Annotated in this window: 51 protein-coding genes and 1 tRNA gene (1 of these 52 cut by a window edge); 46 read left to right on the top strand and 6 right to left on the bottom strand. The window is 67.9% G+C overall.

The window, feature by feature from the left end:
• From NVS83_RS23095 to NVS83_RS23150, 12 genes are all read left to right on the top strand, one after another.
• On the top strand, positions 1–1,723 hold a 1,723-nt coding region (locus NVS83_RS23095), incomplete at its 5' end, for an SPOR domain-containing protein (RefSeq protein WP_258741630.1).
• A gap of 16 nt (positions 1,724–1,739) precedes the next feature.
• Complete coding sequence (gene nagZ / locus NVS83_RS23100) at positions 1,740–2,768, top strand: beta-N-acetylhexosaminidase (protein WP_258741631.1); 1,029 nt, start codon at positions 1,740–1,742, stop codon at positions 2,766–2,768.
• Between the two features lie 19 nt (positions 2,769–2,787).
• Positions 2,788–3,624, top strand: coding sequence for a segregation and condensation protein A (locus tag NVS83_RS23105; protein ID WP_258741632.1), 837 nt, complete (start codon positions 2,788–2,790; stop codon positions 3,622–3,624).
• Positions 3,621–4,352 (top strand): SMC-Scp complex subunit ScpB, encoded by a 732-nt coding sequence (gene scpB, locus NVS83_RS23110; RefSeq protein WP_258741633.1) that lies wholly within the window; start codon positions 3,621–3,623, stop codon positions 4,350–4,352. Before NVS83_RS23105 ends, scpB begins: the two co-directional genes overlap by 4 nt.
• Before the next feature lie 81 nt (positions 4,353–4,433).
• Complete coding sequence (locus NVS83_RS23115) at positions 4,434–5,513, top strand: ABC transporter ATP-binding protein (RefSeq protein WP_258741634.1); 1,080 nt, start codon at positions 4,434–4,436, stop codon at positions 5,511–5,513.
• A gap of 67 nt (positions 5,514–5,580) precedes the next feature.
• Entirely contained in the window at positions 5,581–5,808 is a 228-nt protein-coding gene (locus NVS83_RS23120; RefSeq protein ID WP_258733052.1) for a twin-arginine translocase TatA/TatE family subunit, read from the top strand.
• A gap of 62 nt (positions 5,809–5,870) precedes the next feature.
• Positions 5,871–6,692: a Sec-independent protein translocase protein TatB gene (gene tatB / locus NVS83_RS23125; protein ID WP_258741635.1), complete on the top strand. Its 822-nt coding sequence runs from the start codon at positions 5,871–5,873 to the stop codon at positions 6,690–6,692.
• Complete coding sequence (gene tatC / locus NVS83_RS23130) at positions 6,689–7,483, top strand: twin-arginine translocase subunit TatC (protein WP_258741646.1); 795 nt, start codon at positions 6,689–6,691, stop codon at positions 7,481–7,483. The genes tatB and tatC overlap by 4 nt, the downstream gene beginning before the upstream one ends.
• A gap of 162 nt (positions 7,484–7,645) precedes the next feature.
• The gene (gene serS / locus NVS83_RS23135) at positions 7,646–9,106 is read left to right on the top strand and encodes a serine--tRNA ligase (protein WP_258741648.1); all 1,461 of its coding nucleotides are present in this window, start codon (positions 7,646–7,648) and stop codon (positions 9,104–9,106) included.
• A gap of 54 nt (positions 9,107–9,160) precedes the next feature.
• Complete coding sequence (gene surE / locus NVS83_RS23140) at positions 9,161–9,925, top strand: 5'/3'-nucleotidase SurE (RefSeq protein ID WP_258741654.1); 765 nt, start codon at positions 9,161–9,163, stop codon at positions 9,923–9,925.
• Between the two features lie 65 nt (positions 9,926–9,990).
• Positions 9,991–10,662, top strand: a complete 672-nt coding sequence (locus tag NVS83_RS23145) for a protein-L-isoaspartate(D-aspartate) O-methyltransferase (protein ID WP_258741656.1) — start codon at positions 9,991–9,993, stop codon at positions 10,660–10,662.
• 164 nt (positions 10,663–10,826) lie between these two features.
• Entirely contained in the window at positions 10,827–12,002 is a 1,176-nt protein-coding gene (locus tag NVS83_RS23150; RefSeq protein WP_258741658.1) for a peptidoglycan DD-metalloendopeptidase family protein, read from the top strand.
• 77 nt (positions 12,003–12,079) lie between these two features.
• On the opposite strand, the gene NVS83_RS23155 is transcribed toward NVS83_RS23150, so the two are convergent.
• Positions 12,080–12,991, bottom strand: a complete 912-nt coding sequence (locus tag NVS83_RS23155) for an ATP-binding protein (RefSeq protein WP_258741660.1) — start codon at positions 12,989–12,991, stop codon at positions 12,080–12,082.
• A 197-nt stretch (positions 12,992–13,188) separates the two neighbouring features.
• Here NVS83_RS23155 and yajC point away from each other — a divergent pair, with 197 nt between their 5' ends.
• The 6 genes from yajC to NVS83_RS23185 all read left to right on the top strand — a co-directional run bounded on the left by yajC (position 13,189) and on the right by NVS83_RS23185 (position 19,033).
• Positions 13,189–13,527, top strand: a complete 339-nt coding sequence (gene yajC / locus NVS83_RS23160) for a preprotein translocase subunit YajC (RefSeq protein ID WP_258733044.1) — start codon at positions 13,189–13,191, stop codon at positions 13,525–13,527.
• Positions 13,528–13,576: 49 nt separating this feature from the next.
• Entirely contained in the window at positions 13,577–15,175 is a 1,599-nt protein-coding gene (gene secD / locus NVS83_RS23165) for a protein translocase subunit SecD (protein WP_258741662.1), read from the top strand.
• A gap of 15 nt (positions 15,176–15,190) precedes the next feature.
• Complete coding sequence (secF, locus tag NVS83_RS23170) at positions 15,191–16,147, top strand: protein translocase subunit SecF (protein ID WP_258741664.1); 957 nt, start codon at positions 15,191–15,193, stop codon at positions 16,145–16,147.
• 90 nt (positions 16,148–16,237) lie between these two features.
• Entirely contained in the window at positions 16,238–16,615 is a 378-nt protein-coding gene (locus NVS83_RS23175) for an Mth938-like domain-containing protein (RefSeq protein ID WP_258741666.1), read from the top strand.
• Entirely contained in the window at positions 16,612–17,463 is an 852-nt protein-coding gene (locus NVS83_RS23180) for a phytoene/squalene synthase family protein (protein ID WP_258741668.1), read from the top strand. Before NVS83_RS23175 ends, NVS83_RS23180 begins: the two co-directional genes overlap by 4 nt.
• Before the next feature lie 70 nt (positions 17,464–17,533).
• A complete protein-coding gene (locus tag NVS83_RS23185; protein ID WP_258741669.1) occupies positions 17,534–19,033 on the top strand; it encodes a phosphomannomutase/phosphoglucomutase in 1,500 nt (499 codons plus the stop codon).
• Positions 19,034–19,048: 15 nt separating this feature from the next.
• Here NVS83_RS23185 and kdsA read toward each other — a convergent pair whose 3' ends face one another.
• From kdsA to NVS83_RS23200, 3 genes are all read right to left on the bottom strand, one after another.
• Entirely contained in the window at positions 19,049–19,894 is an 846-nt protein-coding gene (gene kdsA / locus NVS83_RS23190; protein WP_258741671.1) for a 3-deoxy-8-phosphooctulonate synthase, read from the bottom strand.
• A gap of 29 nt (positions 19,895–19,923) precedes the next feature.
• Positions 19,924–20,934 (bottom strand): KpsF/GutQ family sugar-phosphate isomerase, encoded by a 1,011-nt coding sequence (locus NVS83_RS23195; protein WP_374114630.1) that lies wholly within the window; start codon positions 20,932–20,934, stop codon positions 19,924–19,926.
• A gap of 168 nt (positions 20,935–21,102) precedes the next feature.
• Positions 21,103–22,527: a mannose-1-phosphate guanylyltransferase/mannose-6-phosphate isomerase gene (locus tag NVS83_RS23200; RefSeq protein WP_258741673.1), complete on the bottom strand. Its 1,425-nt coding sequence runs from the start codon at positions 22,525–22,527 to the stop codon at positions 21,103–21,105.
• 206 nt (positions 22,528–22,733) lie between these two features.
• On the opposite strand from NVS83_RS23200, the gene NVS83_RS23205 reads away from it, so the two are divergent.
• Positions 22,734–23,867 carry an AI-2E family transporter gene (locus NVS83_RS23205; protein ID WP_258741674.1) on the top strand — a complete coding sequence of 378 codons (1,134 nt, stop codon included), beginning with the start codon at positions 22,734–22,736 and terminating at the stop codon, positions 23,865–23,867.
• Positions 23,868–23,961: 94 nt separating this feature from the next.
• A tRNA-Asp gene (locus NVS83_RS23210) sits at positions 23,962–24,038 on the top strand.
• 117 nt (positions 24,039–24,155) lie between these two features.
• Here NVS83_RS23210 and NVS83_RS23215 read toward each other — a convergent pair.
• Entirely contained in the window at positions 24,156–24,542 is a 387-nt protein-coding gene (locus tag NVS83_RS23215; RefSeq protein WP_258741675.1) for a DUF4189 domain-containing protein, read from the bottom strand.
• 150 nt (positions 24,543–24,692) lie between these two features.
• Positions 24,693–25,673, bottom strand: a complete 981-nt coding sequence (locus tag NVS83_RS23220; RefSeq protein ID WP_258741683.1) for a diguanylate cyclase domain-containing protein — start codon at positions 25,671–25,673, stop codon at positions 24,693–24,695.
• A 705-nt stretch (positions 25,674–26,378) separates the two neighbouring features.
• On the opposite strand from NVS83_RS23220, the gene NVS83_RS23225 reads away from it, so the two are divergent.
• The 26 genes from NVS83_RS23225 to dnaE all read left to right on the top strand — a co-directional run.
• Positions 26,379–31,229, top strand: coding sequence for a rhamnan synthesis F family protein (locus tag NVS83_RS23225; RefSeq protein ID WP_258741684.1), 4,851 nt, complete (start codon positions 26,379–26,381; stop codon positions 31,227–31,229).
• Between the two features lie 81 nt (positions 31,230–31,310).
• Positions 31,311–32,222, top strand: coding sequence for an NAD-dependent epimerase/dehydratase family protein (locus NVS83_RS23230; protein WP_258741687.1), 912 nt, complete (start codon positions 31,311–31,313; stop codon positions 32,220–32,222).
• A 515-nt stretch (positions 32,223–32,737) separates the two neighbouring features.
• Complete coding sequence (locus tag NVS83_RS23235; protein WP_258734985.1) at positions 32,738–33,103, top strand: NADH-quinone oxidoreductase subunit A; 366 nt, start codon at positions 32,738–32,740, stop codon at positions 33,101–33,103.
• Positions 33,094–33,672 carry a NuoB/complex I 20 kDa subunit family protein gene (locus tag NVS83_RS23240; RefSeq protein ID WP_258734984.1) on the top strand — a complete coding sequence of 193 codons (579 nt, stop codon included), beginning with the start codon at positions 33,094–33,096 and terminating at the stop codon, positions 33,670–33,672. The genes NVS83_RS23235 and NVS83_RS23240 overlap by 10 nt, the downstream gene beginning before the upstream one ends.
• A gap of 35 nt (positions 33,673–33,707) precedes the next feature.
• The gene (locus NVS83_RS23245; RefSeq protein WP_258734983.1) at positions 33,708–34,322 is read left to right on the top strand and encodes an NADH-quinone oxidoreductase subunit C; all 615 of its coding nucleotides are present in this window, start codon (positions 33,708–33,710) and stop codon (positions 34,320–34,322) included.
• Positions 34,323–34,337: 15 nt separating this feature from the next.
• Positions 34,338–35,537 (top strand): NADH-quinone oxidoreductase subunit D, encoded by a 1,200-nt coding sequence (locus tag NVS83_RS23250; protein WP_258741690.1) that lies wholly within the window; start codon positions 34,338–34,340, stop codon positions 35,535–35,537.
• Between the two features lie 38 nt (positions 35,538–35,575).
• Positions 35,576–36,442, top strand: a complete 867-nt coding sequence (nuoE, locus tag NVS83_RS23255; RefSeq protein ID WP_258741692.1) for an NADH-quinone oxidoreductase subunit NuoE — start codon at positions 35,576–35,578, stop codon at positions 36,440–36,442.
• Positions 36,443–36,452: 10 nt separating this feature from the next.
• A complete protein-coding gene (nuoF, locus tag NVS83_RS23260) occupies positions 36,453–37,754 on the top strand; it encodes an NADH-quinone oxidoreductase subunit NuoF (protein ID WP_258734980.1) in 1,302 nt (433 codons plus the stop codon).
• 9 nt (positions 37,755–37,763) lie between these two features.
• A complete protein-coding gene (gene nuoG, locus NVS83_RS23265) occupies positions 37,764–39,842 on the top strand; it encodes an NADH-quinone oxidoreductase subunit NuoG (protein WP_258741693.1) in 2,079 nt (692 codons plus the stop codon).
• A gap of 10 nt (positions 39,843–39,852) precedes the next feature.
• Entirely contained in the window at positions 39,853–40,890 is a 1,038-nt protein-coding gene (gene nuoH / locus NVS83_RS23270) for an NADH-quinone oxidoreductase subunit NuoH (RefSeq protein WP_258734978.1), read from the top strand.
• A 1-nt stretch (position 40,891) separates the two neighbouring features.
• Positions 40,892–41,155 (top strand): hypothetical protein, encoded by a 264-nt coding sequence (locus NVS83_RS23275; RefSeq protein WP_258734977.1) that lies wholly within the window; start codon positions 40,892–40,894, stop codon positions 41,153–41,155.
• 10 nt (positions 41,156–41,165) lie between these two features.
• On the top strand, positions 41,166–41,654 hold the full coding sequence (nuoI, locus tag NVS83_RS23280; protein WP_258734976.1) for an NADH-quinone oxidoreductase subunit NuoI: 489 nt from the start codon (positions 41,166–41,168) through the stop codon (positions 41,652–41,654).
• A 111-nt stretch (positions 41,655–41,765) separates the two neighbouring features.
• Complete coding sequence (locus tag NVS83_RS23285) at positions 41,766–42,371, top strand: NADH-quinone oxidoreductase subunit J (protein WP_258734975.1); 606 nt, start codon at positions 41,766–41,768, stop codon at positions 42,369–42,371.
• 2 nt (positions 42,372–42,373) lie between these two features.
• On the top strand, positions 42,374–42,682 hold the full coding sequence (gene nuoK, locus NVS83_RS23290; protein ID WP_258734974.1) for an NADH-quinone oxidoreductase subunit NuoK: 309 nt from the start codon (positions 42,374–42,376) through the stop codon (positions 42,680–42,682).
• 10 nt (positions 42,683–42,692) lie between these two features.
• Positions 42,693–44,624 (top strand): NADH-quinone oxidoreductase subunit L, encoded by a 1,932-nt coding sequence (nuoL, locus tag NVS83_RS23295; RefSeq protein ID WP_258741694.1) that lies wholly within the window; start codon positions 42,693–42,695, stop codon positions 44,622–44,624.
• Entirely contained in the window at positions 44,624–46,138 is a 1,515-nt protein-coding gene (locus NVS83_RS23300; protein WP_258741696.1) for an NADH-quinone oxidoreductase subunit M, read from the top strand. The genes nuoL and NVS83_RS23300 overlap by 1 nt, the downstream gene beginning before the upstream one ends.
• Before the next feature lie 31 nt (positions 46,139–46,169).
• Positions 46,170–47,597 (top strand): NADH-quinone oxidoreductase subunit NuoN, encoded by a 1,428-nt coding sequence (gene nuoN, locus NVS83_RS23305; RefSeq protein ID WP_258734971.1) that lies wholly within the window; start codon positions 46,170–46,172, stop codon positions 47,595–47,597.
• A 2-nt stretch (positions 47,598–47,599) separates the two neighbouring features.
• Complete coding sequence (locus NVS83_RS23310; RefSeq protein WP_258741697.1) at positions 47,600–48,355, top strand: biotin--[acetyl-CoA-carboxylase] ligase; 756 nt, start codon at positions 47,600–47,602, stop codon at positions 48,353–48,355.
• Positions 48,356–48,367: 12 nt separating this feature from the next.
• Positions 48,368–50,056 (top strand): ribonuclease J, encoded by a 1,689-nt coding sequence (locus tag NVS83_RS23315; protein WP_258741698.1) that lies wholly within the window; start codon positions 48,368–48,370, stop codon positions 50,054–50,056.
• Positions 50,057–50,087: 31 nt separating this feature from the next.
• Positions 50,088–50,492, top strand: coding sequence for a methylmalonyl-CoA epimerase (gene mce / locus NVS83_RS23320; protein WP_258741700.1), 405 nt, complete (start codon positions 50,088–50,090; stop codon positions 50,490–50,492).
• Positions 50,493–50,529: 37 nt separating this feature from the next.
• Entirely contained in the window at positions 50,530–50,811 is a 282-nt protein-coding gene (locus NVS83_RS23325) for a DUF1467 family protein (protein WP_258734967.1), read from the top strand.
• Positions 50,812–51,234: 423 nt separating this feature from the next.
• On the top strand, positions 51,235–52,557 hold the full coding sequence (gene proS / locus NVS83_RS23330) for a proline--tRNA ligase (RefSeq protein WP_258734966.1): 1,323 nt from the start codon (positions 51,235–51,237) through the stop codon (positions 52,555–52,557).
• Positions 52,558–52,674: 117 nt separating this feature from the next.
• Positions 52,675–53,949, top strand: coding sequence for a lipoprotein-releasing ABC transporter permease subunit (locus tag NVS83_RS23335; protein WP_258735082.1), 1,275 nt, complete (start codon positions 52,675–52,677; stop codon positions 53,947–53,949).
• 7 nt (positions 53,950–53,956) lie between these two features.
• The gene (locus NVS83_RS23340; RefSeq protein ID WP_258734965.1) at positions 53,957–54,637 is read left to right on the top strand and encodes an ABC transporter ATP-binding protein; all 681 of its coding nucleotides are present in this window, start codon (positions 53,957–53,959) and stop codon (positions 54,635–54,637) included.
• Between the two features lie 108 nt (positions 54,638–54,745).
• A complete protein-coding gene (locus NVS83_RS23345; protein WP_258741702.1) occupies positions 54,746–55,225 on the top strand; it encodes a hypothetical protein in 480 nt (159 codons plus the stop codon).
• A 305-nt stretch (positions 55,226–55,530) separates the two neighbouring features.
• Positions 55,531–57,259, top strand: the 5' portion of a protein-coding gene (dnaE, locus tag NVS83_RS23350; protein ID WP_258741712.1) for a DNA polymerase III subunit alpha. Its footprint extends 1,706 nt past the window's final position; 1,729 of the gene's 3,435 nt are visible here — the first part of the coding sequence; its start codon is at positions 55,531–55,533; its stop codon lies off the right edge, out of view.

Below are 57,259 nucleotides of genomic sequence, written 5' to 3' on the forward strand. Positions count from 1 at the left end.
GGCGCCGGCGCCCGGAGCCGGCAGTGCCGGCGCCGCCCCCCGCGCGCCGATGCCCCCGCGTCCCGCCGCTCCCGCGCCGCGCCCTGCCGCGCCCTCCCGTCCCGCGACGCCCGGGCCGTTCTCCGGGCTCGCCGCTGACTTCCGCTCCGAGCCCCGGGTCGACGCGCCGGCGCGTCCGCGCACTGAGCGCTCGTCGCTGGAGGACACCGCGCGCGACCTCAATCGCAGCCTGCGCCCCGAGCGCCCGGCCGCTCCCGCGCCGCGTGCCCCCGAGCCCCGAGCCCCTGAACCGCGTGCGCCCGAAGCCCGTTCGGCGCCCGCCTCCGAGCAGCCGCCCTTCCTGCCGCCGCGTCCGCGCCCGACCGAGTCGGCGACGCGCGCGCCCGCTCCGTCCCCGCGCCCGACCGAGCCGGCGGCGCGTGCCCCCGCGCCGTCCCCGCGCCCGATCGATCGCGGTGCGATCTCCGACGGCGCGGCCGACGCGATCTCGCGCGCCCTGTCCGAGCCGTTCGACCTTGGCGACGATCTCGGCCATCCCGCGCCGCGCGCCGATACCTACCGCACCGAGCCGCCGCCGGCGGATCGCCCGCTGCCGTCCTGGATGGCGCGCAGCGCCGCCGAGCAGGCTTCGAGCGCGCGCGCCCCGTCGGCCGCCCCCGATTTCGGCGCCGGCGACGAAGCCTATGACTACGGCCGCTCCGCGCTGGAAGGCGACGGCTACGAGGCGCAGGAAGGCGTCGACCAGACCTATGAGGTCGAGGCCGACGAGGAGCCGCGCCGTCGCGGCCGCAGCCGGCTGGTCATGATCGGCGGCCTGGTCGTGGTTGCCGTCGCCGCCACCGCCGGCGTCTACGCCTACATGTCCGGCCCGAGCGTCACCACCGTCAACGGCGAGCCGCCGGTGATCCATGCCGACCAGGGACCGAACAAGGTCGTGCCCGACAAGCCGCCGCAGGATCAGGCGAGCGAGGGCCAGAAGCTTATCTATGACCGCGTCGGCGGCGCCCCGACCACGGGCAACGAGAAGGTCGTCTCCAGCGAGGAGCAGCCGGTCGACATGTCGCAGGCCGCCCAGCCGCAGCCGCGCGTGATCCAAACCACGCCGGGCAACGGGCAGGCCAGTTCCGGCCAGCAGGCCGCCGCGCCCGCTCCCTCCGACATGACCGAGCCGAAGCGCGTGCGCACGCTGACCGTCCGCGCGGACGGCACCATCGTCGACGACGCCTCGCCCTCGCCTTCGCCGATGCCCTCGGACAGCCCGTCCGCGGTCGAATCCTCGGTCCAGCCGACCGCCTCCACGCCGATCGCCCTGAGCCCCGGCTCGGGCGCGCCGGTCTCGACCGATCCGACGCCGATGTCCAATACGCCGTCGATCGTGCCGAACGTGCCGCTGCCGCCGACCCGCGTCGCGGCGGTGCCCTCGACCGACAACACCCCGCCGGCCCCGGCGGCGACCTCCGAGCCCGCGCCGGCCGGCACCTATGTGGTGCAGGTCGCCTCGGTCCGCTCCGAGGCGGAGGCGCAGGCCACCTGGAAGTCGATGCAGGCGAAGTACCCCGGCATCCTCGGCAGCCAGCAGGTCGCCATCCGCCGCGCCGATCTCGGCGATCGCGGCATCTACTACCGCACCCAGGTGGGCTCGTTCGCGAGCCGCGACGAGGCGAACAATCTGTGTCAGGCGCTGCGCTCCCAGGGCGGCGACTGCATGGTCCAGCGTAACTGACCGCCGGCCCGACCCGATGACTTCCCGTGCGGCGCCGCGCGCCTTCATCACCGGCTGCGCCGAGACCCGCCTGTCGGCGCAGGAAACCGATTTCCTGCGCGAGGCGCGCCCCTGGGGGCTGATCCTGTTTCGGCGCAATGTCGAGACGCCCGAGCAGGTGGCGGCGCTGGTTTCCGCCTTCCGCGATATCGTCGGCCGGCCCGAGGCACCGGTGCTGATCGACCAGGAGGGCGGGCGCGTGCAGCGGCTGGGCCCGCCTCACTGGCCGGCCTATCCGCCCGCCGGCACCTTCGCCGCCATCGCCGAGACGGGCGAGGGGCCGCGCGCCGTCGAGGCCGCCCGGCTGGGGGCGCGGCTGATGGCGGAGGACCTCGCCGCGCTCGGCATCAATGTCGACTGCGTCCCCTGCGCGGACCTGCGCCTGCCCGAGGGCCACGGCATCATCGGCGACCGTGCCTATGGCGCGACGCCGGACGAGGTGGTCCCGCTCGCCCGCGCGGTGGCCGAGGGTATGATGAGCGGCGGCGTGCTGCCGGTGCTCAAGCACATTCCCGGCCACGGGCGCGCCCGCGCCGACAGCCATCTCAGCCTGCCCGTGGTGGAGACGCCGCGCGCGGTGCTGGAGGCGACCGACTTCGAGCCGTTCCGCCGCCTGAACGACCTGCCGCTCGGCATGACCGCCCATGTGGTCTATGCCGCGATCGATGCCGAACGCCCCGCCACCACCTCGCGCCGGATGATCGAGGAGATCATCCGCGGCGAGATCGGCTTCGACGGCGCGCTGATGAGCGACGACCTTTCCATGGGCGCGCTCGAGGGTTCGCTGGCGGATCGCGCCGAGGCTTCCTTCGCCGCCGGCTGCGACCTCGCCCTGCACTGCAACGGCGATTTCGCGGAGATGCGCGAGGTTGCCTCGCGCTCGCCGCTTCTCGCCGGCGAGGCGGCACGACGCTGCGAGGCGGCGCTGGCCCGGCTCGCCCAGCCGCATAAAATCGAACAAGCGCAGGCGCGCGCTCATTTTTCGGATATGATCGCGGCATCCTGAACGTCAGCCGCGATCTTCCATGGAACAGAGCCAATTCGCTTTCGAAGCGGACGCCCTACGCCGGACGGGCGAGCCTTCGCTCGTCGTGGACGTCGACGGCTTCGAAGGGCCGCTCGACCTGCTGCTCGCGCTCGCCCGCACGCAGAAGGTCGACCTCGCGCGCATCTCCATCCTGGAACTCGCCGAGCAGTACCTCGTCTTCATCGAGGAGGCGCGCCGCATCCGGCTCGAGCTGGCGGCCGACTATCTCGTCATGGCGGCGTGGCTCGCCTATCTGAAATCGCGGCTGCTGCTGCCCGAGCCGCCTCGCGAGGAGGGGCCGAGCGCGGCCGATCTCGCCGCCGACCTCACAGAGAGGCTGCGCCGGCTGGAGCGGATCCGCGGCGCCGCCGCCCATCTCGCCACGCGCGACCGCATCGGCCATGAGGTGTTCGGCCGTGGCGCGCCGGAGCCGCTGCGCAGCGAGGGAACGCCGGTCTATGAGGCGACGCTCTACGACCTGCTCGCCGCCTATGGCGCGCAGCGCCAGAAGATGGCGCTCTCGCGCGTGCGCTTCGCCCCGCGCAACGTCATTCCCCTCGCCGATGCGCGCGAGCGGCTGGAGCGGCTGATCGGCCGGCTGGCGCTGGGCGGCGAGTGGGCGCGGCTCGACGGTTTTCTGCTGAACTGGATGGCCGATCCGAAGATGCGCGCCACCGCGCTCGCCTCCGGCTTCTCGGCGAGCCTGGAAATGGTGCGCGAGGGGCTGATCGACGTGCAGCAGGAAGCGCCCTTCGCCCCGATCTGGATCCGCAGCCGGACCGAGGGGCGGACGCACGAAGCGTCGGACGATTCTTCGGACGGGGAGGACGCATGAGCGCCGAAGCGGCGCGCGTGCCGCACGACGCCCATGGCGCTTCCGGGCAGGAGGGCGACCGCAAGCCGGCGCTTCGCCTTCTGGAGGCGATGCTGTTCGCCGCCGGCGAGCCGCTCGACGAGGCGACGCTGGCCGCCCGCCTGCCGGAGGGTGCGGACCTGCCGGCCCTGCTCGCCGAGCTCTCGGCCGACTACGCCGCGCGCGGGGTGAACCTGGTGCGCGTCGCCGGCAAGTGGATGCTGCGCACCGCGCCGGACCTCGGCTTCCTGCTCGCCCGCGACAAGCCCGAACCGCGCCGCCTGTCGCGGGCGGCGCTGGAGACGCTGGCGATCATCGCCTACCACCAGCCGGCGACGCGCGCCGAGATCGAGGAAATCCGCGGCGTCTCCACCAACAAGGGCACGCTCGACGTGCTGCTGGCGGCGGGATGGGTGCGCATGCGCGGGCGACGGCGCAGCCCGGGCCGGCCGGTGACCTATGGCACCACCGAGCTGTTCCTGGTGCAGTTCGGCCTCGACGCGATCGGCGACCTGCCGGGCCTCGAGGAGCTGCGCGGCACCGGCCTGATTGACGCAAGGGTATCGGCTGGCCTAACGGTGCCGCTGCCCGACGACGACACGGCGCTGAAGGACGACGAGGACCCGCTGGAGCCCGAATTCGACCTCTCCTTCGCGCCCGAGCCCGAGGCGGGCGAAGACGAGGATGCGGGCGAGGACGCGGAAGGCTGACGGCGGGGCCGCGAACGTGTCCGGCCTCCGATACGCCTCGTCTCCGATACGCCCCGTCTCCGCGCCGATGAAAGAGCCGCGATGCAGCCGTCCCCCTCCCGTACCCCGGTCTCGCTGGCCAGCCGGCTGGTGCTGGACGACGTCCACCACGACTACGGGACGCTCGAGGCCGTGGCCGGCGTGTCGCTGGTGGTCGAGCCGGGCGAGATCCTGTGCCTGCTCGGCCCGTCCGGCTGCGGCAAGACCACGCTGCTGCGCCTCATCGCCGGCATCGAGCGCCCGAGCCGCGGGAGCATCCGGCTCGACCGCACCGAGGTGGCCGGGCCGGGGGCGTTCGTGCCGCCCGAGCAGCGCAATATCGGGCTGGTGTTCCAGGACTACGCGCTGTTTCCACACCTGACGAATCTCGAGAACGTCGCCTTCGGCCTGCGCGCGCTGAACCCGAAGGAAGCCCGCGAGGAGGCGCTGCGGGCGCTGCGCCGGGTGCGGCTCGAACACTATGCGGGCGACTTTCCCCATGCGCTTTCGGGTGGCGAGCAGCAGCGGGTTGCGCTGGCCCGCGCGCTCGTGCCGCGCCCCGGCATTCTCCTTATGGACGAACCGTTCTCGGGGCTGGACAGTCGCCTGCGCGGCAGTGTGCGCGCGGAAACGCTTAGCGTGCTGCGCGAGGCGCGCGCCACCTGCATCATCGTTACCCACGACCCGGAAGAGGCGATGCGGATGGGCGACCGCATCGCGCTGATGCGCGCCGGCACGCTGGTGCAGGTCGGCACGCCGGAGAAGCTCTACCGCAGCCCGGTGGATGTGGAAGTCGCCCGTTTCTTCTGCGAAATCAACGAGGTGGAAGGCATCGTCGGCGCGGGCCGGATCGTGACCCCGCTCGGCTCCTTCCCCGCGCCGGACCTCAAGGAGGGGGGCGGGGCGGTCGCCGCGATCCGCCCGCAGGGGCTTGAGCTGCGCGCGCCCGGCACCGGCATAGCGGGCCGGGTGGTGAGCCACCGCTTCCTTGGCGAGCTCGATCTCTACGAGGTGGCGGTCGAGGGGCTGGACCGCCCGCTGGTTGTACGGCGGCGAACGACCGCAGGGCTTTCGCGCGGGCATGACGTAGGCGTGCACATCGATCCGGCAGAGGTTCTTGTCTTCGCCTCGGCCCGGCCCTAGTGTCCCGGGTGGATTTGCGATGCGCGGCCGCTAGGGGCCGGCGGCGCTTCGATAAGGGAGTTTGATTATGGGTTCGTTGAGCATCTGGCATTGGATCATAGTGCTGGTGGTCGTGCTCCTCCTCTTCGGTCGCGGCAAGCTGTCCGAACTGATGGGAGACGCCGCCAAGGGCATCAAGGCCTTCAAGAAGGGCATGGCCGACGACGACGACGCGCCGCCCGCGAAGCCCGCGGAGCCGGTGCGTAACATCGACCATCAGCCGGCCACCGAAGCCGAACGTACCAAGGTCGGCTGATTCCCGATCTTCGGGTTCCAAGGATCGGGGAGGGGCGCCGCCGCGCGGCCCTGTCATAACCTATGCTTGATATCGGCTGGTCCGAGCTTCTGGTCGTCGCCATCATCGCGCTAGTCGTGATCGGGCCGAAGGAATTGCCGCGCGTGCTGCGCACGCTGGGGCAGTCCGTGGCCAAGTTGCGCCGCATGGCGGGCGAGTTCCAGGGGCAGTTCAACGAGGCGCTGCGCGAGGCGGAGCTGTCCGACCTCAAGGACAGCGTCAGCGGCCTTCGCAACGAGATCAGCGGCCTGGCGAGCGACGCGCAGAAGAGCATCTCCGGCGCGCTGCCGACCAATCCGCTGCACGATATCGACAGCGAGCTGAAGAGCGCGACCCAGCCGGTGGAGCGGGCGGACCTGCCCGCCGCCGAGCCGGTGACGCAGCTTCCCGAGCCGAGCGAGCTCGAGCCCTATGCGTTTGAGGACGTGGCCAACGAGGTGAAGGCGGCCGCCGCCAAGCTCGAGGCGGACCGCAAGGCGGCCGAGACGTCGGCGGAGGCCGCGCCGGCCAAGCCGAAGCGCAACCGCGCGGCCAAGCCTCCCGTTGTCGTCACCGAGGCATCTCCCGCGGAGAAGGCGTCCGTTGCGGAGCCGGGCGAGGCGAAGCCCAGGCGCGCGCCGCGGCGCAAGGCGCCGTCGCCGGCCGCGGAGCCGGAGGTCGCGCAGGCCGTCGCGGCACTGGACGATTCGACGCCGCCTGCCGCCGCCAGCCCGGCCGCGCCCGCCAAGGCCACCGCCAAGCCCGCCCGCAAGGCGAGCGTCCGCAAGCCCCGTGCGCCCAAGGCGGCGCCGGACGAACCGCCGACCGCTCCGTCGGGCGACGGCAATGAAGGGCCGGCGGCATGAGCCAGGAGGACATCGACGCCAGCAAGGCGCCGCTGATCGAGCACCTGATCGAGCTGCGCTCGCGGCTGATCAAGTCGCTGATCGCGTTCTTCGTCGCGTTCTTCGCCTGCTTCCTGCTGGGCAAGCACATCTACAACATCCTGCTCTGGCCCTATGAGTTCGCGGCCGGCGGGACGGAACATGTGAAGCTGATCTACACGGCGCCGCAGGAATTCCTGTTCACGCAGATCAAGCTCGGCATGTTCGGGGCGGCGTTCATCTCCTTCCCCGTGGTGGCGACGCAGATCTACATGTTCGTCGCGCCGGGCCTCTACAAGCACGAGCGCGGTGCCTTCAGGCCGTACCTTATCGCCACGCCGGTGTGCTTCCTGATCGGGGCGGCCTTCGTCTATTTCGTCGCCATGCCGCTGGCGATGACCTATTTCCTCTCCATGCAGCAGATGGCGGGGCCGGATTCGGCCGAAATCTCCATGCTGCCGCAGGTCAGCGAGTATCTGTCGCTGATCATGACGCTCATCTTCGCCTTCGGCATCTGCTTCCAGCTTCCGGTGGTGCTGACGCTGCTGGCGCAGATCGGCATCGTCACGTCGGACCAGCTCCGGAAGTTCCGCCGCTACGCCATCGTCGGCGTCTTCATCGCGGCGGCGGTGCTGACCCCGCCGGACGTGGTGAGCCAGATCGCCCTCGCGGTGCCGACCCTCATGCTCTACGAGGTGTCGCTGCTGCTGGTGCGCATGGTGGAGAAGAAGAAGGCGGCGGCGGACGGGGCGGCCGCGGGCGGGGCGACCTGAGCGTCGCCCCTCTGGCCCGCGTGGCGGACGCCTGCGAAGCTTCTCTTTCCAAAGCCGCTCTTGTCGCGACCGCGCCGATTGGGTAGGTCCGTGCCCCAACGGGCCGAGGCCCATGGGTAACGACGCCCGAGGGCAACGCCGAAGGGCGGGAGCGAGACTTCCATGCACGACATCAAATGGATCCGCGAGGAGCCGCAGGGCCTCGCCCGTGCGCTGGTGCGGCGCGGCACGCCGGAGGACGAGGCGCGGGCGCAAATCGACGCCCTGCTGGCGCTGGACGAGCGCCGCCGCGCCGGCATCGCCAAGCTGGAAGAGCTGCAGGCGCGCCGCAACGCCGCCTCCAAGGAGATCGGCGCCGCCAAGAAGGCGGGCGAGAACGACCGCGCCGAGACGCTGATGGCCGAGGTCGCCGCGCTCAAGACCGACATCCCCGCGCTCGAAGCGGACGTGAAGGCGGCCGAGGGCGAGCTGAACGACACGCTCGCCGCGATCCCCAATGCGCCGCTCGACAGCGTGCCGGAAGGGGCGGATGAGAGCGCCAATGTCGAGATCGACCATTTCGGCGCGCCGCGCGTCTTCCCCTTCACGCCGAAGCAGCATTTCGAGATCGGCGAGGGGCTCGGCCAGATGGATTTCGAGGCCGCCGCCAAGCTTTCGGGCGCGCGCTTCGTGGTGCTGAAGAGCCGCATCGCGCGGCTGGAGCGCGCCATCGGCCAGTTCTTCATCGACACCCATACGGAAGAGCACGGCTACACCGAGGTCGCGCCGCCGATCCTGGTGAAGGACGAGGCGATGTTCGGCACCGCGCAACTGCCGAAATTTGAAGATGATCAGTTTCTCGCCATAAATAAGGCATTTGTGGAACACGTTAAGCGCTTGGAGTTGCGAAAAAATCTAGATGAACTGAGAGGAATCGCGGAAGATGATGAACGCGATCCTGTGAGGGAATTTGTCGATAGATCGTACGTAACGATTCTTCACCACTTTGCCGAACAGGCCGGCATGGCACAAACCCGCCGCTGGCTCATCCCCACCGCTGAGGTCCCGCTGACCAACCTCGTCGCCCAGTCGATCCTCGCCGAGGACGAACTGCCGCTGCGCTTCACCGCGCTCACGCCCTGCTTCCGCGCCGAGGCCGGGGCGGCGGGGCGCGATACGCGCGGCATGATCCGCCAGCACCAGTTCAACAAGGTCGAGATGGTCTCGATCGTCGCGCCCGAGAAGTCGCTGGACGAGCAGGAGCGCATGCTCGCCTGCGCGCAGGCGGTGCTGAAGAAGCTCGACCTGCCGCACCGGGTGGTCGAGCTGTGCACCGGCGACATGGGCTTCGCCTCGGCGCGCACCTTCGACATCGAGGTGTGGCTGCCGGGCCAGAACGCCTATCGCGAGATTTCCTCGGTCTCGACCTGCACCGACTTCCAGGCCCGGCGCATGAATGCGCGCTACCGGCCGAAGGATTCCAAGCAGCCGCGCTTCGTCCACACGCTCAACGGCTCGGGCGTCGCGGTCGGGCGGGCGCTGGTGGCGGTCCTCGAGAACTACCAGAACGAGGACGGCTCCGTCACGGTGCCGGACGTGCTGGTGCCCTATATTGGCGGGCTGAAGACGATCGAACGGAACTGAGCCGCGGGCCGGGGCGTGCCCGGCCGCGGTCCTGCGGGAGAAACGAGCGGATCCATGCGCATTCTGGTCACCAATGACGACGGCATCCACGCCCCCGGTCTCGACGCGTGCGCGCGGATTGCGCAGGCGCTGTCGGACGATGTGTGGGTGGTGGCGCCCGAGACCGACCAGTCCGGCGTGTCGCATTCGCTCTCGCTGTCCGATCCGCTGCGCCTGCGGCAGGTCGAGGAGCGTCGCTTCGCGGTGAAGGGCACGCCGACCGACTGCGTCATCATGGCGGTGCGGCACCTGCTGAAGGACGCCAAGCCGGACCTCGTGCTCTCCGGCGTCAACCGCGGGCAGAACGTCGCCGAGGATGTCGGCTATTCCGGCACCGTCGCCGGCGCGATGGAAGGCACGGTGCTGGGCATCCCTTCGATCGCCCTGTCGCAGGCCTTCGGCTTCGCCACCCGCACCGCGCCGCCCTATACGGTGGCTGAGCATTTCGGCCCGGGCGTGGTGCGCACGCTGCTGGAGGAAGGGATGCCGGCGGGCATCCTCGTCAACGTCAACTTCCCCAACCGTCCGGTCGAGGAGGTGCGGGGCGTGAAGGTGACGGCGCAGGGCCAGCGCAACCAGGACCTCTTGCGCATCGACCAGCGCTCCGACGGGCGCGGCAACCCCTATTTCTGGATCGCCTTCGAGAAGCGGGTGTTCGAGCCGGCCAACGGCTCGGACCTGCATGCGCTGGACGAGGGCTGCATCTCGGTGACGCCGCTGCGGCTCGATATGACCGACGAGCCGATGATGACGCGCCTCGCGCAGGTATTCCGCGGCTGAACGGTAACCGCGCGTTGACGAGTCTGCGCTCACAGATCCCATAGGGAAGGCGAGCGGAGGCGGCGGTGACGGAAGCCGAGAAGAACGAACTGGTGGAGCGTGCCGAGCTGCTTCTGGCGCTGCGCCGGCGAGGGCTGCTCGACAACCGCGTCATGCGCGCCTTCGAGGAGGTGCCGCGCGATCGCTTCGTCGACCCCGCCTTCCGCGATCTCGCCTGGGCCGACCAGACGCTGCCGATCGAATGCGGGCAGACCATCAGCCAGCCCTCTGTGATCGCCTCGATGACGCAGGCGCTGGAGCTCGATTCGACCCATTCGGTGCTGGAGGTCGGCACCGGCACCGGCTACCAGGCCGCCATCATGGGCCATATCGCCCGCCGCGTGGTGACGCTGGAGCGCTATCGCACGCTGGCCCATTCGGCGGCGGTGCGGCTGCGCCAGCTCGGCCTCGCCAATGTCGAAGTGATCGTCGCCGACGGCACGCAGGGCCTGTTCGCTCGCGCGCCCTTCGACCGCATCGTGCTCACCGCCGCCGTGAGCGAAGTGCCGGCGCCCCTGATCGAGCAGCTCGCGCCCGAGGGCATCCTCATCGCCCCGCTCGGCCCGCCCGACGACACCCAGACGCTGGTGCGGCTGCGCAAGCCGGGCGAGGGGCGGGAGGGGCAGGCGATGGAGCGGCGCGACCTCGGCCGGGTGCGTTTTGTTCCGATAATGGCGGGAATCGCGGCCAGCCTCTGATTTTTTGCCGCGAATTCGCCGCCAATCCTGCCGCAGCGCCACCGACTTAAGCCGACGTTTACCTATACAGGTCTTTAATCCGTGCGTGTCTAGAGTACGGGTGTGGTGCGATGCGTAATTTCCTGCCGGCGTCCGGTTGCAGGCCTATTGTGCGGCTGTCCATCGTGGCTCTTCTTGGAGGGGTCGCGGCCGCGTGTAGTTCGGATGTCGGCCGCTTCGGTGCACAGACCGGGGCGCCGGCCTATACCGGCTCGGTCGCCGCAGCGCCGACAGGCTCAGTGCAGGGCGCGCCGATGGCGCCTCCCGGCGGAGCGGTCGCCTCCAGCTATCCCTCGCCCTACGGCCAGCCGGTGCCGCAGCCCTATGGCACGCCGCGCCAGATGGCGAGCGCCAACCCGCAGCAGCCGGTCTACGGCACGCAGCCGGCCTATGGCGCCCAGCCCGGCTACGGCGCGCAGCCCCAGCAGACCTACGGTGCCCAGCCCGCTTATGGCAGCCAGCCGGCCTATGGCCAGCCGCAGCCGCTCTACGGCACCCGCCCGCAGCCGGCGCCCGTCGCCGCCACGCCCGAGCCGCCGGCTTCTCCCGCGCCGGTTGTCACGGCGGCCGCCACCGGCGGCGGCTCGCATGTCGTCACCTCGGGCGAGACGCTGAGCTCGATCTCCCGCACCTATGGCATCGCCCGCGGCTCGCTCGCGGCGGCGAACGGCCTCGACATGAACGCACAGGTGCGGATCGGCCAGAAGCTGACCATTCCCGCCGCCGGCGCGCCGGTCGTCGCCAGCGCCTCCCGGGTTCCCGAGCCGCCGGCCGTGCCGGCCGCCCCGGCGGCAAAGCCGCTCGCCGCGCCGACCCCGTCCGTCGCCGCCGCGCCGAACGCGGCGCCTGCGCCCGCCAAACCGCAGACGATCGCCGCCGTGAAGCCCTCCGAGACCCCGGACGAGGTGCGCACCGACAACAACGTGCAGTTCCGCTGGCCGGTGCGCGGGCGCGTCATCTCCGGCTTCGGGCCGAAGCCGGGCGGGCAACAGAACGAGGGCATCAACGTCTCGGTGCCGGAAGGCACCTCGATCAAGGCCGCCGAGGACGGCGTCGTCGCCTATGCCGGCAGCGAGCTGAAGGGCTACGGCAACCTGGTGCTGATCAAGCACTCGGACGGCTACGTGACCGCCTACGCCCACAATAGCGAGATCGACGTGAAGAAGGGCGACACCGTCCGCCGCGGGCAGGTGATCGCCAAGGCGGGCCAGACCGGCAACGTCTCGACCCCGCAGCTCCACTTCGAGATCCGCAAGGGCTCTCAGCCGGTGGACCCCTCGCAGTATCTCGCCGGGCTCTGAGCGCCGCACCCGATCAGCCAGGCGGGGTCACACCCGCCTGACACGATGCCGGCGCGACGAGTGGACCTTGGCGCCGGTCAGCGCGGGGCGGCGGGCGGTTCCGACAGCGATACCCCAAGCCGCCCCGCGACATCCTGAACATACTGCCACGCCGTACGGCCCGAGCGCGCCCCGCGCGTCGTCGCCCATTCCAGCGCCTCGCGGCGCAGCGTCTCGGCGTCGATCGGGATGGCGAAATGGGCGGCATAGCCGTTCACCATGGCGAGATAGTCGTCCTGGTCGCATTTGTGGAAGCCGAGCCACAGCCCGAAGCGGTCGGACAGCGACACCTTCTCCTCCACCGCCTCGCCGGGATTGATGGCGGTCGAGCGCTCGTTCTCCATCATGTCGCGCGGGATCAGGTGGCGGCGGTTCGACGTGGCGTAGAAGATCACGTTCTCCGGCCGCCCCTCGATGCCGCCCTCCAGAACCGCCTTGAGCGACTTGTACGAGGTGTCGTCGGCATCGAAGGACAGGTCGTCGCAGAACACGATGAAGCGGTAGGCGCTGGCGCGCATCAGCGTCATCAGCGCCGGCAGGGTCTCGATATCCTCGCGGTGGATCTCGACCAGCTTGAGCGGCTTCAGCCCCTCCGCCGCCATGCTGCGATTGACGTCGGCGTGCGAGGCCTTGACCAGCGAGCTCTTGCCCATGCCGCGCGCGCCCCAGAGCAGGGCGTTGTTGGCGGGCAGGCCGCGGGCGAAGCGCAGCGTGTTGTCCACCAGCATGTCGCGCGTGCGGTCGATGCCCTTGAGCAGTTCCATCTCGACGCGGTTGACGCGCGGCACCGGCTCGAGGTGGCGGGCCTCGGCCTGCCAGACGAAGGCGTCGGCGGCGTCGAAGTCCGCCGAGGCGGCGCGGGCCGGGGCGATGCGCTCCAGCGCGTCGGCGATGCGCACGAGAACGGCGCCGAGGTCCGGGGAGGCGAGGTCGTCAGGCAGCGAGGTCATGTCGAGGCTCCTTCAGCCCGGCGGGAATAGCCAGACCGGAGCTTCCGGACAAGCCGTCGCAGCGCCGCGGCGCGGGCTTTCCTATCCGTGACCGGCGGGCTTGTGGACGGCGTTTGCAATCGGCAGGCGCACCAGTATAGTCCGCGCCGCTTCGCCGGGCCTTTCGCCCGCCTATATCTGACGGACAAGGAACCGACATGTTCATCACGCCCGCCTATGCGCAGGCCGCCGGCCCCGCCGGCACCGACATGCTGATGTCGCTGCTGCCCTTCGTGCTGATCTTCGTGATCATGTACTTCCTGATCCTGCGTCCCCAGCAGAAGAAGGTGAAGACGCATCAGGAGATGGTGAAGAACATCCGCCGCGGCGACACGGTGGTCACGTCCGGCGGCCTGATCGGCAAGGTGTCGCGGGTGGTGGACGATTCGGAGATCGAGCTGCAGCTCGCCGAAGGCGTGAAGATCCGCCAGCTTCGCAGCATGGTCTCGGAAGTGCGCGCCAAGGGCGAGCCGGCCAAGGAAGAAGGCGCCGCCTGACGGCCTACCCCTGCGGCCGCGCGCCTGCGAAGCGGCCGGAAAGATCGACATGCTCTACTTTTCCAAATGGAAGGCCATCGCGATCCTGGCGGCGTGTGCGATCATCGGGCTGATGATCGTGCCGAGTCTGATCCCGTCGGCCGCTTACGACGCCCTGCCGAGCTTCCTGCAGCGCAAGATCGTGCTCGGGCTCGACCTGCAGGGCGGGTCCTACATCGTGCTTCAGGTCGACCAGTCCGAGGTGCGCAAGGGCCGGCTCGAGCAGCTTCGCGACGATGCTCGCCGCGTGCTGCGCGACGACCGCATCGGCTATAGCGGCCTCGGCATCCAGGGCGATTCCGTTCAGGTGCGCATCCGCGAGGGGCAGGATGCCGACGGCGCCTACACCAAGCTGCGTGCGCTCGCCCAGCCGATCGGCGGCGCCCTGTCGGCGACCGGGCAGCTCGACACCGACGTGTCGCGCGACGGCAACGTGATCACCATCACCCCGACCAGCACCGGCATCCAGGCGCGCACCATCCAGGCGGTGTCGCAGTCGATCGAGATCATCCGCAAGCGTATCGACCAGCTCGGCACCACCGAGCCCTCGATCCAGCGCCAGGGATCGGACCGCATCCAGGTTCAGGTGCCGGGCCTGCAGGACCCCTCGCGCCTCAAGGCGCTGCTCGGCCAGACCGCCAAGCTGAGCTTCCGCCTCGTCGACAACACGATGAGCGCCCAGCAGGCGCTGCAGGGCCGTCCGCCCGCGGGCACGCAGGTGCTCTATTCCGACGCCAACCCGCCCGTGCCCTACCTGATCGAGGACCGGGTGCTGGTGGCGGGCGAGGACCTGACCGACGCCCAGCCGAGCTTTGATCCGCAGACGCGCGAGCCGGTCGTCACCTTCCGCTTCAACACCAACGGCGCGCGCCGCTTCGCCGAAGCGACGCAGGCCAATGTCGGGCGGCCCTTCGCCATCATCCTCGACAACAAGGTGATCTCGGCGCCGGTGATCCGCGAGCCGATCCTCGGCGGCTCGGGCCAGATCAGCGGCAGCTTCTCCGTGCAGGAAGCCAACGACCTCGCCATCCTGCTGCGCGCAGGCGCGCTGCCGGTGCCGCTGCAGGTGGTGGAGGAGCGCACGGTCGGTCCCGGCCTCGGCGCGGATTCGATCCGGGCCGGCATCATCGCCTCCATCGTCGGCGCCTCCGCCGTGGCGGTGTTCATGGTCGCGACCTATGGCGTGTTCGGCATCGTCGCCGTCTTCGCCGTGGCGATCAACGTGGCGATGATCATGGGCCTGCTGGCCATGCTCGGCGCGACGCTCACCCTGCCGGGAATCGCCGGCGTGGTGCTCACGGTCGGCATCGCGGTGGACTCCAACGTGCTGATCTACGAGCGCATACGCGAGGAGGCGAGGGCGGGCCGGTCGGCCATCTCGGCCATCGACGCGGGCTTCTCGCGCGCGCTGGCGACCATCCTCGATTCGAACATCACCACCTTCATCGCGGCTGCCGTGCTGTTCTATGTCGGCTCGGGTCCGGTACGCGGCTTCGCCATCACCTTCGGCATCGGCATCATGACGACCGTGTTCACCGCCTTCACCCTCACGCGCCTCATGGTGGCGATGTGGGTGCGCTGGCGGCGCCCCCAGCACGTGCCGATCTGAGAAAGGCGAGCACCCATGCGTCTGCTCCGCATCGTTCCGGACGACACCAATTTCGACTTCATCCGCTTCCGGCGCATCAGCTTCCCGATCTCGGCGATCTTGTCGATCGTGGCGCTGACCGCCTTCCTCACGCTCGGGCTGAATTTCGGCATCGACTTCAAGGGCGGCACGCTGCTCGAGGTGCGCTACCCGAACAACTCGCTGAACATGGCCGACGTCCGCTCCAAGCTCGAGGCGCTTGACCTCGGTGAGGTGCAGATCCAGGAGATCGGCAATGACGGCGAGGTGCTGATCCGCGTCGCCGAGCAGCCGGGCGGCGAGCAGGCGCAGCAGGCGGTGGTCGGCAAGGTGCGCGGCACGCTCGGCGACACGGTGGAGTACCGCCGCGTCGAGGTGGTGGGCCCGCGCGTCTCGCAGGAACTGCTGAGCTACGGCATCGTCGGGCTGATGCTCGCCGTGTTCTGCATCCTGGTCTATCTGTGGTTCCGCTTCGAATGGCAGTTCGCGCTCGGTGCCTCGATCGCCAACTTCCATGACATCGTGCTCACCATCGGGTTCATGGCGATCTTCCAGATCGACTTCGACCTGACGAGCGTGGCGGCGCTGCTCACCATCCTCGGCTACTCGCTGAACGACACGATCGTCATCTACGACCGCATCCGCGAGATGCTGCGTCGCTACAAGAAGATGCCGACCGAGGAACTGCTCAACCATTCGATCAACTCGACGCTCTCGCGCTCGGTCATCACCCATGTCACGGTGACGCTGGCGCTGCTGGCGCTGGTGCTGTTCGGCGGGCGGGCGATCCACTCCTTCTCGGTGACGATGCTGTTCGGCGTGGTGCTGGTTGGCACCTACACCTCGATCTTCATCGCCTCGCCGCTGCTGATCTATCTCGGCGTCACCACGCGCACGCTGGTGGAGAAGGAGCCGAAGACGGCGAATCCGCGCGCGGAGCGCATCGCGCCCTGATGCCTCCGGCCTGACGGGAGCCCGCGGACGGGCTCCCCGCAGCCTCGCCGCCCGGAGCAGGGCGCGATCCCGGCGCCCGAAGAGGAAGCCATGGCCACGCCCGACGCCCATCTGCCGCTCCAGGTGCCGATCGATGGCTATGGCCGCTTCGCCTTCCATTTCTCCGGCATGGCCTCCGAGGGCTCGCTGCTGGCGCTGCCCTCGGGCATGCACGCCTGGGCGCCGCGCGTGCCGGCCGATATCGACGCGGGCGCACTGGCGCGCGTGTTCGAGCAGGCGGCGGAGATCGAGCTCCTGCTGATCGGCACCGGCGTCGATCCCTGGGCGATACCCGACGCGCTGCGCTGGCGCCTGCGCGATGCTGGCATCTCCGTCGACGCCATGCCGACCCGCGCGGCGGCCTCGACCTACAACGTGCTCCTCGCCGAGGACAGGGCGGTCGCCGCCGCGCTGCTGGCGCTGCCATGACCACCACCGACACCGACTATTGCGCCGCGCTGGTGCGCGGACTCGACCGCGACCGCTACATCGCCGACCTGTTCGCGCCGGCGGACAAGCGCGGGGCGCTGTTCGCGCTGCACGCCTTCAATGCCGAGGTCGCGCGGGTGCGCGAGGCGATCACCAACCCGATGGCGGGGGAGGTGCGGCTGCAATGGTGGAGCGACGCGCTGATCGGCGGCGCGCGGGGAGATGTGCGGGCCAACCCGGTGGCGGGCGCGCTGCTGGAGGCGGTCGAGACCTACGACCTGCCACGCGAGACCTTCTTTTCGCTGCTCGATGCGCGCATCTTCGACCTCTATGACGACCCGATGCCGTCGGTGAACGACCTCGAGGGGTATGCCGGCGAGACGTCCTCGGCGCTGATCCGCCTCGCCACCATCGTGCTGACCGGGGCGGCCGATCGGGCGTCGGCCGAGGTGGCGGGCCATGCCGGTGTCGCCTATGCGATCACCGGGCTGCTGCGGGCCTTTCCCTTCCACGCGCGGCGCGGCCAGTGCTACGTGCCGCTCGACATCCTCGCTGCGCACGGCCTGACTCGCGAGGACGCCGTCTCCGGCCAGGCGAGCCCGGCCCTGCGCGCGGCGCTCGGCGAGATGCGGGCGCTGGCGCGGCGCCACTACGACAAGGCGATCGCGGCGCTGGCGGGCACCGACCCCGCCAACCTGCCGGCCTTCCTGCCGCTGGCGCTGGTGCCCGGCGACCTGTCGCGCATGACGCGCCCGCACGACCCTTTCACCGGCGTGCCCGCCCTGCCGCCGCTGCTGCGGATCTGGGCGCTGTGGCGCGGGGCGCGCTCGCTGCGGCGCGCGGTGTAGGCGCGCATTGACGCGCTCGCGCGCCAGCCGTCATAACTCGCCGGTTCCTTCCCCACCGACAGGATGCAGCATGTTCCCGAAGCCCTCGGCGTCACTTGTTCCGAACACCTATGCGTATGAGACGGTGCCTCTGGTGAAGCCGACGGGGTTTCGCGAATATGACGCGCGCTGGCTGTTCGGCTCGGAGCTGAACCTGATGGGGGTGCAGGCGCTGGGGCTCGGGCTCGGCACGCTGATCCACGAGCTTGGGGTGCGCCCGGAAGTGGTGACCGGGCACGACTTCCGCGGCTACTCGGCCTCGATCAAGCAGGCGCTGGCGCTGGGGCTGATGGCGGCCGGGGTGAAGGTGCACGACATCGGTCTCGCTCTGTCGCCGATGGCCTATTTCGCCCAGTTCGCGCTCGACATTCCCTGCGTCGCCATGGTCACCGCCTCGCATAACGACAATGGCTGGACCGGGGTGAAGATGGGGGTGAACCGGCCGCTGACCTTCGGCCCCGACGAGATGAGCCGGCTGAAGGAGATCGTGCTCTCGGGCGCCGGGCAGGTGCGCCCGGGCGGCGGCTACCGCTATGTCGCCGACTTCCCCGAGGTCTACATCAAGGACCTGACCGACCGGCCGAAGCTGAAGCACCCGGTGAAGGCGGTGGTGGCCTGCGGCAACGGCACGGCGGGCGCCTTCGCGCCGCGCATCCTGGAGGCACTGGGGGTCGAGGTGGTGCCGCTCGACACCGAGCTCGACCACACCTTCCCGAAGTACAATCCCAACCCGGAAGACCTCGAGATGCTGCACGCCATGCGCGATGCGGTGCTGGCCTCGGGGGCGGATGTCGGGCTCGGCTTCGACGGCGACGGCGACCGCTGCGGGGTGGTGGACGACCAGGGCGAGGAGATCTTCGCCGACAAGGTGGGGGTGATGCTGGCGCGCGACCTCTCCGCGCTCCATCCCGGCGCGACCTTCGTGGTGGACGTGAAGTCGACCGGTCTGTTCATGACCGACCCGGTGCTCGTCGCCAACGGCGTGAAGGCGGACTACTGGAAGACCGGGCACTCCTACATGAAGCGGCGGGTGCACGAGAGCGGGGCGCTGGTGGGGTTCGAGAAGTCGGGCCACTACTTCTTCAACCGGCCGATCGGGCGCGGCTATGACGACGGCCTCGTCTCGGCGATCGCCATCCTCGACATGCTGGACCGCAACCCGGGCAGGAAGCTCTCCGAATTGCGGGACGCGCTGCCGCGGACCTGGTCCTCGCCGACCATGTCGCCGCACTGCGCGGACGAGACCAAGTACGGGGTGGTCGAGGCGGTGGTGAAGCACTTCGAGGCGATGAAGGCGCGGGGCGAGACGATCGACGGCCAGCCGATCCGCGACCTGGTCACGGTGAACGGGGTGCGGGTGACGGTGGAGGACGGCTCCTGGGGACTGGTGCGGGCGTCCTCGAACAAGCCGGAGCTTGTGGTGGTGGTGGAGAGCCCGGTGTCGGAGGCGCGCATGCGCGACATGTTCAAGCTGGTCGACGGCGTGCTGCGCACCCACCCGGAAGTCGGCGCCTATAATCAGAGCCTGTGAGGAAAGGGGCGCCGTTCACGCGGCGCCCTTCGCCAGGCGATCGAAGGCTTGGAGGCGAGCGACCAGCGCCTCGAAATCCTTCAGCGGCACCATGTTCGGCCCGTCCGAGGGCGCGTGGTCGGGGTCGGGATGGGTCTCGATGAAGACGCCGGCGACGCCGACCGCGACCGCGGCGCGCGCCAGAACCGGCACGAACTCGCGCTGCCCGCCCGAGGAGGTGCCCTGTCCGCCTGGCTGCTGCACCGAATGGGTGGCGTCGAAGATCACCGGCGCGCCGGTCGTCTCGGCCATGATCGGCAGGGAGCGCATGTCGGTGACGAGCGTGTTGTAGCCGAACGAGACGCCGCGCTCGGTCACCAGAACGTTCGGATTGTCGCTGTCGGTAAGCTTGGCGACGACGTTCTTCATGTCCCACGGCGCGAGGAACTGGCCCTTCTTGACGTTGACCACCCGCCCGGTCGCGGCGGCGGCGATCAGAAGGTCGGTCTGGCGGCACAGGAAGGCGGGGATCTGGAGGATATCCACCGCTTCGGCGACCGGCGCGCACTGGTCGTTCTCGTGCACGTCGGTCAGCACCGGCATGCCGTAGCGCTCTCGGATCTCGGCGAAGACGGGCAGGGCGGCGTCGAGCCCCATGCCGCGCGCGCCCTTGATCGAGGTGCGGTTGGCCTTGTCGAACGAGGTCTTGAACACCACGCCGATGCCGAGCCGGCTCGTGATCTCACGGATCGCGGCGGCGCATTCGAGCGCGTGCTCGCGGCTTTCCATCTGGCAGGGGCCGGCGATCAGGGCCAGCGGCAGCGCGTTGCCGAAGCGGACGTCACCGACGGTGACGATGGGATTGGCGGACGGGCCGCTCATGTCGGGTACCTCGATGAAGGCGGGCGGGGTCAGATGACGCCGGCGCGCAGCAGGTCGTGAATGTGGAGGATGCCGACGGGCTCGCCGGCGCTGACCACGAACAGCACCGTGATCTGGAGCCGGCTCATCTGGCCGAGCGCGGAGCTGGCGAGGTCGGCCGGCGCGATGACGAGCGGCGAGTTGGTCATCACCTGCTCCACCGGGCGGGGCAGCAGGTCCGAGCTCATATGGCGGCGCAGGTCGCCGTCGGTGATGATGCCGACGAGCTGGCCGCGGGCATCGGTGACGCCGCAGCAGCCGAAGCGCTTGCCGGTGATCTCGATCAGCGCCTCGCTCATCGGGGTGCCGATCGCCACCAGCGGCAGGCTGTCGGCCTCGTGCATCAGGTCGGCGACCTTGAGCAGGCGCGCGCCGAGCTTGCCGCCGGGGTGGAAGACGCGGAAGTCCGAGGCCGAGAAGCCGCGCCGCTCCAGCAGCGCCAGCGCCAGCGCGTCGCCGAGCGCGAGCTGCATCAGCGTGGAGGTGGTGGGGGCGAGGCCGTTGGGGCACGCCTCCTCGACCTTCGGCAGCTCCAGCACCACGTCCGCCGCACGGCCGAGCGTGCTCTCGACATTGCAGGTCATGGCGAGCAGGGGGACCGCGAAGCGGCCGGCATAGTGCACCACGTCGCCGAGCTCGGCGGTCTCGCCGGACCAGGAGATGGCGAGCAGCACGTCGTCCGGCGTGACCATGCCGAGGTCGCCATGGCTCGCCTCGGCGGCGTGGAGGAACAGCGCCGGCGTGCCGGTGGAGGCGAGGGTGGCGGCGAGCTTGCGGCCGATATGCCCGCTCTTGCCCATGCCGGTGACGATGACCCGCCCGCGCGCGGCCTCGATCAGCCGGGTGGCCCGCTCGATCGCCGCGCCGAGCGGCCCGTCGACCGCCGCGCTTAGCGCCGCCAGGCCCTGCGCCTCGACGGCGAGGGTGTGCCGGACGCTGACGCGGATGGGATGCTCCTCGCGGGCCGGTTCGGTGGCGGGAAATTTCTCCGACTGAGCCATGCCCACAGCGATACTCCCTTGCTCGCCCGACGCGCAATCATTCCACCCTGAAGCAGATGAAAACGGCCGCAGAGGGGCGTCAATAAGCGTCCTCGGCCCGCGACGCAATCAGGCGGGCGGCGGAAGCGGTGGACGCCGGAGCGGGCGGGAGGCCGCCCGCGCGGCGGCTCAGCTCCGGTTGTAGACGTCCTCGATGCGGACGATGTCGTCCTCGCCGAGATAGGAGCCGGTCTGCACCTCGATCAGCTCCAGCGGGATCTTGCCGGGATTGGCGAGGCGGTGCACGCCGCCGAGCGGCAGATAGGTGGATTCGTTCTCGCGCACCTCGAACACCTTGCCGTCGAGCGTGACCTCGGCGGTGCCCTTCACGACCACCCAGTGCTCGGCGCGGTGATAGTGCTTCTGCAGCGAGAGCCGCCCGCCGGGCTCGACCACAATCTTCTTCACGTGGAAGCGCTCGCCGCGGCAGATGGTCTGGTAGGTGCCCCAGGGACGGTGCGCCTTCAGATGCTCGCTGGCGGCGTTGTGCCCGTCGCTCTTCAGCTTGGCGACCAGCGCCTTCACGTCCTGCGAGCGATGGGCCGGCATCACCAGCACGGCGTCCTCGGTGGCCACCACCGACACATCGTCGAGGCCGACCGCCGCGACCAGCGGGCCGTCCGAGTGGACGAAGGTGTTGTGGGAATCGAGCAGCGTCACCGGGCCGTGCGTCACGTTGCCGGAGGCGTCGCTCTCCGAGACGCCGCGCAGCGCGTCCCAGCTGCCGATGTCGGACCAGCGGAAGCGCCCCTCGACCACCGCGGCGCGCGAGGTGCGTTCCATCACGGCGTAGTCGATGGACTTGGCCGGCGAGGAGGCGAAGGCCCTGGCGTCGAGCCGGATGAAGCCGAGGTCCTCCACCGCCAGCTCGACCGCCTCGCGCACCGAGGCGACGATCTCCGGCTCGAAGCGCTCGGCCTCCTCGATCAGCAGGCCGGCCGGGAACAGGAAGTTGCCCGAGTTCCACAGATAGCCGTCGGCGAGGTAGCCGGTCGCGGTCTTCTGGTCCGGCTTCTCGACGAAGGCGTCGACGACGCGCGCATCCGGCTGCCCGGTCTCGCCGCCGGGCCGGATGTAGCCATAGGCGGTGCTCGGCTCGGTCGGGGTGATGCCGAAGGTGACGATGCGCCCGTCGCTGGCCGCGATCGCGGCGGTGCGGCAGGCGTCGACGAAGAGCTGCTCGTCGAGGACGATATGGTCGGCGGCGAGGGCGAGCACCAGGCAGCTCTCGCCGGCAAGGCGCTGGGCGATCATCGCGGCGGCGAGCAGGGCCGGCCCGGAATCGCGCCGCGTCGGCTCGAGCGCCACGGTGACGTCCATGCCGAGGTCGCTCGCCTGACGGCGGGCGAAGAATCGGAAGTCTTCATGCGTCAGCACGATCGGCGGCGCGAACAGGGTGCGGTCCGACACCCGCCGCAGCGTGTCCTGGTAGAGCGTGTGGTCGCCGATCAGCGCCTGGAACTGCTTGGGCAGGCTGTCGCGCGATACCGGCCACAGCCGCGTTCCGCTGCCGCCAGCGAGAATGACGGGAACGACGGGCGCGGGGCTCAACATGGACGTGATCTCCTTGGAAGGGGTGCAGAATGCCCGAAACGGACGAATTGTCCATGCCGCTGCGCAACGCCGCAGCCGCCCGGCTCGCCGTCGGCCGGCCGCGCGCGCGACGCTCCGGAACCGACGCATCTGCCCCGCGTTCTTGTCGTGGCGGCGCGAGAGACGTTGGTGTGGAGCGAAGGTAACCGATTATGAGGTCCGGGGCGGTGGACGAAGCGGGCGGAGAGGGCGCCTCCGGTGGCGCATTCCTGATCGCGGCGCAGGGGGGGCACCGTTCCACGGCCACGCCCGGCGAGCGCAACGAGCGGCTGTGGCTGCGCGTGACCCAGGTGTCGATCATCGCCGTCGCGGTCGTCATGCTCGCCGCCGCGCTGGTGGTGGCGCGGCCGGTGCTGATCCCGATCGTGGCGGCGGTCATGATCGGCAGCGTGATCGGCCCGGCAATCGAGGCCATGGCGCGGCGCGGCCTGCCGACCTGGCTCGGCACGCTAATCATCGTGGCAGCGCTGGTCGCCGGCGTGTACGGCGCGGTGATGGCGCTGACCGGGCCGGTGGCGGACTGGACCGCGCGCGGGCCGGAGATCGGCGGGATCCTGCAGGAGCGCCTCGCCGCGTTTCGTCCGCTCATCTACCGGCTGTCCTCGTTCGCCGAGTCGATCGAATCCATGGGCCGGATGGCCTCGCCGCCGATGAAGGTCGAGATCGCCGATTCCCAGCTCGTGGAGAGCATGGTCGGCCTCATCACGCCGGCGATCGGGGAGTTCATCCTGTTCGTCGGGTCGCTGATCTTCTTCCTGGCGGGCCGGAACCAGATCAAGCGGCGGGTGGTGCAGGCGATGACGCCGCGCTCGACGCGTCTGACGGCGCTGCGGGTGTTTCGCGAGATCGAGGAGCGGCTCGGCGCGTATCTGGTGACGGCGACGCTGATCAATATCGGGCTCGGCGTGGCGACCGCGCTCATGACCTTCGCGCTCGGCCTGCCCAACGCGCCGATGTGGGGCGCGCTCGCCTGTGTGCTCAACTACGTGCCCTATCTCGGACCGGCGGCGATGACGGCGATTCTCGCCATGGCGGGCATCGTGACCTTCCCCGACCTGGTGGAGGGGCTGCTGCCGGCTGCCGCCTTCCTCGCCCTGACGGGCATAGAGGGGCAGTTCCTGACGCCGATGATCGTGGGCCGCCGCGTGTCGCTCAACCCGTTCGCCGTGTTCCTTTCCATGGCGCTGTGGACATGGCTGTGGGGGCCGGTCGGCACCTTCCTCTCGGTGCCGCTGCTGATCACGGCGATGGCGCTGATGGACGCCATACTGGCGAAGCGTCGTCCACACCTTCCTGGGTGAAGCGACGAGGATGCTCACGCATCCGCTTGACACCCGTAAGTGCCTGCCTTAACACCCGCCGCACTCGACGCGAGGTCGCCACCGACCCGTCGTTGGGGGTGTAGCTCAGTTGGTTAGAGCGCCGGCCTGTCACGCCGGAGGTCGCGGGTTCGAGCCCCGTCACTCCCGCCAGTCGTTTCAACGGCTTGGCGCCGCTTCAGCACCCCTTCCGCAAGATCCGCGACATCGATCGGCCCGGCACCGTGACGGGGCTGTCCGTGCGCCGGGCGACCTGTGCGGGCGCGCCCGCTACCGGATGGTTTCCGGCGCGCAATAGGTGTCGTGGATGTTGCAGCCTTGGGCGTCGTTCTGCGCGCATTCGCTCATCGCCTTGCTCTGCGAGTCGGCGCGCGTGGCGCCGCCGCCGAGGCCGAGCCGGTTCTTATTGGTCGCGCGGGCGAGGGAAATGCACATATCGGGGCCGGCAATGGCGACGACGCAGTCGCTGGCGCCGCCGGTCTGGCACTCCGAAAGCGCCGTGGTTTTCACCGAATCCTCGGAATGGCCGGTGGCGAAGCCGACATTGCCGGTATCCTTGCTGTAGGCGGCGGCGACATAGTTCGACTGCTGGGCGGCAGCCGGTGCGGCAACGAGAATGGCGGCAGCGACGAGCGCGGTCTTCAGCTTGAACGTCATGAAATCTCCCCAGAGAAACAGCGATGAATGACGACCCCCGGCATTCAATACTACAGGGAAACGTCGGGGCTGTAACACCTTACCGCGTCAACCGCTCCCGCTCCCGGGCGGGCGCCAACGCCTCGCGTGGCCCGATATGCAGGGCGCCGGTCAGCGCCGGCTCGATCGCTTCGAGCGGTACATGGCGGCGTCGGCGGACTGGATGAGGGCGCGCACCGTGCGCCCACCCTCGGGGTGCAGCGCGATGCCGGCGCTGACGCCGATGTCGAGCGTCGTGCCGTCGGCGCGCTGGTAGGGCTGGCTCAATCGCTCGACGACCTGGCGCACGGTCGCTTCGGCGGCCGAGGCGTCGCTGAGGAAGATCGCGAACTCGTCGCCGCCGAGGCGCGCGGGGAGGTCCTCCGGCCCCAGGCATTCCTCGATGCGGCCGGCGACGGCGGAAAGCAGCCAGTCGCCGACATCGTGGCCGTAGGCGTCGTTGACGATCTTGAAGTTGTCGAGGTCGAGATAGGCGACCGCGAAGTGCGGCAGGCTCACCAGGGCGCGGGTCAGGCGCTGCTCCAGCAGCCGGCGATTGGGCAGCCCGGTCAGCGCGTCGTGTTCGGCGAGATAGGCGAGGCGGCGCTGCGCGATGGTCCGCTCGTCGATCTCGTGCTGGAGCTCGCGATTGATGGCCGCGAGGTCCGACGTGCGCGCCCGCACCCGCTGCTCCAGCTGGTCGTTGACGCGCTGCAGGTTCTCCTCGGCCTTCTTGCGTTCGGTGATGTCGACGAACAGCGCCACCACCCCAATCTTTCGCGATGGCCCGTCGGCATCGGCCGGCGACCAGAGGAAGGAGGTGATGACGTTCAGCCAGCTCACACCGTCATCGCGGTGGAAGGCGAGGTCGCGAGTGTGCTGGGTGTTCGGATCATAGATCGCGTCGAGCACGGCCTGCGCGAATGTGTCGTTGGCGGGGTTCTCGAAGAAGTAGGCCGCGAAGGGCTGGCGCAGCGTCGACCGGGCCGGCAGCCCCAGCATGCGCTCGGCCGCGGGGTTGAACGCCCGGACGGTGCCCTGAAGGTCTATGACGACCACGCCTCCCTGCATGTATGTCAGGATGCCGGTGTATATGGCGTCGGGAATGGCCATCGGGGTCCGAGAGATTCGCTCCTCGAAATACAACGAATTCGAATTATTCCTTATCCCCTGCCGGTCGCGGGCGTCCAGCCGCCACGGAGCGTCGGTGGGACCTTCGCCCAGGGAAGTTTCGGCGCGGCGCCGGCGGCGAGCGATCCGAGGAGGGCCGCCGGGTCGCGGCGCTCGTTCCGGCGAAGCGCCGGCTTGCCGGTCTCGACCGACCCGGCGCCGGGTATTGCGAATCGGGTCGTCCCGTTGGCCGATTCCGTTTGCGAACGTTGCCGATCTCTGTTTCCGGGGCGCCAGCGGCGTGTCCCGTGGTCCTCGGTATCCCCGTGGCCGACCCTCAGTCTACCCCGAAATACCGTTGCGGAACGCAGGGTTGTGCAGTGCGTTCCAAGCGGGGGTAGGGGTCATTGTTTGGCCGCGTTCGAACGCGTCTATTTCCGAGGGTCGTGACGGCGCACGGGCGGTGCAGGCACGCGAACAGCGGCTTGGCGCTCACTTAAAAGTTGCGGGGGTGACGGGCCGTGAATCACGTAATATGCACGTATCGATATATTGCGATTTCGGAAACACTCTTGATATTGCACGGCCTCGCCCTCATGCCCCCTCGCGCTGCCGGATACCGTTCGGAGCCGGCGCCGAAGCCTTCCCGCGTGACCAGTACCTCGGGTGCGACGCAGATTTTTTTACCTCCACAAGGGCAGTAGAGTTGTGGCTGAGCAGGATTATGGTGCGGATTATTTCTTGTCGCATTGTGGCATTCCCTACAATCGCGACGAGCCCCACTGGCTCCGGTTCTTTGGCAACGTCGCGCAGCGGATCGACGAGACGCTGAGCCCCAAGACTGTCTTCGACGCGGGCTGCGCCATCGGCTTCCTGGTCGAGGCGCTGCGCGCGCGCGGCATCGAGGCGTTCGGCCGCGATTTCTCGACCTACGCGATTAGCCAGGTGCCGGCCGGGCTGAAGCCCTATTGCGAATGCGCCTCCATCACCGACCCGATCGAGGGCAGCTACGACCTCGTGACCTGCATCGAGGTGCTGGAACACATGCCGCCCGAGGATGCGCGGCTGGCGGTGAAGAACCTGTGCAGCGTCGCGCCGCAGGTGCTTTTCTCCTCGAGCCCGGTCGACTTCGAGGAAGAGACCCATATCAACGTCCAGCCGCCGCTCTACTGGATGCAGCTCTTCGCCGAGGAAGGGTTCGCGCCGAGGGCGGGCTATGACGGGTCGTTCCTGTGCCCTTGGGCGATCCTGTTCGAGCGGCGCGAGCGGGCGCCGGACCCGAACGAGCTGGAGGCGCAGTCACGCCTCGTCCTGGCGCGGATCGAGATCGCCGAGCGCAACGCGGCCGCCGCCGCCGCCAAGGCGCGCGCCGCCGCGGCCGAGGCGCAGCCGGGCACCGGCTTGCCGGCGAACGGGCACGACCTCCCGCATGACGTCGACCTGTTTTCGGCGGAGATCGAGGTTCAGGAGAGCGTGCCGATCGAGGCGACGCCAGACGTGCTGGCGCAGGCCGTCGCCCGGCTGGACAGGGCGGAGACCGTCATCGGCGACCTGCGCGGTCAGGTGGTGCTGCTGCAGGCCGAGAACGCGAAGATGCATGCCGCGCTTGAAGAGCGGCAGACCCAGACGGTTCAGGGCCTGCAGAGCCAGGCGCAGGAGCTGAGCCAGTCGAAGAGGGAGCTGTCCGAGGAGCGGGCCGATATCGTCGAGCTGGACGAGCGTGTCGCGCGGCTGGAGAAGCGCGGCAGCCTGCTCCTCGACTGGGTTACGGGCCGGAAGGCGAAGCGCCGCCGCGAGCGGGCGGAAGGTGCCGCCCCCAACGGGGACGAGGCGCTGGTCGCGGCGTCGGGCCTGTTCGATGCCGACTGGTATCTCGCCCGCAACCCCGACGCGGCGGCCTATAGCGGCGGGCCGATCCGCCACTATCTCGACTACGGCGCCCGCGAGGGGCGCGATCCTAATCCCTTCTTCTCGAGCCGCTGGTACGTTGCGAGCCACCCCGAGGCCGCGGCGAGCCTGCTCAACCCGCTCGTGCACTACATAAGGTTCGGCTCCGAGGCCGGCTTGCGGCCTTCGGCCGACTTCGATCCCACCTGGTACCGCCACACATATCCGGACGCCACGGCCGCCGGGGTCGAGCCGCTGTTCCACTATCTCCATCACGGCCAAGCCGAGCGGCGGCGGCGCAACCAGATGGACCTCTCCCGCGACGTCGAGGAGGCGCTGCTCCAGGCGCTCAAGGTGCCGCAGCGGACGGACGAGCTGGTGCTGTTCGTCACCCACGCGCCGGCGGGCCGCATCAAGCCGCATGTGACAGTCTATCTCGACGCGCTGAGGGCCGCCGGCCTCGCCACAGTGCTGATCATCGTCAGTGAGCCGGAGGACCAGATCGACACCGCCCCGCTGCTGGACCGGGTCGACGGACTCTTCATCCGCGAGAATGGCGGGTTCGACTTCGCCGCCTGGGCGCATGTGGCGCGCGAGCTGGACCTGCGCGCCACGCGCCTGCTGTGCCTCGCCAATGACAGCCTGCTGGGGCCGTTCAGCGAGAAAGCGATGAAGGCGCTCCTCAGTCGCGTCTACGCCGCAGATGCGCAACTGATCGGCATGACCGACAATTTCGAGTTCAAGCATCACTTCCAGAGCTACTTCCTGGCGGCCAAGGACCGCGGGGTGGAGAAGCTCCTCGACTTCCTTTCGGAGGTGCGGTGGCTGGAGAGCAAGCACGAGGTCATCATGGCCTATGAGATTCAGGCGCTGGATGCCTTCGAGGCGGCCGGACTGAAGGGCGAGGTGCTGTTCCCCACGCGCGAGACCACCAATCGCACGATCGCCGAATGGCGCCAGCTCATCCGCGAGGGGTTCCCCTTCATCAAGATGGCGGCGCTGCAGGAATTGAGCGCCGAGGCGCGTGAGCGCGTGCTGCGCGCCAACGGCTTCGATCCCGCCATCGCGGAAGAGAGCATCGCGATCGTCGAGAGCGGCAGATCAGGCGCAGCTGCGCGGAGCGGAAGCCACGAGAGCCTCGCCGCCCTGAGTGCGACGTTGCGCCAGGAGCTGCAGAACGCGGCGGCGCAATCGAGCGCGACCGCGCTGTACGTCGCCGAACTTGAGCGCGAATTGGTGCGGGCAAGGCGCCGCCCGTGGAAGCTGGTCAAGAACAAGCTGAAGTTCAAACTGTACAAATGGCTGTCGCGTGTCTCGCGCCCGTTCTCGAGGAAGGCGGCGGCGAAGTTCGAGTTCCGCGCCCGGCGCCGCGATCCCGCGCGCGCCATGTCGGCCGGCCCGGATGCTGTGAGGGCCATCGCCCCAGTCGAAGGGCAGAAGAATGAATATGCGGGCAAGCGCGGGCATGATCCCGCGAAGCCGAACGTTCTGCTCGTCAGTCACCAGGCTAATCGCTCCGGTGCGCCGATCCTCGTCTACAGTCTCGCGCAGGATCTTTGCGAAAGGTATAACGTAATTATATTATCCCTGCTCGGAGGGGGAATCCTGGATGATTTCCGATCCGTGTCATCCGAAGTTATTGTTGCGAATTCGGGTAGTTCGAATGCAGCTGATTTCGAATCGTTACTGACGAAAATTTGTGCGGATCGCGATTTCGAATTTGCGATCGTCAATTCGATCCAGTCCCATCCGGTACTGCCCGTTCTTAGAAAGATCGGTGTCGCGTCAATCGCGCTGATACACGAGTTCGCAGCCTATGTCGGCAAGAAATCCGCGTTCGCCGAGACCATGCACTCGGCAGATGAAACTGTCTTTTCGACACGTTTGACGCTCGAAAGTGCTCTGAATTACGCGCGCGATTATACTCCTTACGAGCATGTGATCCCGCAGGGCAAATGTCACATTCCATCCGACGGATTGACGGAAGAGGAGCGCGCACTCGACCGAAGCCGCCTCTTGAACGCTATGCGGCCGAATTGCGTTCAAGAGTCGCGGTTCAACGTACTGGGTGTAGGGACGGTCGAACTGAGAAAAGGAGTTGATCTCTTTTTACAGGTGGCAGCTCAAATGGCGGCGCGGGAGACGCTGGCCAAGGACGTTCACTTCGTATGGATAGGGGCAGGGTACGATCCGGAAGGTGACACGGGTTTTTCTGCCTTCCTTCAGGATCAGATGCAGCACATGGGAATCGGCGATCGGTTGACCATTCTGCCGCCGACCTCGGAAATCGATCTCGCTTATGAATTGGCGGATGTTCTCGTCGTCACAAGCCGACTCGATCCGCTGCCGAACGTTGCCATAGACGCGCTTTGTGCTCGGATTCCCGTCTTATGCTTTGAGGGAACGACCGGCATAGCTGAAGCCCTGAAGGACGCAGGTCTGCAGGATGCCTGCGTCGCGGGCTATCTCGATACCGTCGATATGACCGAGAAGGTGTCGCGCCTCGCCGAGTCCGAGAGCCTGTACCAGCGGGTTTCCGACGTCGCGGCCGAGATCGGGCGCACGACATACGACTTCAAGCACTATGTCAGGCAAATTGAGGGGCTGGCGCTTAAGGCCAAGGCGAGGATCGACAATGTTGCGGCCGATGCCGAGGAAATACTGACGGCAGGCTTCTTTCGTGCTGATTTCTTCCGTCCGGTGATGGAGCCGCCAGGTGCTCCCCGCCAGTTGGTGAAGGACTACATCCGACGGATGGCGTGGGGCCCGCGGAAGCCGGAGCCCGGCTTCAATCCGTTCATCTATGCTCTCGCAGAGGACAGTGGTTATGAGGGCCTGAACGATCCCTATGCCGACTTCCTTCGCAAGGGGCGACCCACGGGCCCCTGGATGCTGCCGGTGTTGGAGGGAGGTAAAAGTCTCGCGAAGGCTGTGCCCGCCTCACCTCTCCGATCCGCATTGCATATTCATGCCTATTTTACCGATGGGCTGGGCGAGATCGTCGACCGCATCTCGCTCAATGCATCATTGCCTGATCTTTTCGTCAGTGTAGGAAGTACAGAGTCGATCGAGAAGGCACGCGCACTATTGGAGGGTTACGCAGGGAAGGTCGTGGCGATCGAAGAGGTGCCGAATGTGGGGCGTGATATCGGTCCGTTTCTTACCCAGTTCGGCCACCGGTTGGTCGAGGGATATGACATGGTCGGCCACGTGCATATCAAGAAGAGCGAACACGTCAAAAGCTCGGCATTCGTGCGAGCGTGGAGCCAGTTTCTGCTAGAGAATATCCTCGGTGGCGAGCTGGGGGGCAATATGCTGGACCAGATACTGCACCGCGCCCATGAGGACGAAAGAATCGGCCTGATTTATCCGGACGATCCCCATGTCATCGGCTGGACTCGAAATATGAGTCACGCCGAGCACATCGCTCGATCAATGGGTTATGATCGTCTGCCGAAGGCCATCAACTTTCCCGTAGGAACCATGTTCTGGATGCGCACTGCCGCCTTGCGTCCCTTCGTCGATTTGGGGCTGCAATGGAAGGATTACCCGCGCGAACCCCTTCCGGAAGACGGAAGCAAGCTGCACGCGCTTGAGCGCCTGTTCTCGGTAATACCGACGCAGCAAGGGTGGGGCACGCTGCTGACGAACATACGCGGCGTGACACGGTAGCCCTTTGGCGATGCGGAACCGCGCATCGTGCCTGGGCTCAGCGAGGCTCAGTACGAGTCTGGCTGTGAAAAGAGACACACGATGAAAGTGCTTGTTATCGGGGGGTGCGGTTTCATCGGCTCCCATGTCGTCGACCGGCTGCTGGCCCACGGCCATGCGGTGAAGGTGTTCGACCGGCAGATGGAACGCTTCCGCCAGCCGCTCGAGGGCGTCGAGTACGTCACCGGCAGTTTCGGGGACCGCATGGCGCTGATCGAGGCCCTCGCGGGCGTCGAGGCGGTGATGCACCTGGTGAGCACGACCTTTCCGGGCACGGCCGACCTCAGCCCGACCACCGACGTGCAGGACAATCTGATCGGCACGCTCTCGCTGCTCGACGCGATGGGCGGGCTCGGAATCAGCCGGATCCTGTTCCTGTCGTCGGGCGGGACGGTCTACGGCCTTCCCGACATCGTGCCGATCCCGGAGACGCACCCGCTTCGGCCGATCAATTCGTATGGGATCGTGAAGGCCTCGATCGAGCACTATCTCGAGATGTACCGGCGCACGCGCGGCATGTCGCCGGTGGTGATCCGGGCCTCCAATCCCTACGGGCCTCGCCAGGGCCATGCGGGCGTGCAGGGGGTGATCTCCACCTTCCTGTCACGCCTGAATGCGGGCCAGTCGATCGAGATCTGGGGCGACGGCAGCGTCGTGCGCGACTATCTGCACGTGACCGACCTCGCCGAGCTGTGCGCGCGCGCCGTCGCCAGCGAGAGGGTCGGGCCCTACAATGCTGGAAGCGGGCAGGGCACCTCCATCCGGCAGATCATCGAGATCCTCGCCGCCGTGACGGGCCAGCCGATCCAGCCCATCTACAAGCCCGGCCGGGTGATCGACGTGTCCCATTCGGTGCTCGACGTCAGCCGCGCCCGCACCGATTTCGGGTGGGAATGCGGCATGCCGCTGCTGGAGGGAATCCAGGCCACCTACGAGTGGGTCCGCCAGCAATAGGACGGCCGGCGGAAGGCGGCAGGGCGCCCGCCGGAGCTGACGTCACATCTCGGTGTCCGGCGCGCGGGCCGGGGAACGATTCGACGAAAGGTGCTTCCGGGCCTTTCCGGGCGACCTCGCGCGGGTCGGTTTCGCGTCCCGATTGTCCCCTGCGCCGCGCCCTCGCGGAGCCTCTGGGGGTCCGACGCCTGGCCTCATTCCCATACCGGCCCGCGCCTGCCTCGTATGCCCGTCACACCGCCGGTTTCGCCGGCCGTCTGCCATGCGGAAATTGGCGGTCGCCGTCATAATCGCGACGTGCGACAATGAGATGCCGCAGTGCACCGTGGTCCCGCAACGTTATGTCGGGGGGACTGCCAGCAAGCTGTGAATTCTGTATACCACGCAGACGCGAAAGGCCCACCGATGCCCTTGCCTCGCTTGGGGCGGTGAGATAAGCCTGCCCTCATGCTTTGAATAATTCGCGACTAGCGGCTGTGCCGCGTGGCGCGCCTCACGGGGGAGGAGGAAGGTCAATGAGCAGCCTGCTCCAGGATTACCTGCCCGTCGTTATCTTCATCGGCGTTTCCGCTGTCATCGGCCTCGCGCTTCTGGTGGCACCGTTCCTGGTGGCCTACAGCCGCCCCGACCCCGAAAAGATGTCGGCCTATGAATGCGGCTTCAATGCGTTCGATGACGCGCGCATGAAGTTCGACGTCCGCTTCTACCTGGTGTCCATCCTCTTCATCATCTTCGACCTCGAGGTCGCCTTCCTGTTCCCGTGGGCGATCACCTTCGGGGATCTCGGCGATTTCGGCTTCTGGTCGATGATGATCTTCCTCGGCGTGCTGACCGTCGGCTTCGTATATGAATGGAAGAAGGGAGCGCTCGAATGGGATTGACCGCCAACAGCCCGCTCGTTGCTCCGGCGGCCAAGGGGATCATCGACCCGTCGACCGGCAGGCCGGTCGGCGCCAATGACCCGTTCTTCGTCGAGGTGAACGCGGAGCTCGCCGACAAGGGCTTCCTCGTCACCGCTACGGACGAGCTCATCAACTGGGCGCGTACCGGCTCGCTGATGTGGATGACCTTCGGCCTCGCCTGCTGCGCGGTCGAGATGATGCAGGTGTCGATGCCGCGCTACGACGTGGAGCGCTTCGGCTTCGCCCCGCGCGCGAGCCCGCGCCAGTCGGACGTGATGATCGTGGCCGGCACGCTCACCAACAAGATGGCCCCGGCGCTGCGCAAGGTCTACGACCAGATGCCCGAGCCGCGCTACGTCATCTCGATGGGCTCGTGCGCCAATGGCGGCGGCTACTATCACTATTCCTACTCGGTGGTTCGCGGCTGCGACCGCATCGTGCCGGTCGACATCTACGTGCCGGGCTGCCCGCCGACGGCCGAGGCGCTGCTCTACGGGGTGCTTCTGCTGCAGAAGAAGATCCGCCGCACGGGCACCATCGAACGCTGACGCCGGCCTCAACGGAAGGCAGACACGGGAACGACATGGACGAGACGCTGAAAGAGCTGGGCGCACATGTGAAGGAAGCGCTCGCCGACGCTGTCGAGGAGGTGATCGTCGCCTATGGCGAACTGACCCTCGTCGCGTCCGCCGGCGACATCATCAAGGTCCTGACCTTCCTGCGCGACGACCCGTCCTGCCGCTTCGTCAGCTTCATCGACATCTGCGGCGTCGACTGGCCGAAGCGCGAGCGCCGCTTCGACGTGGTCTACCATCTGCTCTCGCCGACCCTAAATGCGCGGGTGCGGGTGCGGGTCGAGGCCGACGAGACGACGCCCGTTCCCTCGGCCACGCCGGTGTTCGCCGGCGCGCTCTGGTTCGAGCGCGAGGCCTACGACATGTACGGCGTCCTGTTCTCCGGCCATCCGGAGCTGCGCCGCCTGCTGACTGACTACGGCTTCGACGGCTATCCGCTGCGCAAGGACTTCCCGACCACCGGCTTCGTCGAGGTCCGCTATGACGACGAGCGCAAGCGCGTGGTCTACGAGCCGGTGAAGCTCGCGCAGGAGTTCCGCAACTTCGACTTCCTGTCGCCCTGGGAGGGGCCCGAATACGTGCTCCCCGGCGACGAGAAGGCCAGCGGCCCGAAGGCGGGCTGAGGTGAGGTCAGATCGATGAACGCACCCACCAAGGTCGACCCGAACGTCCGCAACTTCCAGATCAACTTCGGTCCGCAACATCCTGCTGCGCATGGCGTTTTGCGTCTCGTGCTGGAGCTGGACGGCGAGGTCGTGGAACGTGTCGATCCGCATATCGGGCTGCTGCACCGCGGCACCGAGAAGCTGATCGAGACCAAGACCTACACGCAGGCTGTGCCCTATTTCGACCGGCTCGACTATGTCGCGCCGATGAATCAGGAGCACGCCTTCTGCCTCGCCATCGAGCGCCTGCTCGACCTCGAGGTGCCCAAGCGCGGCCAGCTCATCCGCGTGCTGTATTCCGAGATCGGGCGCATTCTCTCCCACCTGCTCAACGTGACGACGCAGGCGATGGACGTCGGCGCGCTCACCCCGCCGCTGTGGGGCTTCGAGGAGCGCGAGAAGCTCATGGTGTTCTATGAGCGCGCCTCCGGCTCGCGCATGCACGCGGCCTATTTCCGGCCGGGCGGGGTGCACCAGGACCTGCCGCGCAAGCTGGTCGAGGACATCCTCGATTTCATCCCCCACTTCCTGAAGGTCTGCGACGACCTCGAGGGGCTGCTGACCGACAACCGCATCTTCAAGCAGCGCAATGTCGACATCGGCATCGTCAGCCTGGAGGACGCCTTCGCCTGGGGTTTCTCCGGCGTGATGGTGCGCGGCTCGGGCGCGGCGTGGGATCTGCGCAAGGCGCAGCCCTACGAATGCTATGACGAGATGGAATTCGACATTCCGATCGGCAAGAACTGCGACAACTACGACCGCTACTGCATCCGCATGGAAGAGATGCGCCAGTCCGCGCACATCATGCGCCAGTGCTGCGAGCGCCTGCTGAAGGAAGCGGGCCCCGTCTCGGCGGTGGACCACAAGATCGTGCCGCCCAAGCGTGGCGAGATGAAGCGCTCGATGGAGGCGCTCATCCATCACTTCAAGCTCTACACGGAAGGCTTCCATGTGCCGGCCGGCGAGGTCTACTCGGCGGTGGAGGCCCCCAAGGGCGAGTTCGGCGTCTACCTGGTGTCTGACGGCACCAACAAGCCCTATCGCTGCAAGATCCGCGCGCCCGGCTTTGCGCATCTTCAGTCAATGGATTTCCTGTGCCGCGGCTACATGCTTGCGGACGTCTCGGCGATCCTCGGATCGCTGGACATCGTGTTCGGAGAAGTGGACCGCTGACCCGGAAGGGTCCGGCGGTCTGATCGGAAGGGTACGGAATGTCTGTCCGTAGGCTTGCGCCAAAAGAGGTTCAGCCCGAGAGCTTTGTGTTCACGGACGAGAATCTTGCCTGGGCCGAGAAGACCATCGCGAAATATCCGCCCGGCCGGCAGGCCAGCGCGGTGATACCCCTGCTCATGCGTGCTCAGGAGCAGGCCGGCGGCTGGGTGTCCGAGCCGGCCATGCGCTATGTGGGCGACATGCTGGGCATGGCGCCGATCCGCGTCTACGAGATCGCGACCTTCTATACCCAGTTCCAGCTCCAGCCGGTCGGCCGGAAGGCGCATGTCCAGGTGTGCGGCACCACGCCCTGCATGCTGATGGGCGCGGGCGAGCTGATGAAGGTCTGCAAGAAGCGGATCAACGCCGAGCCGTTCCACCTCTCCGCGGATGGCGACTTCTCTTGGGAAGAGGTCGAGTGCGCGGGCACCTGCACCAACGCGCCGATGATCCAGGTGTGGAAGGACGTCTACGAAGACCTGACGCCGGAGGATCTGGAGAAGATCCTCGACGCGTTCGAGCGCGGCGAGAAGCCGACGCCCGGCCCGCAGAACGGGCGCAAGACCTGCGAGCCCGTCACCGGGCTGCGCGTCCTGACCTCGCCGGAGCTCTATGACGGCTCGATGGTCGGTGCCGGCGCCGGGCTGGCGCTCGCCCGCGAGGCGATCGCGGCGCGCGAGAACGGGGAGGCGGCTCCTTCCGCCCCGCCGGCAGCGGCCGCCGCCGCGGCGCCTCCGCCGCCGCCCAAGGGCGACCCGGCCCCCGCCAAGCCCCCGCCGGCCAAGGCGGTCGAGGCGGCGGGCGAGGCCGACAGCGAGAAGCCGAAGAAGCCCGTGGCGCCGCCGCCCGGCACCAAGGCGGATTGAGGAGCGAACCATGCTTGCCGACAAGGATCGCATCTTCACCAATATCTACGGCTTCCACGACTGGGGGCTGCAGGGCGCGCTCAAGCGCGGCTCCTGGGATGGCACCAAGACCATTCTCGACGCCGGCCGCGACTGGATCATCGACCACATGAAAGCTTCGGGCCTGCGCGGGCGTGGCGGCGCCGGCTTCCCGACCGGGCTGAAATGGTCGTTCATGCCCAAGCAGTCGGACGGGCGCCCGCACTATCTCGTCGTCAACGCGGACGAATCCGAGCCCGGCACCTGCAAGGACCGGGAGATCATGCGGCACGATCCGCATCATCTGGTCGAGGGCTGCCTCGTCGCCGGCTTCGCCATGGGCGCGCACGCCGCCTACATCTATGTGCGCGGCGAGTTCATCGTCGAGCGCGAGCACCTGCAGGCGGCGGTCGACCAGGCCTATGAAGCGCGCCTGATCGGCAAGAACAACGTCCATGGCTGGGACTTCGACATCTACGTCCACCACGGCGCCGGCGCCTATATCTGCGGCGAGGAGACGGCGCTGCTGGAGAGCCTGGAAGGCAAGAAGGGCCAGCCGCGCCTGAAGCCGCCGTTCCCGGCCAATGTGGGCCTTTATGGCTGCCCGACCACGGTGAACAACGTCGAGTCGATCGCGGTCGCGCCGACCATCCTGCGGCGCGGGGCGGCGTGGTTCTCGGCCATCGGCCGGCCGAACAATGTCGGCACCAAGCTCTACGGCATCTCCGGCCACGTGAACACGCCGTGCATCGTCGAAGAGGCGATGAGCATCCCGTTCAAGGAGCTGATCGAGAAGCATGGCGGCGGCGTGCGCGGCGGCTGGGACAACCTGCTGGCGGTCATCCCCGGCGGCGCGTCCTGCCCGATCATCCCGGCCGACCAGTGCGAGGAACTGATCATGGACTTCGACGGCTGCCGCGCCGTGAAGTCCAGCCTCGGCACCGCCGGCGTGCTGGTGATGGACAAGACCACCGACGTCATCAAGGCGATCTCCCGCATCTCCTACTTCTTCCGCCACGAGAGCTGCGGCCAGTGCACGCCGTGCCGCGAGGGCACGGGCTGGATGTGGCGGGTGATGGACCGCATGGTCGAGGGCCGCGCGCAGAAGCGCGAGATCGACCTGCTGCTGCAGGTGACGACGCAGGTCGAAGGGCACACCATCTGCGCGCTGGGCGATGCGGCGGCCTGGCCGATCCAGGGTCTCATCCGGCATTTCCGGCCGGAGATCGAGAAGCGGATCGACCAGTATTCGGCGAACCCGCATTCCGACCCCGTTCCGGTCGCGGCGGAGTGAGAGAGCATCATGGCAAAGATCATCGTTGACGACATCGAGCTTGATGTTCCGCCGGAGTACACGCTGCTCCAGGCTTGCGAGGCGGCCGGCGCGGAGATTCCGCGCTTCTGCTTCCACGAGCGTCTGTCGATCGCGGGCAATTGCCGCATGTGCCTGGTCGAGGTGAAGGGCGGTCCGCCCAAGCCGACGGCGAGCTGCGCCATGAACGTGCGCGACCTGCGCCCCGGCCCGAACGGCGAGCCGCCCGTGGTGCTCACCAAGAGCCCCATGGTGAAGAAGGCGCGCGAGGGGGTGATGGAGTTCCTGCTCATCAACCACCCGCTGGATTGCCCGATCTGCGACCAGGGCGGCGAGTGCGACCTGCAGGACCAGGCCATGGCCTATGGCGTGGACACCTCCCGCTACGCCGAGAACAAGCGCGCGGTCGAGGACAAGTATATCGGCCCGCTGATCAAGACCTCCATGACGCGCTGCATCCAGTGCACGCGCTGCGTGCGCTTCACCACGGAAGTGGCGGGCGTGGCCGAGCTCGGCGCCATCGGGCGCGGCGAGGACATGGAGATCACCACCTATCTCGAGGCGGCGATGTCCTCGGAACTGCAGGGCAATGTCGCGGACCTCTGCCCGGTCGGCGCGCTGACCCAGCGCCCCTATGCGTTCCACGCCCGTCCGTGGGAGCTGGTGAAGACCGAATCCATCGACGTGATGGACGCGGTCGGCTCCAACATCCGCGTCGACACCCGCGGGCGCGAGGTGATGCGCGTGCTGCCGCGCCTAAACGAGGACGTGAACGAGGAGTGGATCTCCGACAAGACCCGCTACATCTGGGACGGCCTGAAGACCCAGCGCCTCGACCGCCCCTATGTGCGCGTCGGCGGCCGGCTGAAGCCGGCGAGCTGGCCGGAGGCCTTCGCCGCGATCGCCGCGAAGATGAAGGGCGTGCCCGGCAACCGGATCGGCGGGCTGGTGGGAGATCTCGCCTCGGTCGAGGAGGCGTTCGCGCTCAAGTCGCTGCTGACCGCCCTCGGCTCGGCCAATATCGACTGCCGCCAGGACGGGACCAAGCTCGATCCCGCGCTGGGGCGCGCCTCCTACCTGTTCAACCCGACCATCGCCGGCATCGAGCAGGCGGACGCGCTGCTGATCATCGGCGCAGATCCGCGCCGCGAGGCGAGCGTGCTGAACGCGCGCATCCGCAAGCGCTGGCTGGCCGGCAATTTCCCGATCGGCCTCGTCGGCGAGCATGTCGACCTGACCTATCCCTATGACTATCTCGGCGCCGGCCCGGATACGCTGACCGACCTGGTCGGCGACGGCACCTTCGCCACCACGCTCAAGAACGCGCAGCGCCCGCTGGTGCTGATCGGGCAGGGCGCCCTGTCGCGGCCGGACGGTGCGGCGGTCCTCGCGCTTGCGGCCCGGCTCGCCGTGTCGGTCGGCGCGGTGAAGGACGGCTGGGACGGCTTCGGCGTGCTGCACACCGCGGCGGCCCGCGTCGGCGCGCTCGATGTCGGCGCCGTGCCGGGCGAGGGCGGTCTCGATGCCGTCGCCATGACCAATCCGGGCGGGGTCGACGTGCTGTTCGCGCTGGGCGCGGACGAGATCGACATCGCGCCGGGCGCCTTCGTGGTCTATCTCGGCACCCATGGCGACCGCGGTGCTCACCGCGCCGACGTCATCCTGCCGGGCGCGGCCTACACGGAGAAGTCCGGCACCTATGTGAACACGGAAGGCCGGGCCCAGCTCGCCAACCGCGCGGCGTTCCCGCCGGGCGAGGCGCGCGAGGACTGGGCGGTGCTGCGCGCGCTGTCCGACGTGCTCGGCCAGCGCCTGCCGTTCGACAATCTGACGGAGCTGCGCACCAGGCTCTACGCGGCGTTCCCGCACCTTGCCCGGCTTGATCATGTCGAGCCGGCCGGCCAGGCGGCGATCGTCGCGCTGGCGGGGCTGGGCGGCACGCCGGAGCGGGCGCCGTTCCGCGCCGCCGTCACCGAATTCTATCTCACCAACCCGATCGCCCGCGCCTCGGCGGTGATGGCCGAGTGCTCGGCGCTCGCCCATAGCCGCCTCGCGGCGGCGGCCGAGTGAGGGGGAGAGCATGACCAACACAAGCTGGCTCGACACTCTCATCCAGGTCGTCATCATCCTCGCCCAGAGCCTGGCGCTCCTGGTCGGGCTGCTGATCGTGGTGGCCTATGTGCTGCTCGCCGACCGCAAGATCTGGGCGGCGGTGCAGATGCGGCGCGGGCCCAACGTGGTCGGGCCGTTCGGCCTGTTCCAGTCCTTCGCCGACCTCATCAAGTTCGTGCTGAAGGAGCCGGTGGTCCCGGACGGGTCGAACAAGGGCGTGTTCCTGCTCGCGCCCTTCGTCACCTGCCTGCTGGCGCTGGCGGCCTGGGCGGTGGTGCCGCTCGACGCCGGCTGGGTGGTGGCCGACATCAATGTCGGCGTGCTCTACATCTTCGCGATCTCCTCGCTCGGCGTGTACGGCGTCATCATGGGCGGCTGGGCGTCGAACTCGAAGTATCCGTTCCTGTCGGCGCTGCGCGCGGCGGCGCAGATGGTCTCCTACGAGGTGTCGATCGGCTTCGTCATCGTCACCGTGCTGATGTGCGCGGGCTCGCTGAATCTGTCGGCGATCGTCGAGGCGCAGAACACCCGCTACGGCATCCTCGGTTGGTACTGGCTGCCGCTGTTCCCGATGTTCGTGATCTTCTTCATCTCGGCGCTGGCCGAGACGAACCGCCCGCCCTTCGACCTTGGCGAGGCGGAATCCGAGCTCGTGGCCGGCTTCATGGTCGAGTACGGCTCGACCCCGTACATGATGTTCATGCTCGGCGAGTACGTGGCGATCATGACCATGTGCGCGCTGACCGCGATCCTGTTCATGGGCGGCTGGCTGCCGCCGCTGCCCTTCGCGCCCTTCACCTGGGTGCCGGGCGTGATCTGGTTCCTGCTCAAGGTTCTGCTGGTCTTCTTCATGTTCGCCATGGTGAAGGCGATGGTCCCGCGCTATCGCTACGACCAGCTCATGCGTCTCGGCTGGAAGGTGTTCCTGCCGATCTCGCTGTTCATGGTCGTGCTGGTCGCGGGCGTGCTGCACTTCTCGGGCCTGGCGCCCGGGGCGGGAGGTTGAGATGAGCGAGGGTGCGCTTGCGATCCTGTTCGAAGCCTCGGCGGTGGCCTGGGCGGGGGCGCTGATCGGCGCCCTGCTCGGGGCGGCCGAGTGGTTCATCCTGCCGCGGATGATGGAATTGTCGATCCGCGGTTCCCGAGAAGCCCGCAAGCTGAGCCGTGAGCAGCTGGAGGGCGTGGTTTCCTGGTGGAAGACGGTGATCCGGGTGTTCGCCGTCTCCATGCCGCTGGTGGGCTTCGGCCTCGCCGCGGCCATGGCCGAGTAAGGAGAGCGACATGAGATTGGACCTGGCGGCCCGCCAGCTGCTGCTCACCGAGTTCGTCTCGGCGTTCTTCCTGGCGATGCGCTACTTCTTCAAACCGAAGTCGACGCTGAACTACCCGTTCGAGAAGGGGCCGGTGAGCCCGCGCTTCCGCGGCGAGCACGCGCTGCGCCGCTATCCGAACGGCGAGGAGCGCTGCATCGCGTGCAAGCTTTGCGAGGCGATCTGCCCGGCGCAGGCCATCACCATCGAGGCCGGCCCGCGCCGCAACGACGGCACCCGCCGCACCACGCGTTACGACATCGACATGGTGAAGTGCATCTATTGCGGCTTCTGCCAGGAGGCCTGCCCGGTCGATGCCATCGTCGAGGGGCCGAACTTCGAGTTCGCCACCGAGACCCGCGAGGAACTCTACTACGACAAGGCCAAGCTGCTCGCCAATGGCGACCGCTGGGAGCGAGAAATCGCACGGAACATGGTGCTCGACGCACCATACCGTTGAGCGACGCAAGGGATTGGACGACGTGAAGATCGTGACGAGAGAAGCCGTAAAGGCGAGCGCTGCCGGCGGACGGGCTGTCCGTGCGGCAGGACGGGTCAGGGGGAGCCGGACATGAGCCTCGCCGCGCTGTTCTTCTATCTCTTCGCCGCCGTCGCGGTGGCGTCGGCCTTCATGGTCATCGCGTCGCGGAACCCGGTCCATTCCGTGCTGTTCCTGATCCTGACCTTCGTCAACGCGGCCGGGCTTTTCATCCTGATCGGCGCCGAGTTCCTCGCCATGCTGCTGGTGGTGGTCTATGTCGGCGCGGTCGCGGTGCTGTTCCTGTTCGTGGTGATGATGCTCGATGTCGACTTCGTCGAGCTGCGCCAGGGCTTCCTGCAGTACCTGCCGGTGGGCGCGCTGGTCGGCCTCGTCTTCCTCGCCGAGCTGGTGCTGGTGTTCGGTTCCTGGACCTTCGGCGAGGGGGTGACCGGGGCGGTGCTGCCGGCCGCGGCCGGCGTGTCGAACACGGTCCAGATCGGCCGGGTGCTCTACACCGACTACGTCTACTTCTTCCAGGCGGCGGGGCTGGTGCTGCTGGTGGCGATGATCGGCGCGATCGTGCTGACGCTGCGCCACAAGACGAACGTCAAGCGCCAGAGCATCCCGGTGCAGAACGCACGCACCAAGGCGGCGGCGATCGACGTCGTCAAGGTGCCGTCGGGCAAGGGGCTGTGACCATGGGAATCGGACTTCCGCACTACCTGACCGTCGCGGCCATCCTGTTCACGCTCGGGACGCTCGGCATCTTCCTCAACCGGAAGAACGTCATCGTCATCCTGATGTCGGTTGAGCTGATCCTGCTGGCAGTGAACATCAACTTCGTCGCCTTCTCCGCCTTCCTCGGCAACATCACCGGCCAGATCTTCGCTCTGTTCGTGCTGACGGTGGCCGCCGCCGAGGCCGCCATCGGCCTCGCCATCCTCGTGGTGTTCTACCGCAATCGCGGTTCGATCGCCGTCGAGGACATCAACACGATGAAGGGGTGAGGGGCCTTTCATGTATCAGGTCATCGTTTTCCTCCCTCTGCTCGGCTTCCTGATCGCGGGACTGTTCGGGCGGATGATCGGCGCGCGCGCGTCGGAGCTCGTCACCACGACGCTGCTCTTCATCGCCGCCTTCTTCGCCTGGATCGTGTTCTTCCGCACCACCTTCGGGGGCGAGGACGGCACGGTCGAGCTGTTCACCTGGATGTCGACCGGCGGGCTCGACGTCACCTGGGCGATCCGGGTCGACTCGCTCACCGCGGTCATGCTGATCCTGGTCACCACCGTCTCGGCGCTCGTGCACCTCTATTCGATGGGGTACATGCACGAGGACCCGAGCCGGCCGCGCTTCTTCGCCTATCTCTCGCTGTTCACCTTCGCCATGCTGACGCTGGTGACCAGCGACAACCTGGTGCAGCTGTTCTTCGGCTGGGAAGGGGTGGGCCTCGCCTCCTACCTGCTGATCGGCTTCTGGTACGACAAGCCCTCGGCCTGCGCCGCCGCGATGAAGGCGTTCATCGTCAACCGCGTGGGCGACTTCGGCTTCGCGCTCGGCATCTTCGCCGTCTTCATGATGACCGGCTCGGTCGCGTTCGAGCAGGTGTTCGCCAGCGCGCCCGCGCTGGTCGACAAGAACATCCTGTTCCTCGGCCATGAATGGCACGCGCCGACCATCATCTGCCTGTTGCTGTTCGTCGGCGCGATGGGCAAGTCGGCCCAGCTCGGCCTGCACACCTGGCTGCCGGACGCGATGGAAGGCCCGACCCCGGTGTCGGCGCTCATCCACGCCGCGACCATGGTCACAGCCGGCGTGTTCATGGTGGCGCGCCTGTCGCCGCTGTTCGAACTGTCGCAGACCGCGCTCAACGTGGTGCTGTTCGTCGGCGCCTCGACCGCCTTCTTCGCGGCGACGATCGGCTGCGTGCAGAACGACATCAAGCGCGTCATCGCCTACTCGACCTGCTCGCAGCTCGGCTACATGTTCACCGCGCTCGGCACGGGGGCCTATTCGGTCGGCGTCTTCCACCTGCTGACGCACGGCTTCTTCAAGGCGCTGCTGTTCCTTGCCGCCGGTTCGGTCATCACGGCGATGCACCACGAGCAGGACATGCGGCACATGGGCGGGCTGTGGCGGAAAATCCCGTTCACCTACGGCACCATGATGATCGGCGGCCTCGCGCTGACGGGCTTCCCCTTCACCGCGGGCTACTACTCGAAGGACGCGATCATCGAGACCGCCTTCGTCAGCAGCAGCCCGTTCGCGACCTATGCCTGGGTGCTGACCGTCGCCGCCGCGGCGCTGACCGCCTTCTACACCTGGCGGCAGATGTTCATGACCTTCCACGGCGAGACGCGCGCGGATCATCACACCTACGACCACGTGCACGAATCCCCGAAAACCATGCTGATCCCGCTGGGCGTGCTTTCGCTGGGCGCGCTCTTTGCCGGCATGATCCTGTACCCGTATTTCGTGGGGCACGACGTCGATCAGTTCTTCCGCGAAGCGATCTTCATGGGGCCGGAGAACAAGATCCTCGAGGAGATGCACCACATTCCCGGCTGGGCCAAATGGGCGCCGACGGCGATGATGGCACTGGGCTTCCTCACCGCCTACTGGATGTACATCGCCAACCCGGCGGTGCCGAAGGCGCTCGCGAAGCAGAATGACGTGCTGTACCGCTTCCTGCTGAATAAGTGGTACTTCGACGAGATCTACGACTTCCTGTTCGTGCGCACCACGAAGTGGCTCGGCAACTTCCTCTGGAAGCAGGGCGACATCCGCGTCATCGACGGCTACGGCCCGAACGGCGTGTCGGCCCGCGTGGTCGACGTCACCAACCGCGTGATCCGGCTGCAGACCGGCTATCTCTATCACTATGCGTTCGTGATGCTGGTGGGCGTCGCGGCCCTCATCACCTGGTTCATGTTCGGGGGCGCGCACTGATGTACGACTGGCCCATTCTCTCCGTCGTCACCTTCCTGCCCCTGGTCGGCGCGCTTCTCATCGTGCTGATGATCCGTGGCGACGACGAGGTCGCCAAGCGCAATGCGCGCTGGGTTGCCCTGTGGGCGACGCTGGTGACCTTCGTCATCTCGCTGCTTCTGCTGCTCGGCTTCGACCCGTCGGCGACCGAGTTCCAGTTCGTGGAGACGCGGAGCTGGATCGGCGACATCGCAGCTTACCGCATGGGCGTGGACGGCATCTCGCTGCCCTTCGTCCTGCTCACCACGCTGCTGATGCCGATGTGCATCCTGGCGAGCTGGGAGTCGATCCAGCTCCGCGTCAAGGAGTACATGATCTGCTTCCTGGTGCTCGAGACGCTGATGATCGGCACCTTCTCGTCGCTGGACCTGTTGCAGTTCTACATCTTCTTCGAAGGCGGCCTGATCCCGATGTTCATCATCATCGGCATCTGGGGCGGCAAGCGGCGCATCTACGCGACGTTCAAGTTCTTCCTCTACACGCTGGCTGGCTCGGTGCTCATGATGCTCGCCATCATGGCCATGTACTGGCAGTCCGGCACCACCGACATCGTCTCGCTGCTGCACTTCAACTTCCCGTCCGGCATGCAGAAGTGGCTATGGCTGGCCTTCTTCGCCTCCTTCGCAGTGAAGATGCCGATGTGGCCGGTGCACACCTGGCTGCCGGACGCGCATGTGGAGGCGCCGACCGCCGGTTCGGTGATCCTGGCGGGCATCCTGCTGAAGATGGGCGGCTACGGCTTCCTGCGCTTCAGCCTGCCCATGTTTCCGGAGGCGTCGGCCTATTTCGCGCCCTTCGTCTTCACGCTCTCGGTGATCGCGATCGTCTACACCTCGCTGGTCGCCCTGATGCAGGAGGACATCAAGAAGCTGATCGCCTATTCTTCGGTCGCCCATATGGGCTACGTGACGATGGGCATCTTCACCCTGACCCAGGCCGGCATCCAGGGCGCGGTGTTCCAGATGGTGAGCCACGGCTTCGTCTCGGGCGCGCTGTTCCTGTGCGTGGGCGTGGTGTACGACCGCATGCACACCCGCGAGATCGCCGCCTATGGCGGGCTCGTGCACCGCATGCCGATCTACGCCACGGTGTTCATGGTGTTCACCATGGCCAATGTCGGCCTGCCGGGCACCTCAGGCTTCATCGGCGAGTTCCTGACCCTGATCGCGACCTTCGGCCGGAACAGCTGGGTGGCGTTCTTCGCCACCAGCGGCGTCATCCTGTCCGCCTGCTACGCGCTGTGGCTCTACCGCCGCGTGATCTTCGGGCCGCTGGAGAAGGAGAGCCTCAAGAGCATTCTCGACCTCAACCATCGCGAGATGCTCTCCCTGATTCCGCTGCTGTTCTTCACCATCCTGTTCGGCATCTGGCCGCAGCCGATTCTCGACGCCTGCAATGTCGCGGTGAACGCCATCATGGCGCGCGCCGACGTGGCGAGCGGCGCCGTGAAGGCCGCGAGCCTGATGCTGCCGTGACCCGAACCGAGAGCCCCGCGGAGCCCCGCTCATGATCTTCACCCTGTCCGCGCTCGGTCCCGCGCTGCCCGAACTGCTGCTGGCCGTTTCCGCCGTCATCCTCATCCTGTTCGGCGCCATCGCCGGGCCGAAGTCGACCGACACCGTCAACGGCCTCGCGCTCGCGGCGATCTTCGCGGCGCTGGTGCTGGTGATCCTCGGCCCGTCCGAGGCGACGCTGTTCAACGGCAGCTTCCAGCTCGACGCCTATGCGCGCTTCCTCAAGGTGCTGGCGCTGCTGGCGGCGGGCAGCACGCTCGCCATGTCGGTCGACTGGCTGAAGGTGGAGAAGCAGGCCCGGTTCGAGTTCGCGATCCTGGTCATCCTGTCGACGCTCGGCATGATGATGCTGATCTCGGCCGGCGACCTGATCGCGCTCTATATGGGCCTCGAACTGATGAGCCTCGCGCTCTACGTGGTCGCGGCCAACAACCGCGATTCCGTGCGCTCGACCGAAGCTGGCCTCAAATATTTCGTCCTCGGCGCGCTGTCCTCGGGTATGCTGCTCTATGGCGCCTCGCTGATCTACGGCTTCACCGGCTCGGTCAACTTCCTCCACATCGCCGCCGCGGCGCAGGAGCCGACGCTCGGCCTGATCTTCGGCATCGTCTTCATCTTCGCGGGGCTGTGCTTCAAGGTCTCGGCGGTGCCGTTCCACATGTGGACGCCGGACGTCTATGAGGGCGCGCCCACGCCCGTCACGACCTTCTTCGCCGGCGCGCCGAAGGTTGCGGCCATGGCCGTGTTCGTGCGGGTGGCGATCGAGGCGCTGCCGCATGTCGTCCACCAGTGGCAGCAGATCGTCGTCTTCGTCTCCATCGCCTCCATGCTGCTCGGCTCCTTCGCGGCGATCGGCCAGCGCAACATCAAGCGCCTGATGGCCTATTCCTCGATCGGCCACATGGGCTACGCGCTGGTCGGCCTCGCGGCCGGCACCGAGCAGGGCGTGCGCGGCGTGCTGGTCTACATGACCATCTACGTGGCGATGACGCTCGGCACCTTCGCCTGCATCCTGTCGATGCGGCGCAAGGAGGGCATGGTCGAGAACTATGACGACCTCGCCGGGCTCGCCCGCACCAGCCCGGTGAAGGCGTTCCTGCTGGCGGCGCTCATGTTCTCGCTGGCGGGCATCCCCCCGCTCGCCGGCTTCCTGGCGAAGTACTACGTGTTCCTCGCCGCCATCCAGGCCGGGCTCTACACGCTGGCGGTGATCGGCGTGCTCTCGAGCGTGGTGGGCGCCTTCTACTATCTGCGCATCGTCAAGGTGATGTATTTCGACGAGCCGGCCGAGGCGTTCGAGCCGATGCCGACCGAGCTGCGCGCCGTGCTCGGCATCGCCGGCCTGTTTACGCTGCTGTTCTTCGTCTATCCCGCGCCGCTGCTGGCGGCGGCGGGCGCGGCGGCGAGGGCGCTCTTCTAGGGATGGTCCGCGTTCCGGGGGCGACGCCGGTCGTTCACTATCCGAGCATCGGCTCGACCAATGCGGAAGCGCTGGCGCAGGCGAGGGGGCCTGCGCCACGTTGGTTTGTAGCCGACCGCCAGACCGGCGGGCGCGGCCGGCGCGGCCGGCCATGGACGTCCGAGCCCGGCAATCTCTACGCCTCGCTGCTGCTGGTGGATGCGGGTCCCTCGGCCCGCCTGCCGGAGCTGTGCTTCGTCTCCGCGCTCGGCCTCTACGACGCCGTGCGGGCGGTGACGGGGATCGACCCGCTGCGCATCGGCCTCAAATGGCCGAACGACGTGCTGATCGACGGCGCCAAGCTCGCCGGCATCCTGTTGGAAGGCACGGTGCTGCCGGACGGACGCCCGGTGACGGTGATCGGCTTCGGCGTCAATTGCGCGCACCACCCCGCCGATACGCCCTATCCGACGACAGACCTCGCGGCGGCGGGCTATCCTACCGCGCCGATGGAGATGCTCGGCGCGCTCGACCTCGCCTTGCGCGCACGGCTCGACGAATGGGCGCGCGGCGCCGGATTCGACGAGACGCGCGAAGCGTGGATCCGGCGGGCGCCCGGCCTCGGGCGCGAGGTGACGGTACGCTTCGGCGACCGCGAGGCCAGCGGAGTGTTCGAGGCGCTGGACTTTTCCGGTGCTATGGTTCTGCGCCGCGCCGATGGCGTGCGCGAGACGATCAGCGCCGGCGACGTATTCCCGTCGCCCGGCGTTCAGGCGTGAAAGGCAAGTTGAGTGAGCAAGTCGCCGGACGAGTTGGTTTTCGCCGCATTGGGAGGTGTCGGCGAGATCGGCATGAATCTCGGGGTGTATGGCTACGGCCCGAAGAACCGGCGCAAATGGCTCGCGGTCGACCTCGGCATTTCCTTCGCGCCGCCGGAAATTCCGGGCATCGACATCATCATGCCGGACGTCGCCTTCCTCGAGGAGGAGCGCGAGCGCGGCAACCTCGTCGGGCTGGTGCTGACCCACGGCCATGAGGACCATGTCGGCGCGCTGGTCGACCTATGGCCTAAGCTCGGCTGCCCGGTCTATACGACGCCCTTCACCCACGCGCTGGCGGAGGCGCGCCGGCTCGGCGAGCCGGGCGCGCCGAAGATCCCCTTCCACGTGGTGCCCTCGGGCGGGCGGGCGCAGATTGGCCCGTTCGACGTCGAGTTCCTGCCGGTCGCCCATTCCATTCCCGACAGCCACGCGCTGGGGCTGCGCACCGCGCTCGGCCTCGTCGTGCACACGGGCGACTGGAAGATCGACCCGACGCCCGTGGTCGGCAACGTCACCGATCCGGCGCGCTTCTCCGCGCTCGGCGACGAGGGCGTGCGCGCGGTCGTCTGCGATTCGACCAATGCCATCCGCGAGGGCATCTCGCCCTCCGAGACCGACGTGCAGGGCGTGCTGGCGGAGTTGATCGGCAAGGCCCCGCACCGGGTCGCCGTGACCACCTTCGCCTCCAACGTCGCGCGCATCCGCTCCATCGCCGAGGCGGCGATGCGCACCGGGCGCGAATGCGTGCTGGTGGGACGCGCCATGGAGCGGGTGATCACGGTCGCGCGCGAGCAGCACCTGCTCGACGGCCTGCCCCCGTTCCGCTCGGCGGACGCCTACGGCTTCCTGCCCCGCGACAAGGTGGTGGCGATCCTCACCGGCAGCCAGGGTGAGCCGCGCGCCGCGCTTGCCCGCATCGCCGATGACGACCACCCCGAGATCGCGCTCTCGCCCGGCGATCAGGTGATCTTCTCCTCGCGCACCATCCCCGGCAACGAGCGCGCGGTGAACCGCATCATCAATGCGCTGGTGCTGCAGGGGGTGAAGGTCATCACCGACCGCGACGGGCTGGTGCACGTCTCCGGCCATCCGCGCCGGGGCGAGCTCGAGCAGATGTACAAGTGGCTGCGCCCGCAGGTCTCGGTGCCGGTGCATGGCGAGCCGCTACACCTTTCCGAGCACGCCGACCTCGCCCGGGCCGCCGGCGTGCGGGAGGTCGTGCGCCTCGTCGACGGCGACATGGTGCGCCTTGCCAGCGCCGATCCCTCGCTCGCCGCCGAGGTGATCGAGGAGGTGCCGGTCGGGCGCCTCTACAAGGACGGCCACGTGCTGGTCGCCTCGGCCGATTCCTCGATCGCCGAACGCCGGCGCATGTCCTTCGCCGGCCTGGTCTCGGTCGCGGTGGCGATGAGCGCCAAGGGCGAGGTGGTGGGCGATCCGATGATCGACCTGTCGGGCGTTCCCCAGCGCGGCTCCGGCGGCAAGCTGCTCGACGACGTGATCGAGGATGCCGTGCTCGACTGCCTGGACGGCCTGCCCAAGCCGCGCCGGCGCGATCCCGACGCGGTGGCGGAATCGCTCACACGGGCCGTGCGCGGCGCGCTGAATGCCTCATGGGGCAAGAAGCCGCTCTGCCATGTGCTCGTCATCACGGTATGAAGGAGCCGTTCGAACGAACGGAGGGCGCATCATGATCGGCCGCCTCAACCACGTCGCGATCGCCGTGCCCGACCTCGCCGCGGCGATCGCCACCTACCGCGACACGCTCGGCGCGAACGTCTCCGCTATCGTGCCACAGCCCGAGCACGGGGTGGACACGGTGTTCGTGGAACTGCCCAACACCAAGATCGAACTGCTCGGCGCGCTCGGCGAGGAATCGCCGATCGCCCGCTTCCTGCAGCGCAACCCGGACGGCGGCATCCACCATCTGTGCTACGAGGTCGACGACATCGTCGCCGCGCGCGACCGGCTGAAGGCGGCCGGGGCGCGCGTGCTGGGCTCGGGCGAGCCGCGCATCGGCGCCCATGGCAAGCCGGTGCTGTTCCTGCACCCGAAGGACTTCCTCGGCACGCTCGTCGAGCTCGAGCAGGCCTGAGGTGACGTCATGGGGCTGACCACATGAAGCTGACCACATGGGGCTGACCACCTACATCGCCATCTATTTCATCGTCTGGTGGGTGGTGATCTTCGCCGTCCTGCCGTTCGGCGTGCGCTCGCAGCACGAGGACGGCAAGGTGGAGGACGGCACCGAGCCGGGCGCGCCGCAGCGCCCGCAGCTGCTGCGCAAGGCGCTGATCACCTCGGTGGTCGCGCTCATCGTCGTGCTGGTCATCGCCTGGATCATCGAGTCGGGCTGGATCAGGCTCGATATGTTCCCGATGCCATTCGATCCGAAGCTCTACGACCTGAAATAACGCCCCGGCGCGGTCGAAGAAAAAGCCAGTCGAGCAAAAAAAAAGAGGCGGGACCTCGGCCCCGCCTACTCTTTGATCTGACCGCCCGCACCCGGTTCCGCGCCGTTTCGGCATCTGCCGGGGGGCTTTCTTGACCGTCATTCCTCCCGAGACCTGGACCGGCATCGCGCTGGAAGCGGCGACTGGCGGACCTCTTTCTAGAGGCCGGCAACATAGAGCAAACGAAGCGCGCTTGTCATCCCTGCGTCGCAATAGTTCTATTGTGCAATGCAATAGAACGGGATCGGGGAGCGCCGGCCCCGCACGTAAGTTCGGGCCGGACAGCTGCGGTGGCCGCAAGGGCTTGTCTTTTCGCGACCGATCCGGTTTCACTCGCCCATCCCGCCGCAGGCGCGGCGCCGGTCGAATCGCGAGTCCTTTCCTATGCGTCTTTCCCGCTATTTCCTTCCGATCCTCCGCGAAGTGCCGAAGGAAGCGGAGATCGTTTCGCATCGACTGATGCTGCGGGCCGGCATGATCCGGCAGGAGAGCGCCGGTATCTATGCCTGGCTGCCGCTCGGCAAGCGCGTCCTCGACAAGATCTGCGCCGTGATCCGCGAGGAGCAGAACCGCTCAGGCGCCATCGAGATCATGATGCCGACCATCCAGTCGGCCGATCTGTGGCGCGAGAGCGGGCGCTACGAGGACTATGGCAAGGAGATGCTTCGCATCAAGGACCGGCACGAGCGCGAGATGCTCTACGGGCCGACCAATGAGGAAATGCTCACCGAGATCGTCCGCGCCTATGTGAAGTCCTACAAAGACCTGCCGCTGAACCTCTACCACATCCAGTGGAAGTTCCGCGACGAGGTGCGCCCGCGCTTCGGCGTCATGCGCTCGCGCGAGTTCCTGATGAAGGACGCCTATTCGGTCGACCTCGATTTCGAGAGCGCGGTCGCCGCCTATAACCGCATGTTCGTCGCCTATCTGCGCACGTTCGAGCGGCTCGGTCTGAAGGCGATCCCGATGGTGGCCGACACCGGGCCGATCGGCGGCAACCACAGCCACGAGTTCATCATCCTCGCCACCACCGGCGAGAGCCAGGTGTTCTGCCACTCGGCCTATCTCGAAATGCCCACCCCCGATTCCGGGGTGGATTTCGATAACGCTGGGGAACTGCAATCCATCGTGAACCGCTGGACAAGCCATTATGCGGCCACGGAGGAAAAGCATGACGAGGAGGCCTTCGCGGCGATTCCCGAAGAGAATCGTCTCTCCGCGCGGGGCATCGAGGTCGGTCACATCTTCTACTTCGGCACCAAATATTCCGAGCCCATGGGCGCCAAGGTTGCAGGCCCCGACGGCGTCGAGCGGCCGGTCCATATGGGCTCCTACGGCATCGGCCCCTCGCGCCTCGCGGCCGCGATCATCGAGGCCTCCCACGACGAGAACGGCATCATCTGGCCGGAGGCGATCGCGCCCTTCCGCGTCGGCGTGCTGAACCTCAAGGCGGGCGACGCGGCGACGGACGCGGCGTGCGAATCCATCTATGCCGAACTGACGGCCCGCGGCGTCGACGTGCTCTACGACGACACCGACGAGCGGCCGGGTTCGAAATTCGCCACCGCGGACCTGATCGGCCTGCCGTGGCAGATCATCGTCGGGCCGAAGGGCCTCGCCGCCGGCACGGTCGAGCTCAAGCGCCGCGCCGACGGCTCGCGCGAGACGCTGCCGGTCGAGGCGGCGCTGGCGAAGATCGTCGGCTGAGCGCGAAGGGCGAGCGGAGAACGCATGGCGGCACGAAGCGAGGCGCGGCGGGGCAAGGTGGCTAGGGGATCGGCCGGCAAGGCGAAGGCGAGCAAGGCGGCGGCGGGCGCGTCCGCGATGCCGGACGCCGAGCCGACCGGCACGCGCCCGTTCAGCGCCTATGAGTGGATGCTGTCGCTGCGCTATCTGCGCGCGCGCCGCAAGGAAGGCTTCATCTCCGTCATCGCCGGCTTCTCCTTTCTCGGCATCATGCTCGGCGTGGCGACGCTGATCATCGTCATGGCGGTGATGAACGGCTTCCGCACCGAATTGCTGTCGAAGATCCTCGGCCTCAACGGCCACCTGCTGATCCAGCCGCTCGACAACCCGCTGACCGACTACGACGCCGTGGCCAAGCGGATCGCCGGCGTGCCGGGCATCAAGCTTGCCGTGCCGCTGGTGGAAGGGCAGGCGCTGGCCTCCTCGGCCTTCAACGCCGGCGGCGTGCTGGTGCGCGGCATCTCCGAGGCAAATCTGCGCGCGCTGCCCTCGATCGGCTCAAACATCCGCGAGGGCACGCTGGACGGCTTCGACCAGGGCTCGGGCATCGCCATCGGCAAGCGGCTCGCCGACCAGCTCTCGCTCAGGGCGGGCGACAACCTCACGCTGGTGGCGCCGCGCGGCTCGGTCACGCCCATGGGCACCACGCCGCGCATCAAGGTCTACAAGATCGCGGCGGTGTTCGAGATCGGCATGTCGGAATATGACAGCGCCTTCGTCTTCATGCCGCTCACCGAGAGCCAGGCCTATTTCAACAAGAATGGCGACGTGACCGCGATCGAGGTCTACACCGACAACCCGGACGACGTGGAGCGCCTGCGCCCGCTGGTGCACGCCGCCGCCGAGCGGCCGGTCTACATCGTCGACTGGCGCCAGCGGAACGCCACCTTCTTCAACGCACTGCAGGTCGAGCGGAACGTTATGTTCCTCATCCTCACCCTCATCGTGGTGGTGGCGGCGTTCAACATCGTCTCCGGCCTCAACATGCTGGTGAAGGACAAGGGGCGCGATATCGGCATCCTGCGCACCATGGGCGCCTCGCGCGGGGCGATCATGCGGATCTTCCTCGTCACCGGCGCGGCCATCGGCGTCGTCGGCACGCTGGCCGGCTTCGTGCTGGGGCTGGTGGTATGCCTGAACGTCGAGGAGATCCGACAGTTCATCTCCTGGATCACCGCCACCGAGCTGTTCTCCCCCGAGCTCTACTATCTCAGCCGGCTGCCGGCGGAGATGAACGCGGGCGAGACCGCGACGGTGGTGCTGATGTCTCTGGTCCTGTCCTTCCTCGCTCCGCTCTACCCGTCCTGGCGCGCCGCGCGCCTCGATCCGGTCGAAGCGCTTCGCTACGAGTGAGGCGAGGATGACGGTCGCATTGCGCCTCGAAGGCATCGAACGCAGCTATGTGCAGGGCGAGGGTACGCTGCACATCCTGCGCGACGCGGAGTTCACGGTGATGGAGGGCCAGTCCGTCGGGCTGGTCGCGCCGTCCGGCACCGGCAAGTCGACGCTGCTGCACATCGCCGGCCTGCTGGAGCACCAGGACAAGGGCGAGGTCTATATCGGCGGCACAGCGACCGCCGGGCTCGCCGACGCCGCGCGCACCCGCATCCGCCGCACCGATGTCGGCTTCGTCTACCAGTTCCACCACCTGCTGCCGGAGTTCTCCGCGCTCGAGAACGTCATGCTGCCGCAGATGATCCGCGGCCTGTCGCGGCGCGAGGCTTCCGCGCGGGCGAAGGAACTGCTGAGCTATCTCGGTCTCGGCCAGCGGCTGGAGCATCGCCCGGGCGAACTGTCCGGCGGCGAGCAGCAGCGCGTCGCCATCGCCCGCGCGGTCGCCAACGCGCCGCGGGTGCTGCTGGCGGACGAGCCGACCGGCAATCTCGACCCGCACACGGCGGACCACGTGTTCCACGCGCTGTCGCAGCTCGTGGAGGCGACCGGCCTCGCGGCGGTGATCGCCACCCACAATCTGGACCTCGCCCAGCGGATGCACCGCCGGGTGACGCTCCAGGAAGGCAAGGTCGTCGAGCTGCGCTAGCGCGCCGGGCAGGGCGCCGGCAGAGGCGAAACCAGCCGCCGGGTCGAGCGCCGTTGCCGTGACATGCTACCTCCCCTAATTTGTGCCCATGGGCGCGGAACGGGGGCGATGGTGGAGTATCTGACGCAGTATCTCGGCCGGTTCGATCATATGACGTTGCTCGCCATAGCGGTGGCGGCGGCGGTGGTGATCATCATCGCCCTGCGCTGGACCGGCCAGCGCTACGTCGCGCCGAAGGCGCGGCTGGCACTCAGCGGTGACGGCAGCTTCGAATACGGCGTCGCCGGCGCCGACGCGCACCAGCCGGCGCTGGGGCGGATCGCGGGGCGCAACCCGCCCGCATCGGGGCAGGAGTGCCTGGCCGAACTGATTCCCGAAGCGGCGCAGACCGGCGAACTGACGGCGATCTGGGTCCGCGTCGAGGAGGCCCGCGTCGGCCATGTCGCCGTGCACGAGATCGTCCATTTCGAGAAGGTGCTGAAGGGGCGCGCGGCGCGCTGCGACGCCATCGTCGTCGGCAGCGCCCGTTCCGGGCTGCAGCTCAGGCTCGATCTCGTCTGGCCGCCGCAGCTGCGCGAGCCGCGCTAATAGCGGGAAACTGTCCGCAAATATTTCCGTATCGTAAACCATTGCGCGGAACGAAAGAAGAACAAGGGTTGATTCTGGGGATTGCGAGGATAATGTTCTCTATATGTTCCATGGAGGTCGACATGATCCGCATCCTTCTTCAGGAAGTCGCCACGCTCGCTTCGGTCGGGCTGTTCGTCGCCATGATCGGCCTGTGGGCCGGCGTCTTCACCGGCATCTGAGGACAGCGGGGATGGCGCCCGCGAGCGGTAGACGCGCCGCGCCCGAGCGCCCACCCTTGAGGCAGTGAGTCGGGAGAGTTGAACATGGCGCTGTCGGATGTCGGGTTCGTGCACCTGCACGTCCATTCCTCCTATTCGCTGCTGGAGGGCGCGCTCTCGGTGGCGAAGCTCGCCGAGCTCGCGAAGCAGGACCGCCAGCCCGCGATCGCGCTCACCGACACCGGCAATCTGTTCGGCGCGCTCGAATTCTCGGAGAAGCTCGCGGGGGCGGGGATCCAGCCGATCCTCGGCTGCTCGCTCGCCATCGAGTTCCCCGGCTCCCAGCCGCGTGGGCCCGCCAGCGCGCAGCGCCCGCGCATCGTGCTGCTGGCCGCGAGCGAGGAGGGCTGGGGCAACCTGATGGAGCTGGTGTCTCGCTCCTATCTCGACACCGCCGCCGACGGCGCGCCGCATCTCAAGCTCGACTGGCTGGAAGGTCTCACCGGCGGGCTGATCGCCCTGACCGGCGGTCCCGCCGGCCCGATCGACCGGGCGCTGTCGGCCGGCAGCAACGACCATGCCGAGCAGCGCCTTGCCGCGCTGGCCGGCCTGTTCGGCGACCGGCTCTATGTCGAGGTCCAGCGCCACGGCGTGGCGGAGGAGCGGCGGGTCGAGGCGGCGCTGATCGAACTCGCCTACCGCTTCGAGCTGCCGCTGGTCGCCGCCAACGAGCCGTTTTTCGCCGCCGAGGGGGACTATGAGGCGCATGACGCGCTGATCTGCATCGCCGAGGGCCGGATCGTCGCCGACCCGGACCGTCGCCAGCTCTCGCCGCAGCACCGGTTCCGCACCCGCGCGGAGATGATGGAGCTGTTCGCCGACCTGCCGGAGGCGCTGGCGAACACGATCGAGATTGCTCGCCGCTGCGCCTATCGCCCGCGCACGGTCAAGCCGATCCTGCCGCGCTTCACGCTGGAGCGTGACGAGGCGGAGGAACTGCGGATCCAGGCGCAGGAAGGGCTGGTGCGCCGGCTCGCCGTCCACGGGCCGGCACCGGGACTGAGCGAGAAGGACTACGAGGACCGCCTCGCCTTCGAGCTCGGGATCATCGAGAAGATGAAGTTTCCCGGCTACTTCCTTATCGTGTCTGACTTTATCAAATGGGCGAAGGCGCAGGGAATTCCCGTCGGGCCGGGCCGTGGCTCGGGCGCGGGCTCGCTGGTCGCCTATTCGCTGACCATCACCGATCTCGACCCGCTGCGGTTCGGGCTGCTGTTCGAGCGCTTCCTGAACCCCGAGCGCGTGTCGATGCCCGACTTCGACATCGACTTCTGCCAGGAGCGCCGCGACGAGGTGATCCGCTACGTGCAGCAGCGCTACGGGCGCGATCAGGTGGCGCAGATCATCACCTTCGGCACGCTGCAGGCGCGCGGCGTGCTGCGCGACGTCGGCCGCGTGCTGGAGATGCCCTACGGCCAGGTCGACAAGCTGTGCAAGCTGGTGCCGCAGAACCCGGCCAATCCGGTGTCGCTCAAGCAGGCGATCCAGGACGAGCCGCGCCTCCAGGGCGAGAGCGAGGCGAACCCGGTGGTGAAGCGGGCCTTCGACATCGCCACCAAGCTGGAGGGCCTCAACCGCCACGCCTCGACCCATGCCGCCGGCATCGTGATCGGCGACCGGCCGCTGGCGAAGCTCGTGCCGCTCTACCGCGATCCGCGCTCCGACATGCCGGTGACGCAGTACAACATGAAGTGGATCGAGCAGGCGGGGCTGGTGAAGTTCGACTTCCTCGGCCTGAAGACGCTTACCGTGCTGCAGACCGCCGTGCGGCTGG

This window comes from Ancylobacter mangrovi, assembly GCF_024752335.1.
Lineage (GTDB): Bacteria > Pseudomonadota > Alphaproteobacteria > Rhizobiales > Xanthobacteraceae > Ancylobacter > Ancylobacter mangrovi.

What these genes read in the sequence shown, in the direction of transcription:
- nagZ (WP_258741631.1), top strand. Translation starts at nt 1,740, where the DNA reads ATGACTTCCCGTGCGGCGCCGCGCGCCTTCATCACCGGCTGCGCCGAG.
- NVS83_RS23105 (WP_258741632.1), top strand. Translation starts at nt 2,788, where the DNA reads ATGGAACAGAGCCAATTCGCTTTCGAAGCGGACGCCCTACGCCGGACG.
- scpB (WP_258741633.1), top strand. Translation starts at nt 3,621, where the DNA reads ATGAGCGCCGAAGCGGCGCGCGTGCCGCACGACGCCCATGGCGCTTCC.
- NVS83_RS23115 (WP_258741634.1), top strand. Translation starts at nt 4,434, where the DNA reads ATGCAGCCGTCCCCCTCCCGTACCCCGGTCTCGCTGGCCAGCCGGCTG.
- NVS83_RS23120 (WP_258733052.1), top strand. Translation starts at nt 5,581, where the DNA reads ATGGGTTCGTTGAGCATCTGGCATTGGATCATAGTGCTGGTGGTCGTG.
- tatB (WP_258741635.1), top strand. Translation starts at nt 5,871, where the DNA reads ATGCTTGATATCGGCTGGTCCGAGCTTCTGGTCGTCGCCATCATCGCG.
- tatC (WP_258741646.1), top strand. Translation starts at nt 6,689, where the DNA reads ATGAGCCAGGAGGACATCGACGCCAGCAAGGCGCCGCTGATCGAGCAC.
- serS (WP_258741648.1), top strand. Translation starts at nt 7,646, where the DNA reads ATGCACGACATCAAATGGATCCGCGAGGAGCCGCAGGGCCTCGCCCGT.
- surE (WP_258741654.1), top strand. Translation starts at nt 9,161, where the DNA reads ATGCGCATTCTGGTCACCAATGACGACGGCATCCACGCCCCCGGTCTC.
- NVS83_RS23155 (WP_258741660.1), bottom strand. Translation starts at nt 12,991, where the DNA reads ATGACCTCGCTGCCTGACGACCTCGCCTCCCCGGACCTCGGCGCCGTT.
- yajC (WP_258733044.1), top strand. Translation starts at nt 13,189, where the DNA reads ATGTTCATCACGCCCGCCTATGCGCAGGCCGCCGGCCCCGCCGGCACC.
- secD (WP_258741662.1), top strand. Translation starts at nt 13,577, where the DNA reads ATGCTCTACTTTTCCAAATGGAAGGCCATCGCGATCCTGGCGGCGTGT.
- secF (WP_258741664.1), top strand. Translation starts at nt 15,191, where the DNA reads ATGCGTCTGCTCCGCATCGTTCCGGACGACACCAATTTCGACTTCATC.
- NVS83_RS23175 (WP_258741666.1), top strand. Translation starts at nt 16,238, where the DNA reads ATGGCCACGCCCGACGCCCATCTGCCGCTCCAGGTGCCGATCGATGGC.
- NVS83_RS23180 (WP_258741668.1), top strand. Translation starts at nt 16,612, where the DNA reads ATGACCACCACCGACACCGACTATTGCGCCGCGCTGGTGCGCGGACTC.
- NVS83_RS23185 (WP_258741669.1), top strand. Translation starts at nt 17,534, where the DNA reads ATGTTCCCGAAGCCCTCGGCGTCACTTGTTCCGAACACCTATGCGTAT.
- kdsA (WP_258741671.1), bottom strand. Translation starts at nt 19,894, where the DNA reads ATGAGCGGCCCGTCCGCCAATCCCATCGTCACCGTCGGTGACGTCCGC.
- NVS83_RS23195 (WP_374114630.1), bottom strand. Translation starts at nt 20,934, where the DNA reads ATGGCTCAGTCGGAGAAATTTCCCGCCACCGAACCGGCCCGCGAGGAG.
- NVS83_RS23200 (WP_258741673.1), bottom strand. Translation starts at nt 22,527, where the DNA reads ATGTTGAGCCCCGCGCCCGTCGTTCCCGTCATTCTCGCTGGCGGCAGC.
- NVS83_RS23215 (WP_258741675.1), bottom strand. Translation starts at nt 24,542, where the DNA reads ATGACGTTCAAGCTGAAGACCGCGCTCGTCGCTGCCGCCATTCTCGTT.
- NVS83_RS23220 (WP_258741683.1), bottom strand. Translation starts at nt 25,673, where the DNA reads ATGGCCATTCCCGACGCCATATACACCGGCATCCTGACATACATGCAG.
- NVS83_RS23230 (WP_258741687.1), top strand. Translation starts at nt 31,311, where the DNA reads ATGAAAGTGCTTGTTATCGGGGGGTGCGGTTTCATCGGCTCCCATGTC.
- NVS83_RS23235 (WP_258734985.1), top strand. Translation starts at nt 32,738, where the DNA reads ATGAGCAGCCTGCTCCAGGATTACCTGCCCGTCGTTATCTTCATCGGC.
- NVS83_RS23240 (WP_258734984.1), top strand. Translation starts at nt 33,094, where the DNA reads ATGGGATTGACCGCCAACAGCCCGCTCGTTGCTCCGGCGGCCAAGGGG.
- NVS83_RS23245 (WP_258734983.1), top strand. Translation starts at nt 33,708, where the DNA reads ATGGACGAGACGCTGAAAGAGCTGGGCGCACATGTGAAGGAAGCGCTC.
- NVS83_RS23250 (WP_258741690.1), top strand. Translation starts at nt 34,338, where the DNA reads ATGAACGCACCCACCAAGGTCGACCCGAACGTCCGCAACTTCCAGATC.
- nuoE (WP_258741692.1), top strand. Translation starts at nt 35,576, where the DNA reads ATGTCTGTCCGTAGGCTTGCGCCAAAAGAGGTTCAGCCCGAGAGCTTT.
- nuoF (WP_258734980.1), top strand. Translation starts at nt 36,453, where the DNA reads ATGCTTGCCGACAAGGATCGCATCTTCACCAATATCTACGGCTTCCAC.
- nuoG (WP_258741693.1), top strand. Translation starts at nt 37,764, where the DNA reads ATGGCAAAGATCATCGTTGACGACATCGAGCTTGATGTTCCGCCGGAG.
- nuoH (WP_258734978.1), top strand. Translation starts at nt 39,853, where the DNA reads ATGACCAACACAAGCTGGCTCGACACTCTCATCCAGGTCGTCATCATC.
- NVS83_RS23275 (WP_258734977.1), top strand. Translation starts at nt 40,892, where the DNA reads ATGAGCGAGGGTGCGCTTGCGATCCTGTTCGAAGCCTCGGCGGTGGCC.
- nuoI (WP_258734976.1), top strand. Translation starts at nt 41,166, where the DNA reads ATGAGATTGGACCTGGCGGCCCGCCAGCTGCTGCTCACCGAGTTCGTC.
- NVS83_RS23285 (WP_258734975.1), top strand. Translation starts at nt 41,766, where the DNA reads ATGAGCCTCGCCGCGCTGTTCTTCTATCTCTTCGCCGCCGTCGCGGTG.
- nuoK (WP_258734974.1), top strand. Translation starts at nt 42,374, where the DNA reads ATGGGAATCGGACTTCCGCACTACCTGACCGTCGCGGCCATCCTGTTC.
- nuoL (WP_258741694.1), top strand. Translation starts at nt 42,693, where the DNA reads ATGTATCAGGTCATCGTTTTCCTCCCTCTGCTCGGCTTCCTGATCGCG.
- NVS83_RS23300 (WP_258741696.1), top strand. Translation starts at nt 44,624, where the DNA reads ATGTACGACTGGCCCATTCTCTCCGTCGTCACCTTCCTGCCCCTGGTC.
- nuoN (WP_258734971.1), top strand. Translation starts at nt 46,170, where the DNA reads ATGATCTTCACCCTGTCCGCGCTCGGTCCCGCGCTGCCCGAACTGCTG.
- NVS83_RS23310 (WP_258741697.1), top strand. Translation starts at nt 47,600, where the DNA reads ATGGTCCGCGTTCCGGGGGCGACGCCGGTCGTTCACTATCCGAGCATC.
- mce (WP_258741700.1), top strand. Translation starts at nt 50,088, where the DNA reads ATGATCGGCCGCCTCAACCACGTCGCGATCGCCGTGCCCGACCTCGCC.
- NVS83_RS23325 (WP_258734967.1), top strand. Translation starts at nt 50,530, where the DNA reads ATGGGGCTGACCACCTACATCGCCATCTATTTCATCGTCTGGTGGGTG.
- proS (WP_258734966.1), top strand. Translation starts at nt 51,235, where the DNA reads ATGCGTCTTTCCCGCTATTTCCTTCCGATCCTCCGCGAAGTGCCGAAG.
- NVS83_RS23335 (WP_258735082.1), top strand. Translation starts at nt 52,675, where the DNA reads ATGCCGGACGCCGAGCCGACCGGCACGCGCCCGTTCAGCGCCTATGAG.
- NVS83_RS23340 (WP_258734965.1), top strand. Translation starts at nt 53,957, where the DNA reads ATGACGGTCGCATTGCGCCTCGAAGGCATCGAACGCAGCTATGTGCAG.
- NVS83_RS23345 (WP_258741702.1), top strand. Translation starts at nt 54,746, where the DNA reads ATGGTGGAGTATCTGACGCAGTATCTCGGCCGGTTCGATCATATGACG.